Origin of the sequence: Metabacillus idriensis, assembly GCF_050483325.1 — a bacterium.
In the GTDB taxonomy this organism is placed as follows: Bacteria; Bacillota; Bacilli; order Bacillales; family Bacillaceae; genus Bacillus_P; species Bacillus_P idriensis_A.
Genome location: NZ_JBCMYF010000032.1, coordinates 1 through 55,823 on the forward strand (window position 1 = coordinate 1; position 55,823 = coordinate 55,823).

At 42.3% G+C, this 55,823-nt stretch carries 60 protein-coding genes and 8 riboswitches (1 of these 68 running past the window's edge); of the genes, 19 read left to right on the forward strand and 41 right to left on the reverse strand.

Annotated features, from left to right (window positions below; genetic code table 11):
- Positions 1-37 precede the first annotated feature (37 nt).
- Positions 38-1,285, reverse strand: coding sequence for a dicarboxylate/amino acid:cation symporter (locus ABEQ24_RS17900; RefSeq protein ID WP_430008066.1), 1,248 nt, complete (start codon positions 1,283-1,285; stop codon positions 38-40).
- A gap of 163 nt (positions 1,286-1,448) precedes the next feature.
- Positions 1,449-1,589: riboswitch (cyclic di-AMP (ydaO/yuaA leader) on the reverse strand.
- Positions 1,590-1,708: 119 nt separating this feature from the next.
- Here ABEQ24_RS17900 and ABEQ24_RS17905 point away from each other — a divergent pair.
- Positions 1,709-2,443 carry an alpha/beta fold hydrolase gene (locus ABEQ24_RS17905; RefSeq protein ID WP_430008067.1) on the forward strand — a complete coding sequence of 245 codons (735 nt, stop codon included), beginning with the start codon at positions 1,709-1,711 and terminating at the stop codon, positions 2,441-2,443.
- Positions 2,444-2,676: 233 nt separating this feature from the next.
- Positions 2,677-3,153 carry a Cys-tRNA(Pro) deacylase gene (gene ybaK / locus ABEQ24_RS17910; RefSeq protein ID WP_430008068.1) on the forward strand — a complete coding sequence of 159 codons (477 nt, stop codon included), beginning with the start codon at positions 2,677-2,679 and terminating at the stop codon, positions 3,151-3,153.
- A gap of 72 nt (positions 3,154-3,225) precedes the next feature.
- Here ybaK and ABEQ24_RS17915 read toward each other — a convergent pair whose 3' ends face one another.
- Together ABEQ24_RS17915 and ABEQ24_RS17920 are read right to left on the reverse strand one after the other, a co-directional pair.
- Positions 3,226-5,019, reverse strand: a complete 1,794-nt coding sequence (locus ABEQ24_RS17915) for a M3 family oligoendopeptidase (protein ID WP_430008069.1) — start codon at positions 5,017-5,019, stop codon at positions 3,226-3,228.
- A gap of 160 nt (positions 5,020-5,179) precedes the next feature.
- Entirely contained in the window at positions 5,180-5,356 is a 177-nt protein-coding gene (locus tag ABEQ24_RS17920; protein ID WP_430008070.1) for a twin-arginine translocase TatA/TatE family subunit, read from the reverse strand.
- A gap of 223 nt (positions 5,357-5,579) precedes the next feature.
- Positions 5,580-5,756, forward strand: a riboswitch (Lysine riboswitch).
- Between the two features lie 133 nt (positions 5,757-5,889).
- Between ABEQ24_RS17920 and ABEQ24_RS17925 the strand changes: the two genes are divergently transcribed.
- Entirely contained in the window at positions 5,890-7,302 is a 1,413-nt protein-coding gene (locus ABEQ24_RS17925; protein ID WP_430008071.1) for an amino acid permease, read from the forward strand.
- 31 nt (positions 7,303-7,333) lie between these two features.
- Here the strand turns inward: ABEQ24_RS17925 and ABEQ24_RS17930 are convergent, their stop codons facing one another.
- The 8 genes from ABEQ24_RS17930 to ABEQ24_RS17965 all read right to left on the reverse strand — a co-directional run bounded on the left by ABEQ24_RS17930 (position 7,334) and on the right by ABEQ24_RS17965 (position 14,932).
- Positions 7,334-7,750, reverse strand: coding sequence for a CBS domain-containing protein (locus tag ABEQ24_RS17930; RefSeq protein WP_430008072.1), 417 nt, complete (start codon positions 7,748-7,750; stop codon positions 7,334-7,336).
- Positions 7,751-7,766: 16 nt separating this feature from the next.
- On the reverse strand, positions 7,767-8,918 hold the full coding sequence (gene kdpDN / locus ABEQ24_RS17935; RefSeq protein ID WP_430008073.1) for a KdpD-like non-kinase potassium sensor: 1,152 nt from the start codon (positions 8,916-8,918) through the stop codon (positions 7,767-7,769).
- 291 nt (positions 8,919-9,209) lie between these two features.
- A complete protein-coding gene (gene kdpC / locus ABEQ24_RS17940) occupies positions 9,210-9,794 on the reverse strand; it encodes a potassium-transporting ATPase subunit KdpC (protein WP_430008074.1) in 585 nt (194 codons plus the stop codon).
- A 20-nt stretch (positions 9,795-9,814) separates the two neighbouring features.
- Positions 9,815-11,938, reverse strand: coding sequence for a potassium-transporting ATPase subunit KdpB (gene kdpB, locus ABEQ24_RS17945; RefSeq protein WP_430008075.1), 2,124 nt, complete (start codon positions 11,936-11,938; stop codon positions 9,815-9,817).
- A gap of 20 nt (positions 11,939-11,958) precedes the next feature.
- Positions 11,959-13,635, reverse strand: coding sequence for a potassium-transporting ATPase subunit KdpA (gene kdpA, locus ABEQ24_RS17950; RefSeq protein ID WP_430008076.1), 1,677 nt, complete (start codon positions 13,633-13,635; stop codon positions 11,959-11,961).
- 18 nt (positions 13,636-13,653) lie between these two features.
- A complete protein-coding gene (locus tag ABEQ24_RS17955; RefSeq protein WP_081414239.1) occupies positions 13,654-13,734 on the reverse strand; it encodes a potassium-transporting ATPase subunit F in 81 nt (26 codons plus the stop codon).
- Positions 13,735-13,853: 119 nt separating this feature from the next.
- On the reverse strand, positions 13,854-14,237 hold the full coding sequence (locus ABEQ24_RS17960; RefSeq protein WP_430008077.1) for a hypothetical protein: 384 nt from the start codon (positions 14,235-14,237) through the stop codon (positions 13,854-13,856).
- A gap of 98 nt (positions 14,238-14,335) precedes the next feature.
- Positions 14,336-14,486: riboswitch (cyclic di-AMP (ydaO/yuaA leader) on the reverse strand.
- Between the two features lie 56 nt (positions 14,487-14,542).
- The gene (locus ABEQ24_RS17965; RefSeq protein ID WP_430008078.1) at positions 14,543-14,932 is read right to left on the reverse strand and encodes a hypothetical protein; all 390 of its coding nucleotides are present in this window, start codon (positions 14,930-14,932) and stop codon (positions 14,543-14,545) included.
- 369 nt (positions 14,933-15,301) lie between these two features.
- A riboswitch (cyclic di-AMP (ydaO/yuaA leader) is annotated at positions 15,302-15,438 on the reverse strand.
- A 451-nt stretch (positions 15,439-15,889) separates the two neighbouring features.
- Here ABEQ24_RS17965 and ABEQ24_RS17970 point away from each other — a divergent pair.
- From ABEQ24_RS17970 to ABEQ24_RS17980, 3 genes are all read left to right on the forward strand, one after another.
- Entirely contained in the window at positions 15,890-16,267 is a 378-nt protein-coding gene (locus tag ABEQ24_RS17970) for a DUF2294 domain-containing protein (protein ID WP_430008079.1), read from the forward strand.
- A gap of 259 nt (positions 16,268-16,526) precedes the next feature.
- A riboswitch (cyclic di-AMP (ydaO/yuaA leader) is annotated at positions 16,527-16,661 on the forward strand.
- 116 nt (positions 16,662-16,777) lie between these two features.
- Positions 16,778-18,115, forward strand: coding sequence for a type I glutamate--ammonia ligase (gene glnA, locus ABEQ24_RS17975; protein ID WP_430008080.1), 1,338 nt, complete (start codon positions 16,778-16,780; stop codon positions 18,113-18,115).
- A 187-nt stretch (positions 18,116-18,302) separates the two neighbouring features.
- Positions 18,303-19,688, forward strand: a complete 1,386-nt coding sequence (locus tag ABEQ24_RS17980; protein WP_430008081.1) for an amino acid permease — start codon at positions 18,303-18,305, stop codon at positions 19,686-19,688.
- Between the two features lie 105 nt (positions 19,689-19,793).
- Here ABEQ24_RS17980 and ABEQ24_RS17985 read toward each other — a convergent pair whose 3' ends face one another.
- Positions 19,794-20,972, reverse strand: coding sequence for a D-alanyl-D-alanine carboxypeptidase family protein (locus ABEQ24_RS17985; protein WP_430008082.1), 1,179 nt, complete (start codon positions 20,970-20,972; stop codon positions 19,794-19,796).
- A gap of 182 nt (positions 20,973-21,154) precedes the next feature.
- Here ABEQ24_RS17985 and ABEQ24_RS17990 point away from each other — a divergent pair, with 182 nt between their 5' ends.
- The 4 genes from ABEQ24_RS17990 to ABEQ24_RS18005 are packed head-to-tail and all read left to right on the forward strand — an operon-like array spanning position 21,155 to position 23,306.
- On the forward strand, positions 21,155-21,736 hold the full coding sequence (locus tag ABEQ24_RS17990) for a TetR/AcrR family transcriptional regulator (protein ID WP_430008083.1): 582 nt from the start codon (positions 21,155-21,157) through the stop codon (positions 21,734-21,736).
- Positions 21,733-22,071 carry a DMT family transporter gene (locus tag ABEQ24_RS17995; RefSeq protein ID WP_133312540.1) on the forward strand — a complete coding sequence of 113 codons (339 nt, stop codon included), beginning with the start codon at positions 21,733-21,735 and terminating at the stop codon, positions 22,069-22,071. The genes ABEQ24_RS17990 and ABEQ24_RS17995 overlap by 4 nt, the downstream gene beginning before the upstream one ends.
- Positions 22,071-22,385, forward strand: a complete 315-nt coding sequence (locus ABEQ24_RS18000) for a DMT family transporter (RefSeq protein ID WP_430008084.1) — start codon at positions 22,071-22,073, stop codon at positions 22,383-22,385. Before ABEQ24_RS17995 ends, ABEQ24_RS18000 begins: the two co-directional genes overlap by 1 nt.
- 12 nt (positions 22,386-22,397) lie before the next feature.
- Positions 22,398-23,306 carry an EamA family transporter gene (locus ABEQ24_RS18005; protein WP_430008085.1) on the forward strand — a complete coding sequence of 303 codons (909 nt, stop codon included), beginning with the start codon at positions 22,398-22,400 and terminating at the stop codon, positions 23,304-23,306.
- Between the two features lie 46 nt (positions 23,307-23,352).
- Here ABEQ24_RS18005 and ABEQ24_RS18010 read toward each other — a convergent pair whose 3' ends face one another.
- The 5 genes from ABEQ24_RS18010 to ABEQ24_RS18030 all read right to left on the reverse strand — a co-directional run bounded on the left by ABEQ24_RS18010 (position 23,353) and on the right by ABEQ24_RS18030 (position 26,686).
- Complete coding sequence (locus ABEQ24_RS18010) at positions 23,353-23,871, reverse strand: NAD(P)H-dependent oxidoreductase (RefSeq protein WP_430008086.1); 519 nt, start codon at positions 23,869-23,871, stop codon at positions 23,353-23,355.
- A gap of 234 nt (positions 23,872-24,105) precedes the next feature.
- Positions 24,106-24,546, reverse strand: a complete 441-nt coding sequence (locus ABEQ24_RS18015; protein WP_430008303.1) for a MarR family winged helix-turn-helix transcriptional regulator — start codon at positions 24,544-24,546, stop codon at positions 24,106-24,108.
- Positions 24,547-24,617: 71 nt separating this feature from the next.
- Positions 24,618-25,181, reverse strand: a complete 564-nt coding sequence (locus tag ABEQ24_RS18020; RefSeq protein ID WP_430008087.1) for a hypothetical protein — start codon at positions 25,179-25,181, stop codon at positions 24,618-24,620.
- Positions 25,171-25,677 carry an RNA polymerase sigma factor gene (locus ABEQ24_RS18025; protein ID WP_430008088.1) on the reverse strand — a complete coding sequence of 169 codons (507 nt, stop codon included), beginning with the start codon at positions 25,675-25,677 and terminating at the stop codon, positions 25,171-25,173. Before ABEQ24_RS18025 ends, ABEQ24_RS18020 begins: the two co-directional genes overlap by 11 nt.
- Positions 25,678-25,789: 112 nt before the next feature.
- Entirely contained in the window at positions 25,790-26,686 is an 897-nt protein-coding gene (locus ABEQ24_RS18030; protein WP_430008089.1) for an aldo/keto reductase, read from the reverse strand.
- A gap of 152 nt (positions 26,687-26,838) precedes the next feature.
- Between ABEQ24_RS18030 and ABEQ24_RS18035 the strand changes: the two genes are divergently transcribed.
- Positions 26,839-27,693: an oxidoreductase gene (locus ABEQ24_RS18035; protein WP_430008090.1), complete on the forward strand. Its 855-nt coding sequence runs from the start codon at positions 26,839-26,841 to the stop codon at positions 27,691-27,693.
- Positions 27,694-27,743: 50 nt separating this feature from the next.
- Here ABEQ24_RS18035 and ABEQ24_RS18040 read toward each other — a convergent pair whose 3' ends face one another.
- From ABEQ24_RS18040 to ABEQ24_RS18055, 4 genes are all read right to left on the reverse strand, one after another.
- Positions 27,744-28,574, reverse strand: a complete 831-nt coding sequence (locus ABEQ24_RS18040; protein ID WP_430008091.1) for a MetQ/NlpA family ABC transporter substrate-binding protein — start codon at positions 28,572-28,574, stop codon at positions 27,744-27,746.
- A gap of 13 nt (positions 28,575-28,587) precedes the next feature.
- Positions 28,588-29,238, reverse strand: coding sequence for a methionine ABC transporter permease (locus ABEQ24_RS18045; protein WP_430008092.1), 651 nt, complete (start codon positions 29,236-29,238; stop codon positions 28,588-28,590).
- A complete protein-coding gene (locus tag ABEQ24_RS18050) occupies positions 29,228-30,259 on the reverse strand; it encodes a methionine ABC transporter ATP-binding protein (RefSeq protein ID WP_430008093.1) in 1,032 nt (343 codons plus the stop codon). Before ABEQ24_RS18050 ends, ABEQ24_RS18045 begins: the two co-directional genes overlap by 11 nt.
- A gap of 89 nt (positions 30,260-30,348) precedes the next feature.
- Positions 30,349-30,453: riboswitch (SAM riboswitch) on the reverse strand.
- 83 nt (positions 30,454-30,536) lie between these two features.
- A riboswitch (SAM riboswitch) is annotated at positions 30,537-30,644 on the reverse strand.
- A gap of 71 nt (positions 30,645-30,715) precedes the next feature.
- Positions 30,716-31,135 (reverse strand): DUF4395 domain-containing protein, encoded by a 420-nt coding sequence (locus tag ABEQ24_RS18055; protein WP_430008094.1) that lies wholly within the window; start codon positions 31,133-31,135, stop codon positions 30,716-30,718.
- Between the two features lie 145 nt (positions 31,136-31,280).
- A riboswitch (SAM riboswitch) is annotated at positions 31,281-31,384 on the forward strand.
- Positions 31,385-31,453: 69 nt separating this feature from the next.
- On the opposite strand from ABEQ24_RS18055, the gene ABEQ24_RS18060 reads away from it, so the two are divergent.
- Entirely contained in the window at positions 31,454-32,224 is a 771-nt protein-coding gene (locus tag ABEQ24_RS18060; protein ID WP_430008095.1) for an alpha/beta hydrolase, read from the forward strand.
- Between the two features lie 50 nt (positions 32,225-32,274).
- Entirely contained in the window at positions 32,275-33,009 is a 735-nt protein-coding gene (locus ABEQ24_RS18065; protein WP_430008096.1) for an AAA family ATPase, read from the forward strand.
- Between the two features lie 132 nt (positions 33,010-33,141).
- Here the strand turns inward: ABEQ24_RS18065 and ABEQ24_RS18070 are convergent, their stop codons facing one another.
- From ABEQ24_RS18070 to ABEQ24_RS18145, 16 genes are all read right to left on the reverse strand, one after another.
- Positions 33,142-33,513: an iron chaperone gene (locus ABEQ24_RS18070; protein ID WP_430008097.1), complete on the reverse strand. Its 372-nt coding sequence runs from the start codon at positions 33,511-33,513 to the stop codon at positions 33,142-33,144.
- 245 nt (positions 33,514-33,758) lie between these two features.
- Positions 33,759-34,232, reverse strand: coding sequence for a DinB family protein (locus ABEQ24_RS18075; RefSeq protein WP_430008098.1), 474 nt, complete (start codon positions 34,230-34,232; stop codon positions 33,759-33,761).
- 214 nt (positions 34,233-34,446) lie between these two features.
- Positions 34,447-34,707 (reverse strand): hypothetical protein, encoded by a 261-nt coding sequence (locus tag ABEQ24_RS18080; RefSeq protein ID WP_430008099.1) that lies wholly within the window; start codon positions 34,705-34,707, stop codon positions 34,447-34,449.
- Between the two features lie 221 nt (positions 34,708-34,928).
- Complete coding sequence (locus ABEQ24_RS18085; RefSeq protein WP_430008100.1) at positions 34,929-35,312, reverse strand: VOC family protein; 384 nt, start codon at positions 35,310-35,312, stop codon at positions 34,929-34,931.
- Positions 35,313-35,393: 81 nt separating this feature from the next.
- Positions 35,394-36,185 carry a putative hydro-lyase gene (locus ABEQ24_RS18090; protein ID WP_430008101.1) on the reverse strand — a complete coding sequence of 264 codons (792 nt, stop codon included), beginning with the start codon at positions 36,183-36,185 and terminating at the stop codon, positions 35,394-35,396.
- Positions 36,186-36,248: 63 nt separating this feature from the next.
- Complete coding sequence (locus tag ABEQ24_RS18095) at positions 36,249-36,620, reverse strand: VOC family protein (RefSeq protein WP_430008102.1); 372 nt, start codon at positions 36,618-36,620, stop codon at positions 36,249-36,251.
- A 168-nt stretch (positions 36,621-36,788) separates the two neighbouring features.
- Positions 36,789-37,415 carry a nitrite reductase gene (locus ABEQ24_RS18100; RefSeq protein WP_430008103.1) on the reverse strand — a complete coding sequence of 209 codons (627 nt, stop codon included), beginning with the start codon at positions 37,413-37,415 and terminating at the stop codon, positions 36,789-36,791.
- 58 nt (positions 37,416-37,473) lie between these two features.
- Positions 37,474-38,424 (reverse strand): formimidoylglutamase, encoded by a 951-nt coding sequence (hutG, locus tag ABEQ24_RS18105; RefSeq protein WP_430008104.1) that lies wholly within the window; start codon positions 38,422-38,424, stop codon positions 37,474-37,476.
- A complete protein-coding gene (hutI, locus tag ABEQ24_RS18110; RefSeq protein WP_430008105.1) occupies positions 38,396-39,679 on the reverse strand; it encodes an imidazolonepropionase in 1,284 nt (427 codons plus the stop codon). The genes hutG and hutI overlap by 29 nt, the downstream gene beginning before the upstream one ends.
- 14 nt (positions 39,680-39,693) lie before the next feature.
- A complete protein-coding gene (gene hutU / locus ABEQ24_RS18115) occupies positions 39,694-41,346 on the reverse strand; it encodes a urocanate hydratase (RefSeq protein WP_430008106.1) in 1,653 nt (550 codons plus the stop codon).
- On the reverse strand, positions 41,343-42,875 hold the full coding sequence (hutH, locus tag ABEQ24_RS18120; protein WP_430008107.1) for a histidine ammonia-lyase: 1,533 nt from the start codon (positions 42,873-42,875) through the stop codon (positions 41,343-41,345). The genes hutU and hutH overlap by 4 nt, the downstream gene beginning before the upstream one ends.
- 119 nt (positions 42,876-42,994) lie before the next feature.
- Positions 42,995-43,441, reverse strand: a complete 447-nt coding sequence (hutP, locus tag ABEQ24_RS18125; protein WP_430008108.1) for a hut operon transcriptional regulator HutP — start codon at positions 43,439-43,441, stop codon at positions 42,995-42,997.
- Between the two features lie 85 nt (positions 43,442-43,526).
- Positions 43,527-44,012, reverse strand: a complete 486-nt coding sequence (locus tag ABEQ24_RS18130; protein ID WP_430008109.1) for a hypothetical protein — start codon at positions 44,010-44,012, stop codon at positions 43,527-43,529.
- Positions 44,012-44,218, reverse strand: coding sequence for a helix-turn-helix transcriptional regulator (locus tag ABEQ24_RS18135; protein ID WP_430008110.1), 207 nt, complete (start codon positions 44,216-44,218; stop codon positions 44,012-44,014). The genes ABEQ24_RS18130 and ABEQ24_RS18135 overlap by 1 nt, the downstream gene beginning before the upstream one ends.
- 473 nt (positions 44,219-44,691) lie before the next feature.
- On the reverse strand, positions 44,692-46,161 hold the full coding sequence (locus tag ABEQ24_RS18140; RefSeq protein ID WP_430008111.1) for a UDP-N-acetylmuramoyl-L-alanyl-D-glutamate--2,6-diaminopimelate ligase: 1,470 nt from the start codon (positions 46,159-46,161) through the stop codon (positions 44,692-44,694).
- A gap of 282 nt (positions 46,162-46,443) precedes the next feature.
- Positions 46,444-47,706: a S1C family serine protease gene (locus ABEQ24_RS18145; RefSeq protein WP_430008112.1), complete on the reverse strand. Its 1,263-nt coding sequence runs from the start codon at positions 47,704-47,706 to the stop codon at positions 46,444-46,446.
- A 148-nt stretch (positions 47,707-47,854) separates the two neighbouring features.
- On the opposite strand from ABEQ24_RS18145, the gene ABEQ24_RS18150 reads away from it, so the two are divergent.
- Complete coding sequence (locus ABEQ24_RS18150; protein ID WP_430008113.1) at positions 47,855-48,523, forward strand: response regulator transcription factor; 669 nt, start codon at positions 47,855-47,857, stop codon at positions 48,521-48,523.
- Positions 48,523-49,884 (forward strand): sensor histidine kinase, encoded by a 1,362-nt coding sequence (locus tag ABEQ24_RS18155; protein ID WP_430008114.1) that lies wholly within the window; start codon positions 48,523-48,525, stop codon positions 49,882-49,884. The genes ABEQ24_RS18150 and ABEQ24_RS18155 overlap by 1 nt, the downstream gene beginning before the upstream one ends.
- Positions 49,885-49,967: 83 nt before the next feature.
- On the opposite strand, the gene ABEQ24_RS18160 is transcribed toward ABEQ24_RS18155, so the two are convergent.
- Positions 49,968-50,429 carry an NUDIX domain-containing protein gene (locus ABEQ24_RS18160; protein WP_430008115.1) on the reverse strand — a complete coding sequence of 154 codons (462 nt, stop codon included), beginning with the start codon at positions 50,427-50,429 and terminating at the stop codon, positions 49,968-49,970.
- A gap of 373 nt (positions 50,430-50,802) precedes the next feature.
- Here ABEQ24_RS18160 and ABEQ24_RS18165 point away from each other — a divergent pair, with 373 nt between their 5' ends.
- A complete protein-coding gene (locus tag ABEQ24_RS18165) occupies positions 50,803-51,111 on the forward strand; it encodes a TIGR04104 family putative zinc finger protein (protein WP_430008116.1) in 309 nt (102 codons plus the stop codon).
- A 94-nt stretch (positions 51,112-51,205) separates the two neighbouring features.
- Here the strand turns inward: ABEQ24_RS18165 and fumC are convergent, their stop codons facing one another.
- Positions 51,206-52,591, reverse strand: coding sequence for a class II fumarate hydratase (fumC, locus tag ABEQ24_RS18170; protein WP_430008117.1), 1,386 nt, complete (start codon positions 52,589-52,591; stop codon positions 51,206-51,208).
- Between the two features lie 126 nt (positions 52,592-52,717).
- Between fumC and ABEQ24_RS18175 the strand changes: the two genes are divergently transcribed.
- From ABEQ24_RS18175 to msrB, 3 genes are all read left to right on the forward strand, one after another.
- A complete protein-coding gene (locus ABEQ24_RS18175; RefSeq protein ID WP_430008118.1) occupies positions 52,718-53,392 on the forward strand; it encodes an HAD family hydrolase in 675 nt (224 codons plus the stop codon).
- Between the two features lie 31 nt (positions 53,393-53,423).
- The gene (locus ABEQ24_RS18180) at positions 53,424-53,708 is read left to right on the forward strand and encodes a hypothetical protein (RefSeq protein ID WP_430008119.1); all 285 of its coding nucleotides are present in this window, start codon (positions 53,424-53,426) and stop codon (positions 53,706-53,708) included.
- Positions 53,709-54,215: 507 nt separating this feature from the next.
- Complete coding sequence (gene msrB, locus ABEQ24_RS18185) at positions 54,216-55,163, forward strand: peptide-methionine (R)-S-oxide reductase MsrB (RefSeq protein ID WP_430008304.1); 948 nt, start codon at positions 54,216-54,218, stop codon at positions 55,161-55,163.
- A 137-nt stretch (positions 55,164-55,300) separates the two neighbouring features.
- Here the strand turns inward: msrB and ABEQ24_RS18190 are convergent, their stop codons facing one another.
- Positions 55,301-55,507 (reverse strand): hypothetical protein, encoded by a 207-nt coding sequence (locus ABEQ24_RS18190; RefSeq protein WP_430008120.1) that lies wholly within the window; start codon positions 55,505-55,507, stop codon positions 55,301-55,303.
- 254 nt (positions 55,508-55,761) lie between these two features.
- A protein-coding gene (locus ABEQ24_RS18195) for a hypothetical protein (RefSeq protein ID WP_430008121.1) crosses the window boundary here: on the reverse strand, positions 55,762-55,823 show its 3' end. It continues 151 nt past the right edge of the window; only the last 62 of its 213 coding nucleotides appear in the window; its start codon lies beyond the right edge, outside the window — the gene reads right to left on this strand; its stop codon occupies positions 55,762-55,764.

A 55,823-nucleotide genomic window follows, 5' to 3' on the forward strand; every position in this document is an offset into this window, starting at 1 on the left:
ACATTTGGGGTGCACTTCATATCTGGCCGCTTTGATCTTAAGATAATTTTTCTTCCATATCAGGAATTTTATAATCTCCGTGTTTCTTTTCTGTTTCAGCTACTATGACTGCACAAGCTGCATCACCTGTGATGTTAACTGCTGTACGGGCCATATCAAGCAAGCGGTCGATACCGATGATTAAGGCAATACCCGCTACAGGAAGACCTACAGAGTTTAAGACCATCGCAAGCATGATCAGTCCAACACCCGGTACACCAGCAGTACCAACTGATGCAAGAACAGCTGTCAATACTACAGTAATTAATTGAGTGAAAGAAAGGTCAATATTATAAACTTGAGCAATAAAGATTGTTGCTACACCCTGCATAATAGCCGTGCCATCCATATTAATCGTTGCGCCCAAAGGCTGAACGAAGCTTGAAATCGGCTCTGGCACTTTAAGACGTTTCTGCGCCGTTTCCATAGAAACAGGAAGGGTTGCATTACTGCTTGAAGTACTGAAAGCTACTGCCATCGCAGGAGCGAAATTCTTAAAGAACCAAATTGGGCTTTGCTTTGCAATGAAAAGAATGGATGATCCATAAGTGACGATTGCATGAATCACTAGAGCAAGGAGTACAACACCCATGTAGAGTCCCATTGCTTTAAGAGCGTCTAACCCCTGACTGCCGACAGCAGTTGCGATAAGACCAAACGTACCGAATGGAGCAAATTTCATTACGACGTTTACAAGGTACATCATTAAATCGTTTCCTTGTTCAACGACTTTATACAGCGTACTCGCTTTTTTGCCAAGGAACGTAATTCCAAGTCCGACAAAGATTGAGAAAATAATGATTTGAAGCATATTTCCGTCAGCGAGTGCTTTAATAGGATTCGTAGGAATCATATTTAAGAATGTCTCAGCAACAGACGGAGCTTCTTTTGCTTCATATTCAGCTGATGCGGTATCAAACTCGCCTACATTTCCCGGCTGAATTGTCATAGACAGAAGTAAACCGATAACAATCGCAATCGCTGTTGTAACAAGAAAAAATGAGACTGTTTTAACACCTATTCTCCCCAGTTTCTTTGGATCCCCGAGGCCTGCAACTCCCAGAGTAATAGAGAAGAAAACAATTGGCACTACAAGCATATTAATTAAGTTTAAAAAGATTTTTCCAAGCGGGGTAAATAGGAACGTGTCTAACTGTTTAAATAAATCCGGAGCCGTGATATTAAGGATAAGACCGACAATGGCACCCAGAATTAGACCAATGATGATTTTCGTTGCTAGTTTCATATAAAACCTCCGTAAAATAAAAATAATAGAAAGATAATGCTTTATTCCCAAAAAGGCGGGATGAAGAAACATAAATGTGAGAGTTTTTTGAAAAATACAAAAAACCGCGAGAGAATTCTCGCGGTTAGTATTCGTCAATTTGAATAATTATGACTTTTCCACAGATGAGTCTCTCCAGTGCATACGAGGTTAGCTGTCGGATTCGGACGAAGAGTTGTCCTACCTAGTACTTTAAGGATTCACCCCAGTGCAGATGCACAGTTCGGTTCCCCCGTTCCCGTTAAGGATTAAGCGTATATTTATTAAGTTATACTACTATTCTAAATAAAAGATCCTGTTTTGGCAAACATCAAAATTTGCCTTTAGTTGGATTTACACATAAAATTTAGCAAAAAAACGTTATATATTAAGGAGTTTTAAGCCATGAAAAGATGGATGAAAAATTTTTCCCTGATAGCTTTAGCAGTGTTAATTCTATCTTTTGCAGGATTTTATATATGGTCACAGCAGACATATAAACCAACAGGAAACCTTTACAATTCGACAAATATCCAAAAGAAAAACAACGTGAATGGGTATTTGCTTTTTGAACCGGTAAATCAGAAGACCGAAACAGGCATTATTTTTTACCCGGGGGCGAAAGTCGAGCCTGAAGCCTATGCCTATCTTGCAGAGCAGCTTGCCATGAGGGGGTATACAGCAGCTATATTAAAAATGCCTTTTAACCTTGCCATTGCAGGAATTAACAAAGCTGACAAAGTCATTAATGAACACCCTGATATTAAGAAGTGGTATATTGGGGGCCATTCACTTGGCGGTGCATCCGCTTCTATCTATGCCTATAACCACCAGGATACAATCAAAGGACTCTTCCTGCTCGCGGCCTATCCTGCTGACTCCAGCGACTTTTCCGGAACGGACTTTCCGATTCTGACGATTTATGCTGAAAAAGACGGCCTGTCAACTCTTGCAGATATACAGGAGAAAAAGCATTTGCTTTCAGAGGATACATTCTTTTACCGGATTAAAGACGGAAACCATGCACAGTTCGGAATCTACGGGGAACAAAAAGGCGATAAAAAAGCGGACATTAATGTCTTTATCCAGCAGGATCTTGTAGTTAATGAGATTGACCGGTGGATTATGATGAATCAGTAAAAAAATGAATGTGCGAAGCGGATAAAACGGTGAGGCTGCTCGTCTATTTGGGTCGGTTCAGAGGGCCAGATGATTGATTAGGATTTGAGCTAGGGTTGCTGGAATGTGTTTAACATGGATTATTACAGTCTGTTAATATATTGTTAGTAAGACCTCGAAACTAAATTGCAGTAGAATAAGACTGCGGCCGCATTTGCAAGGGCTTATATTAAGTGTTCAAAGAAGGTGTAAAGATGAAAAAAGGTAAAACGAACGCAATGAGGATATTAGACAAAGAAAAAATTGAATACAAAATAACAACCTACAGGGCAGATGACGGTAAAATTGATGGATTATCTGTGGCTAAAAAGATTGGAAAAGAAGAAGGATCCGTGTATAAAACCCTTATTTCCCAAAATTCAAGCAAGGGATATTATGTTTTTGTTATTCCGGTTGAATCCGAGCTGGATTTAAAAAAGGCTGCTAAGGTTGTTGGAGAGAAGAAAGTAGAAATGATTCCAGTCAAGGATATAACGAAAGTGTCTGGTTATGTGCGGGGCGGCTGTTCACCAATAGGAATGAAAAGTTTATTTCCTACTTTTATTGATGAAAAAGCTCTAACAACTGGAACAATTATTGTCAGCGGGGGAACTATCGGTGTACAGATTGAAATGAATGCAGAGGATTTAGCAAAGGCAATAAAAGCTCAATTCACTGATTTATCTAAATAACTTTACTCCATACAAAATAAAAAGCGGCATCATCAGCCCAGTTGCTGAAGATGCCGCTTTTTCCTAATGCTATTATTTAGTCGCCTCAAGAAACTCCTCTGCATCTTCCACAGTCAGAGCGACTGCTTTATGCCAGAAATCTTCTTTTGTCAGATCCACTCCCAAATGTTTCATAGCGAGGTCTTCCACCTGCATAGAACCTGTATCTTTAATGAGGGCAATGTATTTTTCCTCAAACGCTGTTCCTTCTTCAAGGGCTTTTGCATAGATTCCAAGCGAGAACAAATAACCGAACGTATAAGGGAAGTTATAGAAAGGCACTCCTGTAATGTGGAAATGAAGCTTGGATGCCCAGAAATGCGGGTGATATTCCCCTAATTCATCGCAATATGCTTCTTTTTGCGCCGCCTCCATCAGCTCGCTGATGCGCTCAGCGCTTACCATTCCTTTTTTACGTTCCTCATAAAACGCAGTTTCGAAAATGAAACGCCCGTGAATATTCATCAGAAGGGCAACACTGCGCTGCACTTTGTCTTCAAGCAGAGCAAGGCGTTCTTCTTCCGTTTTTGCTTTTTTCACAGAAGCATCTGCTACGATCATCTCTGCAAACGTTGACGCCGTTTCCGCCACGTTCATGGCATAGCTGCGGTTCAGCGGATGAACGCCTGCCATTGCATGCTGGTGAAACGCATGGCCAAGCTCATGGGCAAGTGTTGCAATGTTAGAAGGCGTTCCTGAGAATGTCATAAAAATACGGGACTGATCGCTTTCAGGGAAGCTTGTGCAAAATCCGCCCGGCGCCTTTCCTTTTCGGTCCTCAGCTTCAATCCAGCTGTCTTCAAACGCTTTTTTCGTGAAGGTTGTGAGATCCTCGCCAAAGTTGCTGAACTGTTCAAGGATGAATTCTGCCCCCTCCTGATAGCTGACCTTTGACTCCTTGCCGCCGATCGGCGCATCAAGATCATACCAGCTGAGTTTCTCTACTCCAAGCAGCTCTGCTTTTCTTTTTAAATACTTAACTAGAGACTGCTTGTTTTCAGAAATCACCTTCCACATGATGTCAAGCGTTTCGCGCTTCATTCTGTTGATCTCAAGCGGCTCGCTCAGAACGTCGTCCCATCCGCGCTTCTCATACACGTTCAATCTGAACCCTGCAAGATGGTTCAGCGTCTGGGCGAATAAATCAGCCTTGCTACCCCATGCTTTCTCCCACTCTTCAAACACAGCTTTTCGGACTTCACGGTCAGCACTGGAAAATTTATTGGCTGCCTGGCCGACAGAAAGTTCTTTCACTTCACCGTCTTCTTCAAAAGGAATTTTAACGGTCGAAACAAGAGTGTCATATAACTGACCCCAAGCATGATAGCCGTCTACTGACAGAGCATTGATAAGCGTCTCCTGCTCCATCGGCAATTTATTTTTTGCTTTATTTCTGCGTTCAGTCAGCACATAAGCAAGTTCAGAAAGACTTTCTGTCCCGATAAGTTCCTCCCATACTTGATCCTCCACTTTCACAAGTTTCTGATCAAGACTTGCAAGAGCATTTTGAAACTGAGAGCTGAGCTGCGTTACTTTTCCTCTCTGCACACCAGCGTGTTTATCCGCTGTATCCTGAGCTTGCAGACAGCTTACAAAAGCACCGGCCTGTCTCACTCTTTTCGCAATCCCCTGGAACACATCAAGAATTTCATCAAGGTAAATATGATCTTCTTTTGAGCTTGGCACCTTTAACTGATCAGCCTGCACTTTAAACAAAGGAACATCTTTTTCAAGCTCTTCTAAATGACGCTTAAAGCTTTCAGACTGGCTGCCCCCTTTGAAAAAAACATCCAAATCCCAAGTCTCTGCATATGTAGCGGCTTTCATAGCCATACCCCCCACTATTTATTTCGCTTCCCTAAATAAACTGTCAGGTCTATTATATATCATTTCACTAAATATTTGTATAATTCTAACACTTTTAACAAAAAAACTTACCGCCGCAAAAAAAACAGCCCCGGCATTCCCGCCAAGGCTGTTTGATTCTTTATTTCACTGATTTATCTGACTTGCTTTCTTCGTCATCCATCAGACCTTTTGTTGCGTTTTTAAACTCTCTTAGTGTTTTGCCTGCAGCTTTTCCGAGCTCCGGGAGCTTTTTCGGCCCGAAAAGCAGGAGTGCTACGAAGACAATTAACATGATTTCGCCGAATCCCAAGTTCATCATGTGCCCTTCTTCCATGTTATATTTTCATAAAAATAGAAAGAAAACGTTATCTTTGTAAATTATAGTAGATTTTTGAGCTTTATGCAAAGTGAAGTTTTGGTGACAGATATTTTAAAATAGATTTGAAACGTATGGTAAAAAGTATATCTTGTTGACATCCTCTGATCAACCTGCTAAATTTACTCTATTAAAATAATGAATAAAAATCCTCACAGCATCTCAGTGAGGTAGAGGTTGCGCCAATTAAGAGTAAGTTGCAAGAGGCTAGTGGAGCTGTTGACTGCAAGTGAAAGGATTTGGCGCCGAAGTTTGAAACAGCCACCTTGTTTCAAGCTGGGACAGTATCGAACAGGTACTGGACTGCCGCAGAGTCAATTTGCGGAGTGCTATCTGGAGATGATCGTGAGTTTTTGTGTTTTTAGCGCATGGACTTATTCTATGCGCTATTTTGTTTGCAAAAAAATGATCACATTCATTAAAAACTACACACAATATCGGTAGAGTATTGATATGTATGGGAGGTTTCAGTTTTGAAACAAAAGAAATGGGGATTTTGGCTTTTAACAGCCTTCGTAGTAGGAAATATGGTCGGCTCAGGCATATTCATGCTGCCAAGCACGCTTGCCCAGACAGCAAGTCCGCTTGGAGTAACCAGCGCCTGGCTCGTAACCGGATTTGGAGTATTAATGATTGCGCTAGTCTTCGGTAATCTATCGATTCGCAGACCAGATCTTACAGCCGGCCCGCAAAGCTATGCAAAATCGTTATTTGATTCACCGAAAAAGGGAAACGTTGCAGGATTCAGCATGGTTTGGGGATATTGGGTGGCCAACTGGATCAGCAACGTGGCAATTATCACTAGCTTTGCCGGCTATCTTTCTTCATTTTTTCCAATAATGTCTGATGAATCTGTTCTGTTCTCAATAGGTTCACAGGAGATTCAGTTAGGAAGAGCGGTCACATTTATTGTTTGTACCATTTTGCTTTGGGGCACTCATACCATTTTATTGACAAACATGAATGGTGCCGGGAAATTAAATTTTGTTGCAACTGCATCAAAAGTAATCGGTTTTATGCTTTTCATCATCGCAGGTTTATTTGCATTGGAATCAGCATCATTTGGAGAATTTTATTTCCCCGTTGAACCAGAGCCCGGTGTAACTTACGGCCTTGGCAATCAAGTTCAATTCGCTGCCATTTCAACTTTATGGGCATTTGTAGGCATTGAATCTGCCGTTATCCTGTCAGGCCGCGCTTCATCTCAGCGTGATGTAAAAAGAGCGACCATCACAGGCTTACTCATTGCTGTGTTCATCTATATGATTATCACGCTTATCACAATGGGTGTTCTGCCGCACGATCAGCTCCAAGCATCAGACAAACCGTTTGTAGATGTACTCTCTGTCATTATTGGCGATGCAGGTGCAAATGCAATGGCACTATTAGCAGTCGTGTCTTTATTCGGTTCAACCATCGGATGGATTCTGCTATCAGCTGAAGTACCGTATCAGGCTGCAAAAACAGGAATTTTCCCTGCTTTCTTTGCAAAAACAACTAAAAAAGGCAGTCCAAAAAATGCGCTGCTGATTACGAATTTGATGTCGCAGATCTTTATTTTCTCTACCATTTCAGGAACAATTAGCGAAGCATTTACATTCTTAACAACATCCGCTACACTTGCTTATCTATTCCCATATCTTGTTTCATCTATTTTCTTCTTGAAGCTGATCGCTAAAGGAGAAACGTATGATCTCGTAAAGGGTTCACGTATAAAGGACGGAATCATTGCGTCTATAGCCTGTATCTATTCTGTCTGGGTTATCGTCACCGGAACAGCGGATCTTAAAACATTTGCTTTAGGCGTAGGCCTTTTCTTCGCGGGCTTTGTCATCTATCCATTCCTAAAAAAGTACATGAATAAAGAAGAATCCGATTCTGTTTAACCAAAAGGGCTGCATCCATTATGCAGCCCTTTTAATTTACTGACGGAGCAAACATCTGGCTTGCACAATACTCAATGATCTCTCTCCTTCTTATGATTCCGATAAAAATGCCCTTATCATCTGTCACTGGCACAAAATTCTGTTCCATGGCCCTTGTAATAATATGTTCCATCTCAGCCTGAATGCTAATAGCCTCATTTTTGCGGTGAAAAGGAATTTCCGTCAACCGGATATTTTCCGTGTTGTGAAAATTCAGGTTCGGGGTATTTTTCAGCTTCCACAGAAGATCTCCTTCTGTCAGCGTCGTAACATATTTCCCTTCATGATCAAGCAGCGGAACAGCTGAATAACGGTGGTATTCCATCTTTTCAAGCGCCTGTCTCATCGTCGACTGGATCGGCAAATAAACAACTTCTTTTTTGGGAATCAGGAAAAAAGCAATATTCATTTCTTAAAAGTCCTCTCTATATTTTTCCATCTGAAACGATATGAATATCAATGTTTTCTGTTTTTCTCATGATTGTATTTACGATAGACCCTTTTCGGATTTCCTCCCATCTTGTTCTTGCCGACTGCCCAAGCAGAATCTGCGTCACATGGTGTTTCGTTGCTGCTTCTATGATGATGTCTGCAGGTTTCCGGTTTCTCTCATGCTCCAGCAAAAAGACGGCATTGAATTGAGCGGACAGCAGCTTCCACCTTTCGATTTTTTCTCTCATCTCCTGGGTAAATGATTCTTCCGGTAATTTTGATGCATGGAGGATAAAAAGCTGTGCACGGAGCCGGTTCCCCATCCTCCAGCCTCTTCTGATGAGTTTTTCGGCAGTGGGACCGTAGCCTACGCAGACAAGTATTTTTTCATGCACGCTTATCGGACCATATGAAAGGTTTCCGCTGATCTGATCCATTTTTTCATCTACATCGTCCGCCACTTCTCTCAGGGCAAGCTCCCTTAAAGCGGAAAGATTGGGAACGGTAAAGAAATGGGAGAGACTTTGCTCAATCTTGTCAGAGCCGTAAATTTTGCCTTCTGACATTCTTTTTCTCAGCGTTTCAGGCGTCACATCAATCAGCTGGATTTCGCTTGCTTGCTGAACAAATAAATCCGGTACTCTTTCCCGCACAGCTACTCTCGTTATCTGCTGGACAATATCGCGGACACTTTCCAGATGCTGAATATTGACGGCAGACATGACATTGATTCCTGCTTCCAGGATTTCCTCAATATCCATATATCGTTTAAGATTTTTAGACCCTGGAATATTTGTGTGGGCAAGCTCATCAATAATGACAACAGCCGGTTTCCTTTCAATGATGGCCTCCACATGGAGCTCTCTGAATATACTTCCTTTATACGTCATCTCTTTTAATGGTATAACTTCAAGGTCTTTTATCAGATCCTCCGTTTCTCTTCTTCCATGACATTCAATCAGACCGATGACGGCATCAATGCCTTCAAGCTTTAAATCATGGGCATCCTGAAGCATTTTATACGATTTTCCAACCCCCGGGGCAGCTCCCACATAAAGCTTCAATTTGCCCCGGTTCATTTCTGCAATTTCATCAAGCAGCTCCTGCGGAGTTTTCCGTCTGAAATAAGGATGGTTTTCATTCATAGTTTCACCTGCTCTATAATAGAAAAGCGTAATCTGCCGCCTGCAAGCATCCAGTCTCAGCTTACCCTGCAGCTGAGGCGGATCTTTATTATGGCTGTTTTAGAATAGATTGTTGTTTACTGCGGTACCCGTTCCCTTGCGCTCCAGTCACAAGATTACCGCGGGGAGGGCCTGAAGCTTCCTCGCTGCGCTTGCGGGATCTTCAGTGCCCTCTTCATCCCGCAGGAGTCAAGTGCCTTCCGCTTCAGTCCACTAATTTTAAAAATCTAATATAAGGAAACACAGCTATTTTTATTGTTTCTTCATGTTTTTCAAGTCCAGATTCAATTTAAGAACATTCACTCTTTCTTCGCCAAACAGTCCAAGTTCCCTTCCCTGCACATGTTTTTCAATCAGTTTTTCAAGTTCAGCTTTTTTAATTCCTGTTGCTTCTGAAACGCGATCGAGCTGCACGTAGGCTGCTTTTGGACTAATGTGCGGATCAAGACCTGAGCCTGAATTTGTCAGCAGGTCATTCGGTACATCGCTGATTTTCGTTTCAGGATTGTTTTTTTTCCACTCTTTTATAGAATCCTTCGTGCGATTCAGCATATCCTCATTGGATGGTGCATAGTTATTGGAGCCTGATCCTGCACCGTTGTATTCAATGCTCGAGATTCTTCCGTGGAAATAGCCTGCTTCTGTAAAAGTCTGTCCGATCAGCTCAGAACCTATCACCTTATCATTCTCATTATAAATTAAACTTCCATCTGCCTTATGAGGAGCAGCCGCCTGGGCAATTCCTGTTACCGCAACCGGATATATCAGGCCGCAGAAGGCCATTAACACAAGGGTCATTCTGATAATCGGCCCTATCATTGATTGTTTTTCTTCCATTGTATAAACCTCTTTTCTTCTTATATAAATAGAGCAAGGCAGAGATCGATCATTTTAATGCCGATAAAAGGAACCAGCACTCCTCCGAAACCGTATACCAGCAGATTTTTTCTGAGCAGGGCATTTGAACTCATCGGTTTATAGCTGACACCTTTCATTGCGAGAGGAATCAGAATCGGGATAATAACTGCGTTAAAAATCAAGGCCGACAGAATCGCAGAGATTGGCGAATCAAGTCTCATGACATTCAGCACTTTCATTTCAGGGATGGCAAGCATAAACATGGCTGGGATGATGGCGAAATACTTGGCAATATCGTTTGCGATACTGAAGGTTGTCAGTGCCCCGCGTGTCATCAGCAGCTGCTTCCCAATTGAGACGACCTCAATGATTTTCGTTGGATTGGAATCTAAATCCACCATATTCGCTGCTTCTTTTGCAGCGGCCGTTCCGCTGTTCATGGCAAGGCCTACATCTGCCTGTGCAAGTGCAGGGGCATCATTTGTGCCGTCGCCCGTCATGGCAACAAGTTTGCCCTGTGATTGTTCATATTTAATGACTTCAATTTTGTCCTCAGGCTTGCACTCTGCGATAAACTCATCAACACCCGCTTCTTTTGCGATTGTGGCAGCTGTGAGAGGATTATCTCCCGTACACATAACGGTTTTGATCCCCATGCTGCGAAGCATGTCAAACCGCTCTTTCATTCCGGGCTTCACCGTATCTTTCAAATAAATTAATCCGAAGATCTGATCATTCATGGCTACAGCAAGCGGCGTACCGCCGGCCTTGGAAATGTCATCCGTTTTTTTATCAAGATCAGCAGGGATGACTCCTCCATGTGACAGAACCCATTTCTTCACGGCATCCACCGCGCCTTTTCTTACAACCGTCCCATCAGGCAAATCCATGCCGCTCATTCTGGTTTCGGCTTTAAATTCTATGAACGCTCCTCCATCTGCAGGGTCTGTTTTATATGAAAGCTGTTTTTTCTTTAATAGATCAAGGATCGACCTTCCTTCAGGTGTTTCATCTTCAAGTGAGCTGATGGCTGTCCATTGGGCAAGGTCCTGCATTGGGGCCTTGCCGACAGGAATGAATTCACTTGCCATGCGGTTCCCGAATGTAATCGTACCTGTTTTGTCCAGGATGATCGTGTTTATATCGCCTGCAGCTTCCACGGCTTTACCTGACATGGCAATGACGTTGAACTGGGTTACCCGGTCCATCCCGGCAATTCCGATAGCGGAGAGCAATCCCCCAATTGTAGTAGGAATGAGACAGACAAGCAATGCAATCAGAACAGGTATTTCCAGCTGAAAGCCGAGATAATTCGTATAAAAAGGAAGAGTTACAACGACGATCATGAAAATGAGTGTCAAGCTTGTTAAAACGGTATTCAGCGCAATTTCATTCGGTGTCTTCTGACGCTGTGCCCCCTCAACTAGAGCAATCATTTTATCTAGGAAGGATTCACCCGGATCACTTGTGATTCTCACTTTGATCTGGTCGCTTACCACCTTTGTTCCTCCTGTTACAGAGTTGAAATCTCCTCCCGCTTCCTTAATAACAGGAGCAGATTCTCCTGTTATGGCGGATTCATCTACAGATGCAAGACCGGTGATTACCTCTCCGTCTCCCGGAATAAACTCTCCCTGGGATACAACAACCACATCTCCCTTGCGAAGGGAAGCGGAGTCGATTTTTTCAATTTGTCCATTAGGTTTCACACGATTGGCTGTCATTTCTTTCTTGGAATTTTTCAGTGCATCCGCCTGAGCCATCCCTCGCCCTTCTGCCAGAGCTTCAGCAAAGTTTGCAAATAAAACGGTGAACAGAAGAATCAGTGAGACTGTTAAATTAAACGTCACGTTTACTTTTGCAGATCCAAAAGCAGCAGGTGCAAATGTGAGCAGCAATGTAAGGAAGAAACCAATTTCTACAATAAACATGATTGGATTTTTCACCATAATTCGCGGATCAAGCTTAATAAAAGATGCCTTTATTGCGTTTCCAATCAGCCCTTTATCTACTTTCGTTCTGTCTTCCGGCTTCTGATCTTCCGGCTCTGTCTGTCTTGCCTCTTCCATCTGATCATACCTTTTTGCAGCCTTCACTGCGGTTGCTAATGATGTCTTACTCATTTCGGATCCTCCAATTAGGTTTATAAAGTTAAAAACTCTGCGACTGGTCCTAAAACCAGTACCGGGAAGAATGTCAATGCGCCTACAATAAATACCGCTCCGACAAAAATGGTGCCAAACAAACTTGTATCTGTACGGAATGTGCCGATGGTTTCCGGCACAAGCTTTTTAGCAGCTAATGATGCTCCAACAGCAAGCATGGCAATGATGCCAAAGTATCTGCCGATAAACATGACGATTCCAGTTGAGATGTTCCAGAACGGAGTGGCATCTCCAAGACCTTCAAAGCCTGAACCGTTATTGGCTGCAGAAGATGTGTATTCATAGAGGACTTGAGAAAGCCCGTGGAATCCAGGATTTGAAATACCGTCAGATCCAAGCGGCGTATAGAGCGCAACCGCCGTTGAAGCAAGGATCAGAAACGGGTGAATCAGCAATGTTACAGCGATCAGCTTCATTTCTTTTCCTTCTATTTTCTTGCCAAGGAATTCAGGTGTGCGCCCTACCATCAGACCGGATAAGAAAACGGCGATGATAGCGTACATGATGATATTCATAAAGCCTGCTCCAATGCCGCCGAAAACCGTATTTAAAAGCATATTCGACAAGGCAAGCATCCCTGTAATAGGAGAAAGCGTATCATGCATGGTATTAACCGCTCCGGTTTCAGAAGCTGTTGTCACGATTGCGTAAAGAGTAGATTGTGCGGCACCAAAGCGGACCTCTTTCCCTTCCATGCTTCCGGATGCCTGTTCAAGACCAGCTTCTGCCAATTTTGGGTTGCCCTGATATTCTGATAAAAGAGCCGTTCCAAGAAAGACAACGAAAATCATTGCCATTGCAGCGAATAGGATTCTGCCCTGCTTCGCGTTGCCGACCATCTTTCCATACGTATAAGGAAGGGCTGTCGGAATCAGCAGCATTAAGAGTATCTGGAGCAAGTTACTGATCCCGTTTGGATTTTCAAAAGGATGGGCTGAATTGACTCCAAAGAATCCGCCTCCGTTGTTGCCTACTTCCTTTATGGATAAAAGAGAAGCAACAGGGCCCATTGCGATCGTCTGATCCGCGCCTTCTACTGTTTTTACCGTTACACTTGAATCCAGCGTCTGAGGAACACCAAGAAAAACAAATGCCAGACCTGTTACAAAGGCTATCGGCAAAAGAACACGAGTAATGGAACGAATTATATCCACAAAGAAATTTCCAAGAGGGTTGCCTGAAAGTCCTCTTATTAATGCAATGGCTGCAGCAAATGCTGTAGCAGGAGCGACAAACATCATAAACGTAATGCCGATCATCTGAGAAAAATAAGATAATCCGCTCTCTCCGCTGTAATGCTGAAGATTTGTATTGGTCATAAAGCTGATGGCCGTATTAAAGGCAAGTGTCGGATCCATTCCGGCAATGCCGCTCGGATTCAGCGGAAGCGAACCCTGGAAACGAAACACAAGGTAAACGATAAAAATCATAAAAATATTTGAAAGTAATAGAGCAGAAGCATATTGCCTGAAACTTTGATTCGTTTGTTTGATTCCGCTTAGTTTATAAACCGCATGTTCAAAAGGTCCAAAAAAAGCATCAAGTTTCGTTGTTTCATAAGAAAACGCACGCGCAATGTAGTGTCCTGTCGGCTTTGCCAGCAGGATGACAAGCGCCAATGTCAGGATTATGGAAAGTATGGATAGTACACTCAATGTCTTTTCCTCCGCAAGTTAAAATTTTTCAGGGTTTACCAATGCATAAAGCAAATAAAGCGTGATGGCGGCGATTCCGCCGAGCAAAACAATCGTCACTTTTCTTCCCTTCCTTCAGTCACAATCTTTTCAGACCATTTTACAAGTCCTGCCATAAGCAGCGTTAAAGCTGCAAATGAGAGAATCATGATACTGTCAAGCATTTAAATCCCCCGTTCTTATTGAATCAGAAATTTTACGTTATCTAATCTTGAGTACATGACATGCTGAGCGCCGAGCAATTCATAAAGCTTTGCCGGATAATTTGCTTTTTTGGTAATCACCGTAATCGGCGCCCTGACACTTGCTTTGAGTATTTCCATCAGCCGGCAGGTCTCAGCTATTTTATCTTCGAGCAAAAGCACTCGTGAAATGGGCTCGTTTATTAGCAGATACTGTGCATGTTGCCTGATAAAATAAATGGTTTTAAACCCTTTGGTTCTCAAATGACTTTCTACACTGTAATCTCCCGTAATAAATGACAGAGACGAATTCTCCGGGAGAATCTCATCCAGGCAGCCAAGCCTCGTATAGCTCGGAATGCAAATCAGCATCGTTTCCATGACGTTCCCTTCCTTTTCAAATCAATAAAAACCGCGGAAGAGGGTCTCTTCCGCGGTTTTTAGGCATCGCTTAAAAAGCATGCCGCACCTGCGATTTTGATTTCCCTCACTGCGCTTTCGGGGTTAGCTGTCGGATTCGGGCTATGAGAGCTGCCCTGCCACCTTTTCAGATGGATTCACCCCAAGCGGCTGTTTGCCGCACAAGATTGGTTCCCCCGATTTCATTGTGAAATTAAGCGTTCAGGTATTCAGTTCTGATTTGACATCTCTTTTAGAGATCCACCTCCTTAAATCATTCTCGTATTTTAGCCTTGCTTCATTTCGCCAAGCCAGTACGAGCACGTTCCAGGCTTGCTGAAAATCACGTATCTTGCTCCCAGTTTTTTATATAAGTCATAGTGTCTGCCGTCATCTGTCATCACAATGATCCGCATCGTGCCCAGATCTGAGAAAAAGGCTGTTAATTCAAATCCTTCATTGATTGAATCCGATATAACATAAACAGAACGATAATTTGAAAACTTCTTTTCCAATTCGAGCAGGTTATCCATTCGTGTGTTTCCATCTTTAGAGTTCGACAGTTCACACGCATACTGCTCATAGTTCATGACATCTGCAAATCTTCTATTCACGCTTATACTTTCTACGACAGAACCGAATAAATCTCCCTTGCCTATAACCAGTGTGTGATTCATCGTCATCCCCCGCATATCCATGTATAACGGTATTTTTTCCTCGTGCCGGCTCTACCCCTATTGGATGAAGCAGCCAAAGTGTAAAAAAAAGAGACCAATGCTTACCCTTCCCCCAAACAGATCCATATCCAATCAAATCAGCAGAATGTCCATAAGACAGCTGATTGATCTACATATGGCTGTTTTGGAGAAAAAGTACTCATTGGTCTACTTAACGCCCAGCAAGCCGAGGCCCTCTTTGCGTTCCGTCTTCCGTTTTTTCCTTTTTCAAATGAATTGCGTGAACAAAAGACCTTTTACAGTCCCCAGGCCTCTTCTCTGCCTTAAAAAAGGGCAGTAAAAAAAAGACTCCTGTTAAGGCGGTCTTTTGACCTCCTTCGCTTTAGCCGACGAAGTTAGCTGACGGGTAGGATGGCGAAAGATCTCATCCTTCCTGCAAATGCAGAATTAACCCCAAAAAATTGGTTCCTCCGCTCCCGAATCTCGGGACTAGGCCGTTATGCAATTCGTTATTACGTGATTATCTTACTCCCGCTTGTAAGCCGTGTAAATACGGAAATACACCCGAAACAAGGAAATTTATTAGCTTTATATCTTATTTCCTCTTAATTACTCATTATTCCTCACGTTTTCATTTTTTTACAGGCTTTTTTCACATAGATCGTTATCTGGGGGTTACAACTCTTTTCCAGCCGGATTTTCCGGTCCCGACGGGAGAGTCGAGCACCTTCAGCCGCAGTCCAACTGGAAATAAGCCGTCAAGAACAGCCGGGTATATTAAGCTTTTAATTTGCATCCCTGCCTTATTTTACTGGAATTTTCACAATGGTATTGACAGGTACACACCCTGTAAGTAAGATAAACTCGTCTATACCTGAAAGCGCAAGGACCATCTTTGCGCTACAAATTACACTTTTCTATTATTTACAAAAGTTCTCATGCTGGGGGTTCATTCAAATGGCTGTGTCGCCTAAGAAAAAATTAGAAATGGAATTAAGTGAAGCCTTTATCAAGCTTCAAAGAGACTTGATTGGACGCGGTCCTCAGGAGACCAGAACATACATTGTCCACGATATGGTGATCGCAAGGTTCAAAGGTGTTCTCACAGTTGAAGAAAAACACCTGGTTGAAAACGAGAATGGCAGAAAGCTTGTGAAACAAATGAGACAAGTCCTGCGCGAAATGTACAGTAAAGAATTTGAAGAAATTGTAGAAAGATGCACCGGCTGCAGAGTGCTGTCCAGCCACAGCGACATCAGCACCAAAATGGGCGAACGGATTGAGGTATTTGTGGTAGATAAGGATTTGGATCGCTCTCTCGAATCAAAAGGCTAAAAACCCCATTTCAAAAGGAGTATGCATAGACTGCATACTCCTTTTTTCTATCTACTCAACTATTTATCCTACCCCATTTCAAACCCATTCTCAGGAAAAATAAATAATGATCTAAAGATAATATACAATAATTTAAAAAAGAGAGAATGGAAGAGAAAACGAGAGAAAAACAGATAAGAAGCAGATATTTTACTAAAATATCCCTCTTTTTCTTCCCTTTACAAGTAAAATTACCCGGGCGTATGATAGGTTCAATTTATTTCCTAATTCGCAGAATCCGCTAAAGGAACGGGGGACCCAATCAATCGGGGTGAAGCCGCTTAATCAAGTGGCCGGGCGACTCTTACCGTCCGAATCCGTCAGCTAACTCCGTATGCGTTGTTTGAGAGAGGAAGGTGTGAATATTCAGAGCCGGCTAAAACCCGCTTGCTGAAACAAAAATATAATCCTTCGATTTTTCAAAAACCGTTCGTAATATCAGACAAAAATTTAAAAATCGGGGTGTTTTTTATGTTGACCATTTTAGATACGTTAAGTGAAATTAAGGCAGAAATAGCAGAAAAGCATGTAGAATTGCTGCACCTTCAGTTTGTTGATCTTGAAGGGAATTTAAAGCATGTCACCATTACAGCTGATCAGATTGATGAGGCCGTTGAAGGTAAAATGATGTTTGACGGGTCGTCAATCATGGGATTCTGTCCGATTCATCAGTCCGACCTATATTTAAAGCCTGATTTAAACACATTTGCCATCATTCCCTGGTCAGTTGAGGAAAAGTATGCGGAGGCAAGGTTTCTTTGCAGCATACACAATCCGGATATGACTCCTTATGAAGGAGATCCGAGATTTGTGCTGCAGCAGGCAATGAAAAGAGCAAAATCACTCGGTTATTCCATCAGCATCGGACCCGAATTGGAATTCTTTCTCTTTAAGACCGATGAGAACGGAAACCCAACAACAAATCCGCATGATCTGGGAGGCTATTTCGAGCCCGCTCATGATTTAGGTGAAAAAGTGAGGCTTGAGATCTACCGGACTTTAAAAGCAATGGGCTTCAAAATTGAAGCCTCACACCATGAAGTAGCAAACGGCCAGCATGAAATCAACTTCCGTTTTAACGATGCCCTGACTTCTGCCGATAATGCAACGACTTATAAATGGGTTGTTAAAAATGTCGCAAAGCAATTTAATCTGCATGCTTCTTTTATGCCTAAACCGGTTCAAGGAATAAACGGCTCAGGCATGCACGTTAACATCTCGCTGCTCAAGGATGGGGAAAATACGTTTTATGACGAAAATGATGAAATGCAGCTTTCAATTGAAGCCTACTACTTTATCAATGGCATACTGACCTATATTGGAGAAGTGACCGCCATCACGAACCCGATTGTTAATTCGTACAAGCGGCTTGTTCCTGGCTTTGAAGCTCCCTGCTATATTGCCTGGTCAACCTCAAACCGTTCAACCTTAATTCGCATACCGGCAAAAAGAGGGGCTGCAACACGCATTGAAGTGAGGCATCCAGATCCAAGCGCCAATCCATATCTTGCTTATGCCGCTATTGCCGAAGCCGGAATGGCAGGCATTGCCTTATCAGAATTCCCAAAAGCAGCTGTTCATGATGACATATTCAGCATGACAGAATCAGAGCGGCTTGAAAAAGGCATCAAGCATCTGCCAGATAACCTAGAAACAGCACTGGATTTGCTGGAAAACGGCCCTCTTGCAAAAATGGTTCTCGGACCGCACGTTTTCCGTCAATTTCTTCTTCATAAAAGGGCTGAATGGCACGAATACAGAAATACCGTACATTTATGGGAAATTGAACGTTATCAGATGAAATTTTAATTAAGAAGCAAAAAGCCCGGTTCACTGTTGAATCGGTTTTTTTTGTCCCTTAATTCGTGAAGGGATTCATAATTTCCGGCCAGTTGGTTAACGTAAGAAAATAAGCTTATCCGCAAAGTGAGCGGACTGATTATTTTTTCAATATACTTTTTTGAGAGTGTTATTCTCAACTGCTGGAGGATCCTGTATGAATTCCCTTTTCAGAAAAAAATCAATTACCGACCTGCTCGCCCAAAGTCAGCAAAGGTCGCTTGACCGCACGATGGGTGCGACTGATTTAACCTTGCTCGGAATAGGAGCCATTGTAGGTACAGGCATTTTTGTTCTGACAGGAGTGGTTGCTGCAGAAGCTGCGGGCCCTGCACTCATTCTGTCTTTTGTCCTGTCCGGTATTGCATGTGCACTTGCTGCCTTTTGTTATGCCGAGTTCGCTTCCTCCGTGCCGATTTCAGGGAGCGTGTATACCTATACATATGCAACACTTGGAGAGCTTTTTGCTTTTTTAATCGGGTGGGACCTGATGCTTGAATATCTGCTTGCCACTTCTGCTGTTGCAACCGGCTGGTCTGCTTACTTTCAATCACTGCTCGCAGGTTTCGGACTGGACCTGCCCAAGGCAATTACCTCCGCTCCCGGCGCCGGAAAAGGCGGATTGATTGATTTGCCTGCCGTGTTAATTATTTTCTTCATTACTGCCCTATTATCAAAAGGCATTAAGGAAAGTACACGTGTCAACAATATCATGGTATTTGTCAAGCTTGCTGTCATAGTAGCCTTCATCATTGCCGGCATCTGGTATGTAAAGCCTGCTAACTGGACGCCGTTTGTTCCATTTGGCTTTGATGGGATTGTAACTGGTGCTGCAACAGTTTTCTTTGCTTACATAGGTTTTGATGCAGTGGCTACCGCCGCAGAAGAGGTAAAAAGACCCCAGCGTGACGTTCCGATCGGCATTATTTCTTCCCTTACTGTTTGTACGATTCTCTACATAGCTGTATCCCTTATTTTAACCGGCATGGTTCCATATACTGAGCTCAATGTGGCTGATCCCGTATCGTTTGCCCTGCATTATGTCGGACAAAATACTCTTGCAGGTTTTGTATCTGTTGGCGCAATAGCAGGGATTACTACTGTTCTGCTCGTAATGATGTATGCTCAGGTCCGCATTTCGTTTGCCATGAGCAGGGACGGTTTGCTCCCAAGTGTTTTATCAAGTGTTCACTCCGCATTTAAAACGCCTTTTAAAAATACGTGGATTACTGGTTTAGTTGCAGCGGCGATTGCAGGATTTGTAGATTTAACAACCCTTGCCCACCTCGTAAATTTAGGGACATTGGCAGCGTTCACACTGATCTCTATCGCTGTAATCGTCTTAAGAAAAACCCATCCAAACCTTGAGCGGGCATTCAAGGTGCCATTTGTACCCGTTTTCCCTGCAATCAGCGCATTATTTTGCATTTACTTAATGACCAGCCTCCCTGGCATTACATGGACAGCATTCTTTATCTGGATTTCAATAGGGGCTATCATTTACTTTGTTTATGCACGGAAAAACAGCAAGCTTTCAAGATAAGAGAAGCAGAAGCACCTTGGTAAGTTCTTAAATTGAATCAAGACAGCATTATGTTTGTTTTGACATAAAAAAATCCTTCCTTAAATGACTGGAGCAAGGATTTTTTTATGATCTTCTTACTTGCCTGAAGAAATACCCGACAAGAAGAAAAGCAACAGCAAATGAAGCAATGACAATAAATTTCAGGTGATCATGCAGCATGCTTTGGCCAAGCGATGGCTCTACAGCTGGAACTGCTTGTTTCACCACGTTTTTGGCAACTGCTGCTTCAGGTTTTAATTTATGAGTGGCAAGCTCTCTGCCATCCTCTCCTTCAACAGCAAGCAGTCCATCTAAATCGACATCTGCTGAAATGCTTTCATTATTTTTTTTTGCATAAAAAAGAGGTTCGCTCAGTGTAAACTTTTGCCCGCTCTGATCTTTAAAGGCTGTACCTTCTGAAATAAATTCAGATGTAAAATGATTAAAGCCAAAATCCATTAATTTCACGGTATCTTTATATGACATTCGGTCTGTTTTAGCATTCAGCACAATCGCAATCAGACTGATATTCTCTCTTTCAGCAAGAGTGGATAAAGTAAAGCCTGATTGGCTGACATAGCCGTTCTTTCCGCCAACCATACCCTCATACGGTGTTACTTTAAGAAGCTTGTGATGATTATGAAGCGTTGTATCCCATGTTTCTCCGTCCCATTTCAATTCTTCTGTTGAAAATATCTCTCTGAATATATCATTTTGTGAAGCGTACTGAGTCAATTTCGCAAGATCTTCAGCAGTCGTTACATGTTCAGGATCAAAAAGGCCGTGCGGGTTGGTGAAATTGGTGTGCCGAAGTCCTGCTTTTGACTTTAGAAATGCTGTCATTTCCGCAGAAAAGGTCTCCGTATCACCGCTGATATGTTCAGCAATCGCCACGCCTGCATCATTTCCTGAATTGATCATCAGGCCCTGGATGAGCTTTTTCATGGGAACCTGCTCGCCTTCTTCAAGGTAAACTCTTGTTCCATCAACACTTCTGGCATTTTTGCTTACTGTCACAATATCGTCCATATTCCCATTTTCAATCGCATAGATAGCTGTAGCCATCTTCGTTACACTTGCAGGGTACATGACGGAGTCACTGTTTTTTGAGTAGAGGATCTGACCTGATGCAGCATCAATCAATACGGCTGATTCACTCTGAATGTCCGGCTCTTCTAAAGGGAGTTCTTCAGCAAGCACTTTATATGAAAATAATGCTGATAAAAACATACATCCTGTAAGGATCAAAGAGGCTTTAATCATATTATAAAATCTCCTGTATAGTTGTTAGATTATAATTCTATATTCAATCCGTATACAAGCATAACAGGAAGGAATAAAGTGTGACAATGTCAAGATATAGAAATCGGTGTATATTCTTGCATTTGACTTTCATTTTCTCCCGAATTATAATGAACTGACGAACGTCAGGAAGGAGAAAATAAATGACATCAGATCAAATAAAAGAAGCCGCTGTACGCAATTTTGCAGCGCATGGATATGAGGGGGCATCATTAGCTGCAATCGCAAATGAAGTCGGCATCAAAAAACAATCCATCTATACTCATTTCAAAAGCAAGGATGAACTTTTTCTTACTGTCATGACTGAGGTCCTTGAAAACGAACTTGAGTATATAAAAAACTACTTTGTCTTCTCAACTTCCGATTCCTTAAAAGAATCGCTTTATCATTATCTGTCAGAATATATCAGCCGCTATGAAAATGACGATCAAACAAAGTTCATGCTCAGGATCAGTTTTTTGCCGCCAGTTCATCTCTATGATGAAGTGATGAAGAAAGTGTACACCTACTTGGATACTTTTGAAGAGCTGCTTACACCCATCTTCAATGATCAAAAAGTTATATCAATAAATCAATCAGATGCAGTGATAGCCTATATGGGACTTGTTGATGCCGTACTGGTTGAAATCCTATACGGCGGTGCAGAACGATTTAAAAAGAGATTAGATGGGTGTTTTAGCGTTTATTGGAACGGAATTACCTCTCAGAAAGGAAGAACATCATGAATCGTGACTGGATAAACGTTTTTTTAGCCGGATTCATTGAAGTGATCTGGGTGGCGGGATTAAAATACTCAGATATCTGGTATGAATGGCTTATAACCATTATTACGATATGTGTCAGTTTTTATTTGCTTATCGGCGCAACTAAAAGACTGCCGGTGAGCACAGTTTACGCAGTCTTTACAGGACTTGGCGCTGCTGGAACCGTTATTTCAGAAATTCTCTTTTTTAACGAGCCATTTCAGCTGATCAAAATTTTGTTAATCATCGTCTTAGTTGGCGGTGTCATTGGATTAAAAACATTGTCTGATGATAAAAAAGAGGAGGCTGCAAACTGATGGACTGGATTTTACTGATAACAGCAGGCTTATTTGAAGTTGTCGGAGTCATCGGAATCAACAAAATGAAAGATTCTAAAGGAATCGTTCCCTTGCTGATCATGATTGCAGGCTTTTCATTCAGCTTTCTTCTATTAAATCAATCTCTGCAAACCATTTCACTTGGAACGGCATATTCTGTCTGGACAGGAATTGGATCTGCAGGAAGCGCACTTGTAGGTATTTTATTTTACGGAGATTCAAGCAGCTGGAAAAGAATCCTTTTTATCAGCATGATCATTTCAGCTACAGTTGGATTGAAACTTGTTTCCTAAGGAGTTTTCATTGTGAGCCATTTATTTAAATATTCATTTCTTGTTCTGGTCGGAGCATGCAGCTACGGTGTTATTTCTACCATAATAAAAATTGCCTATATGCACGGATTTACAGTGAACGAAGTGATTGGAAGCCAATATTTGTTCGGTTTTTTCATGTTTTTGATCTGTGTGACCCTTTTTTCACGAAAAAAAGTTTCCTTTAAGCAGGCGGCTGTTCTAATGATTACAGGAACCACTACCAGTTTGACCGGTATTTTTTACGGGAAATCTCTTGAGACGGTTCCCGCATCTATTGCCATTATCCTTTTGTTTCAATTTACTTGGATTGGAATTGTCATTGAGACAATCGCTGTGAAAAAGCTGCCGGGTCCTGATAAGGTGCTTGCTGCAGGCATTCTTTTAATAGGCACATTACTTTCGGGAAACCTTTTTGGACATGGTGCACTAAACCTGAGTGATCCTGGAATCATATGGGGACTCTTGTCTGCCGTTTCCTTTTCCCTGTTCATTTTTGCAAGCGGAAGAGTGGCTGCCGAACTGCCCTCTTTAAACCGGAGTTTGTTTATGTCATTAGGTGCAGCACTCTTTTTATTAATCGTCTTCACACCTGATTTTCTGACTAATGGCTCCATGCAGTCAGGATTATGGATATACGCATTGCTTCTGGGCTTTTTTGGCGTATTCATACCCGTTGTATTGTTTTCAATTGGAACTCCTAAGATTGGTTCAGGCATTGCAACGATTTTAGGCGCGGCTGAACTGCCGACGGCCATTCTCTGCTCTGTCCTTATCTTAAAAGAGCATGTTACGCTTATGCAGACAGCCGGCATCGGCATGATCCTTGTTGGAATTATAACTCCTCAGCTTTATCATTTTCTAAAACAAAAGCAGCTTGGGAAGGGAAGCATTTCTTCGTAAAAGAAAAAGAGGGGGATCGTTAAAAAACGTTCCCACTCTTTTTTAGTTATGCTTTAAGATGTGAAATAAGCTTTTCAGCAGTTTCATTTAATTGTTCCTGAGTCAGAAAACGAACGCCATGCGTGATAAAAGCCGGGAGAAAACGCATCCCTGTCAGGTTAGCCATTGCCTGAAAAGGCTTTGTCAGTTCACTCATGCTGTACTCGTTGTAGCCTCCTGCTTGATAGGCCGCTTCCGGTCCTCCGGTTGACATTGCTAAAACAAACTCTTTGCCATGAAGTTTTGTTCCTTCAGAGCCATATGCCCATCCATATGAAAGCACAACATCCTGCCACTCTTTTAGTAAAGACGGGCTGCTGTACCAATAAAACGGAAATTGAAAAACGATTTTATCATGCTCCAATAGCATTTTCTGTTCTCGTTCAACATCTATCTTAAAATCCGGGTATTCATGATAAAGATCATGAACCGTTACATCACTTTCACTGCGGAGTCTTTCCATCCACGTTTTGTTTACTGCTGAATTTTCAAGGTTTGGGTGAGCTGTTATAACCAATATTTTCATAGGAAAATCTCCTTTTATATTAATTGTATATACAAATGTATAGTCGAAATTTTTTCTTAAAGAATATGTCAGCTGAAGCATAAGTACTTTCCTCAGCAGTCTTTTGATTGTAAATATACCTGCACAACCATCTATTGCCTGTAAATCTTGATGAGGATTGTAAGCTAAACGGCCGTTTCTATCTCTTTACCTCCGTTATTCATTTGTATATGCAAATGAATAAGTAAAAATTTTTTATCTTTCTTTTTCTAACTTATTGCTCGCTTCATGAAGCATCTTGCTTAAATTCAGGCTGAAATCGCGTCCAAGTACATCAGAATAGTCTTCAAAAAGATCCTTTAACGAAGCCCGGAACTGGGTGTACACTTTTTCTCCCTCTTCTGTCAGTGAGATAAAGGATTGCTTGCCGTTCATTTTTCGGTTCACAAGCTGCTGCTTCTCAAGCTTATCAATAAATCTCGTACTGGTTGACGGAGCAATTGACAGCTTTTTGCACAGTTCTTTTTGTGTAATTTCCGGATAAAACTTCACAGTCATGATTAAATACAAATAAGAAGGAGCAAGATCTCCAACGTCAAAAACTTGTTCAGCAAGTTTCGTCATATTTCGGGCAAAACGGTTTGCCGTAAAATAAAGGCAATGAATTAATACTTGTTCTTCTTCATTCACGTTCATCAGTCCTTTTTTCATTTGCATATACAAATTAACACGAAAAAAAGCTGAAGTCAACTGTATGTGACTTCAGCTTATTCAATTAAAAAAGTCCGCATAGCTTCCGCAGCTTGTTCTTCTGTAACATAAGGTGTATGGAAGTACACTCTTACCCATGTTTTTTCTTTTGTCTGAACAAAATAGTGATAAGTTTGCGTGGCAGTCATTGTTTTAACATGTTCGAGTATTCTTTCAGCAGGATACTTTAAGTCATTTATTTCTTTTTTTTCAAAGATTCCAGGTCCGCTTTCAAGGCTTTGTTTTTCTTCAGGTGCAGCTGGAGCTGCGCCACCTACAATCCTTTCACCTTGTTTAAAAATCAGTGTATTTCCGCTTCTTTCTGCACCGATTCCTTCAGGAAGCTGTATGCTGTAGTCCGTTCCCCCATTTCGTGCATCCTCTCCTAATTCACCACTTGCAAAAAAGTGAGAAAAGATGCCGACTCCGATTAAAAGGACCAATGTGACTGTCAGCTGAAACATCCTGTGCATCACGGCTAGGGAAACTCCTGGCCGTTTCTCGGAGAGAGCCTTGCTGATTCTCTCACGCTGTTTTGGCGACAATGTTTTTTTGGGAAACCGCAGATTTTCAGGACTCAAGTTCAGCCCCTCCTTCTTTATTAGCCTCTTGCCCGCTCTGATTTAGTTTCTTCAATGCCCGGTAATAGGTTCTGCTGACTTTTTCCCTTGACCAGCCGAGAACTTCTGCCGTTTCTTGCACAGAAAGCTCAGAGATGACTCTCAGCATGACAACATCTCTGTATTCTGCTTTCAGTTCATTAATTGCGTTGTAGGCTTCCATTAGGGTTTCATGTTCCATCAGGATATCATCCGGGCTTTTTGGCTGCTCGGGGTTTGGCAGCCAAGAACGAAACCGTTTCTTCCGGAGCTGATCGATGACAAGTCTTCTGGCAATCCCTATTAGCCATGTTTTCGGATGAGAATCCCCGCGAAAATTGCTTTTTAAAGCTTTGAAGAACACTTCCTGGACATCATCTTCTACATCATGAGATCCTTTGTAGTAAACAAGAAAGTGGTAAAGATCATCTCCGAACTGCTTAAACATCCGCTCGATTTCCCTGTGATGTCCGTTCATTTATCCACCCCTTTAAACCCTTTACGAAATTAGACGTTTATTTATCTTCATTCTCTCACTTAAATAAAAAAAATTCAGTCCTTTTTCAGACTGAATTTTTTAAGATCATTCACTAAACTTGTCCAACCCAATCAGACTGGGCCGCTTTTTGGAAGAGAGACCTTATTTCTTTGTACTCTTTTTCAGTAAGGTTTCCCTTGCCTGCGAGTTTGGCGTTCTGGGTCCATCTGTCAGGCTTTGCTGTCCCGACGATGGCCGTATGGACACCTGGAACGGTCAGAGTGAACCGAAGCGCTTTTTCAACAGCTTCTGTCAGGTCCCCCTCCAGAAAGCTATATTCCAGCTTATGAAACCTTTCCCAATATTCCTGATAGTAGCCGTTCTCAGGCTTATCTTGGTAGTTCCAGGCGACATTGGCAATCGGCCGTTTTGCAATGATTCCCATATCCCGTTTCAAAGCCTCTGGAATGGTGAGGTCAATCGCTTCCTGATCCGCAATACTTACTGAGGTTTCAAATGTATCAAACGCCCCGGTTTTTATGGCGTAAAGGGCATCTGTATGATCTCCGCTGTAGCCAATGTAACGGGTTTTGCCTTTTTCCTTTGCCCGCCTTAATACGTCAATAACATCCCCTTTGCGCAGGACTTCCTCAGAACAGCTATGGAGATGAATGGTATCCACATAGTCCGTTTTCAGCCTTTTCAAGCTTCGGTCAATCGATTGTTCAAGCATGGCCGGATCCCAGTCATCACCGTCTAATCCCGATGTATGTCCGCATTTTGTAAACAAATAATAATCGTCTCTTCTATGAGACATGGTGCTGCCGATTAATTCTTCGCTGATGTTGTAGCATTCTGCCGTATCTATGACATTCAAACCTGCATCAAGAGCGGTGCCAAGCAGACGGTCGACTGTTTCAGGCGTTGCTTCTGAAAAGCCTATTTCTGCTGCTCCAAAACCGAGAACACTTACTTTCATATCTGTTTTACCAAAAGCGCGACGTTCCATATCATCATTCCTTTCTGCATGCCTGCGCCTTAATTTTATAATAATTCTGATAATTATACGAAAGATTCACCTTGAATCTAGAAATCTCTTACGTTCGCTTTTCGATGAAAGCATTTATAATAAAGGAAAGAATAGATACGGAGGAGAAATGGATGTCCAAAAAGACCGTGCTTATCACCGGAGCTTCAAGCGGGTTTGGCATGCTTGCTGCGCATAGACTTGCAAAGGCCGGATATGACGTAATTGCAACAATGAGGAACATGGGAAAGAAGAACTTGCTGATGAAATCGATCGAGGATGATGGCTTGAGCGATCGCGTGACTCTGCTTAAGCTTGATGTCACGTCCGCCGACTCCATTCAGACACTTACCCCTTTTTTGAATGAAAGAGGCAAAATAGATATTCTTATTAATAACGCTGGCTATGCATTTGGAGGCTTCGGCGAGGAAATAACTGTGGATGAGTACCGAGAGCAATTTGAGACAAATTTTTTTGGAGTGATTGCCGTTACACAGGCTGTCCTGCCTTTTATGCGGTCACAGCGCAGCGGCAAGATTATTAATATGAGCAGCATCAGCGGATTGATCGGCTTTCCGGGATTATCTCCTTATGTTTCGTCAAAGCATGCACTCGAAGGCTTCAGTGAAAGTCTTCGCCTTGAAGTAAAACCGTATGGAATTGATGTCATTTTGGTTGAGCCAGGCTCTTTTTCGACAAATATTTGGACAACTGGCAAAAAAGTGTCGCCTGTTTCAATGGAAGCAAGTTCTCCTTATTATGACTATATGATTGGAATAGAAAATGAACTTGAACGGGGAAAAGAAAAGCTTGGAAATCCAGCCGAAGTTGTTGAACTCATCGTAAAACTTTGTGAAAAAAAGACGGTTGGTAAATTGAGATATCCAGTTGGGAAAGGGGTTCGTCTGTCTCTTTTCTTAAAAAGAGTTCTGCCGTGGCGCGTTTGGGAAGCGATTGTAATTGGAAAACTTCTGTCCAATAAGAAATAGAACCCATCGTTTTGATGGATTCTATTTTTTATTACATATAAGCCTTAAGTTCATTCTCCGATTTTGCTTAAAGGCACAAATGTAGGAATCGTGCTTCCGTCATATTCTTTTTCAATAAATTTTGCAGTATCCTCTTCCTGATATAGTTCAACAATTCTCTTCAATTCTTTGCGATCTTTATCTTCTGTACGTGCTGCAATAATGTTGATATATGGAGTAGCCGTGTCATCTTCATGGAAAATAGAGTCCTTCACTGGGTTAAAGCCTGCATCCACAGCAATACCGTTATTAATGATTGATCCTGCTACGTCAGGTAGCACACGCGGTGTCTGGCCTGCAACAACTGGGACAATTTCTAAGTTTTTCGGATTTGAGACAATTTTGTCCAATGAACCATTTCCATCAAAGTCCTCAGGCACTTCAATTAAGCCTGCATCCTGCAGCAGAAGGAATGCTCTGCCCATATTTGTTGCTTCGTTAGGTACGGCAATTTTTCCGCCTTCTGGAATATCTTTAACTGATTTATATTTTTCAGAGTAAAGACCAAGCGGTGCGATAACAGTAGTACCAATCGGTGTAAGGTCAAGATCGTGTTCTTTTTTAAATGCGTTGAAATAAGAAATTGTCTGGAATGCATTCGCATCAAGCTCGCCTTCAGAGAGTGCCAGATTTGGCTGTAAGTAATCTGAGAATGTGACGATCTCAATATTGATGCCCTCTTTTTCAGCTTTCTTTGCAACAAAATCCCAAATGCGGTTATCGGATCCGCTGACGCCAATTTTTACATTTACTTCCTCTTCCCCGTTTGCTGTTTTGTTTCCGCAGCCCGCAGCAAGGGCACCAAATACTAGAATCAGTCCTAAGATCATAAATTTTTTCATCTTGCTTCTCTCCCTATCGTCTTCTGATTTTTTTAGATAATAAGTTACCTGATGACTGAAGTCCCTGAACGAGTACTACAAGGATTGTCACGGTAATAATCATGACCACTGTATCAAACCGCTGATAGCCGTATGTAATGGCGAGATCCCCGAGTCCTCCTCCGCCGACAGCACCTGCCATCGCTGATGCTCCGACAAGACCGACTGTAGCGATTGTAAGGCTTAAGACAAGTGAGCTTAATGCTTCCGGAACGATGAATTTAAAGATGATTTGCGCTGGTGTTGCCCCCATGGCCTCTGCTGCCTCTATAACTCCTGGATCCACTTCTAATAATGAGTTCTCAATCAATCTTGCAATATATGGTCCTGCATAAAAGACTAGCGGCACTACAGCTGCTGCTGTCCCAATTGAGGTTCCGACAATTAATCGTGTAAGAGGAACGATGGCAACCATTAAAATAATAAAGGGTACAGAACGGAAGATATTGACGACGCCGTTCAAGATATTAAAAATAATAGCATTCTCCCATAGATGCCCTTTTCTTGTGATAACCAGCAGCACACCAAGCGGCAGTCCGATTAAAGTTGAGAAAAGCAATGAAAAACCGGTCATCGCAAGTGTTTCTATCAGTGCATCAATAATTTGCTGTGAATCAACTAGCATGTGCTTCCACCTCTTTCACTGTGACATTTTCCTGATTCATCACTAATAAAGCCCGTTTAATTTCACTTTCCGTTCCCTGAAGTTCAACAATCAAATGACCGAACGGGACACCCTGAAGCTCTGTGATGTTTCCAAATAATACATTGATATCAAGATCAAACCGTTTTGCAATCTGAGACAGCAGCGGCTGTCCTGAAGATTTGCCGACAAAGTTAATTTTGAAAATCTGGCCCTGAGTATTCTCCTCCTGCACTAATTTCAGCACAGATTCCGGGATGGAATCGTTCAAAACCGAGCTGACAAAGTTCGAAGCTGTTTTTGTCTGCGGATTTGAGAAGACATCGAAGACTGAGCCTGATTCGATAATTTTTCCGCCCTCAATCACGGCCACCCTGTCGCAAACTTCCCTGATGACGGACATCTCATGAGTGATCATTAAAATCGTTATGCTGTATTCCTGATTAATCTTTTTCAAAAGCTTCAGAATGGAGCCTGTTGTTTGCGGATCAAGGGCGGACGTTGCTTCATCACACAATAGAATCGAAGGCTGTGTTGCAAGTGCTCTTGCTATTCCGACACGCTGCTTTTGACCGCCTGATAATTGGTCAGGATATTGATTAGCTTTGTCTTCTAATCCTACAAACGATAGTAATTCCGTTACTCTTTCTTTAATTTCTTTTTGAGAAGCTTTTGCAAGAAGAAGCGGCATCGCAACATTGGCGAAGACCGTTTTGGAATTAAGCAGATTGAAATGCTGAAAGACCATCCCGATTTTGCGCTTAACCTGTCTTACTTCCTTTTGGGAAAGAGCTGTCAAATCAAGATGATCGACAATGATTTTCCCTGAGCTTGGGCGCTCTAGCAAGTTCACTGTGCGGATCAGTGTGCTTTTACCGGCTCCGCTGAATCCGATCACACCGCAAATCTCCCCTTGTTTAACATGAAGATCAATGCCGTCAAGTGCTCTCACTTCATTTCCGCCGCTGTTATAAACCTTTGTGACGCCTTCAAATTGAATCATATGTATGCCCCCCGTATTTTTAAAAATAAAAAAACCCTCTTCTATCCGACAAGAAGAGGGCATGAATTCATAAAGAATCACTTGATCTCTTCTTATCTCCCAGGCTTTCGCCTGCTGGAATTGGCACAGTACTTTTTAAAAAGTCCGCTGCCGAAGCATCATCAGGCCAGTCCCTCCGCTTCTCTGGATAAGAAATCTATTCATTTTTTTAAAAACAAAAAACCTCCTCCTGAAAGCCAAGAAGAGGGTAAGATCGTAGGTAAAAGACCGTTCACTCTTCTTATCTCTCAAGCGAAATCACGCTTGTTGGAGTTGGCACAGTTCTCATGAGAGTCTGCTGCCGAGGTTTCAAAGGGCCAAATCCCTCCACCTCTCGTGATAAGAAGTTTCATATTTTCGATGTGAGTCCTACTTTACGCTGGTATTTTCAGAAAGTCAACAATTTTTTCAGAAAAATTATGACTGCTTAGAAAGCCTGCGGTATCGATATTGCTGCCACTGAAAACGAATAAAGCAGCCAACACAAAAGCCCAGAATGGCAACAAATGCAGCAAGCGCGACCATCACGGTAAAGATATATGCCAGAGTCATCCAGCTCATCATATAGCCAAGAAAACCAAGGCTGAGACAGATCACTGCAATAAGCTGATTAAACTGCTGCTGATCAAAATCCTCTGGTAGATATTCTGAAGGTTTTTTTCTCAAAAAGAGCTTTGCCGTCTTCATAATAGGGTTAAATTTAAAAAGAAGCCCCATTAATCCTGCTGTTAGAGGTAATAGAAGAAACCAGCCGGACCCTGTCATCCAAGCGGCTGCAACAGATAAAACAATAAACCATTGATTCGTTAAAACAAGAGGTTTAGGAATGGTGTTCACTTAAATCCCACCTGTCTGATTGGAATATAAGTATTTTACTCCAGTTTTTGTCTTTTGTGAAGACAAATGCTTCAGGAATCTATTGACAGTTAAAAGCGCATCATGATACGATCATTAAAACCAACTAAACCAATAAGAATTAAATAAATTATCAAGAGTGAATGAGAGATCTGGCTCCGCGACTTCACAGCAACCGCCAAAAGGAATGGTGCTTCCACCAGCAAAGCTCTGCGCTTTGGATGATAAAGAAAAGCCCGCTCTTTATTACCAGGAAGAGCGGGCTTTTCTTATATGATTGTTGAATTGGAGGATGGGAAAATGACGAAAACAATGGACTCCGTATTGCCAGGTGCTGAGAGCTTTTTTTATAAAGGAAATGAGATTGGCATTCTGCTTTGCCACGGATTTGTCGGAACACCGCAAAGTGTGGGAGAACTCGGAAAGCTGCTGGCAGACAAAGGCTTTACTGTCCTTGCTCCGCGTCTTAAAGGTCACGGAACGAATATTCTCGAGCTTGAATCCTGCTGTTATACAGATTGGATCAAAGACGTTGAACAGGCTTATTTAAAGCTGAAAAAAATCTGCCGCAACGTATTTATTGCAGGGCAATCAATGGGCGGAATCCTTGCTGTGCATTTGGCTTGCAAATATAAAGAAATAAGCGGTGTGATTACAATCAACGCTGCTTTAAGCGTGCCTGGATATGAGTCTTTTGAAAACCAGTCAGAACCAAGGTACATCCCTGAAGGAAAACCGGATATAAAAGCAGAAGGAATTAAAGAAATCACTTACTCGGCTGTCCCGATTACAGCCGTCCACAATCTCCTTAACCTTATAAAACTTGTAAAGCCAAAGCTTTCAAATGTCTCATGTCCGGCGCTCATTTTTAAATCCGAAGAAGATCACGTCGTCCCTCCGGACAGCTCCGATGCCCTTTATGAAAAAGTCTCATCACCAATGAAACAAATCATCAGTCTAACTAACTCCTATCATGTCGCTTCCATGGACGGCGATAAAGAGATCATTGCCGATAAAACAGCGGATTACATTCGTTTATGCTGTCACCCAATTTATAAAATGTCCGTTTAAATTATGACTTTAATCGGACATTCCTGCTAAACTGAGAACAGGTGATAAACATGTTCTTAAAATCAATCAAGTTAAAAAAAGAAGAAGTTCCTTCGTTTAAAACATATCCTTTTTCCATTCCGGCCATTTCAAACCTGGATGAACTGAAGATTAAAAGCCCCGTTACTTTTTTTGTCGGAGAAAATGGATCCGGCAAATCCACATTGATGGAGGCAATTGCCTATCAGTGCGGGTTTAATACAGCCGGCGGCAGCCATCATCTTTACGAAACGAGGAGCTCTCAATCTGATTTAGGGATGTATATCAGGCTTGCCTGGATGCCAAAAATCAAAAATGGTTTTTTCCTTAGAGCCGAGTCCTTTTATCAGTTTGCATCGTATCTTGAGGAACTGAATGAAGACCCGTTATCAGGTGATGTATTTGGATCATATGGCGGAAAATCGCTCCATCATCAGTCACATGGCGAATCCTTTTTATCTCTTTTTCTCAATCGTTTCGGCAATAAAGCCGTCTATTTACTTGATGAGCCTGAGGCCGCTCTATCCCCGTCAAGACAGCTGACCCTGCTGCGCATCATTCATGATTTAACAAAAGACGGTGACACACAATTCATTATTGCCACACATTCTCCTATTTTGCTTGGATTTCCCGGGGCAAATATAGTCAGCTTTGATTCGGAGCGCATTGCCGAAATCGATTATAAGGATACAGATCATTATCAGATTACAAAGTATTTTCTGGAGAATCGGGACCGGTTTTTGGAGGAGCTTTTTAAGGAAGAATAAGTTGAGCAGCTAACAGCTTCTTGCTCTCATCATCCTTGACCGGTGCTTTGGATGTTTTCGGGCGGGTAATTGAGATGCAAAAACGCATGACATTTTTTCCGCGTCATGCGTTTTTTGATAAGCCGGGATGTATTATTTCCGCCAAAAATTCGGATATTCTGCTTTATCCTGAATATTAAAATCAATTATTTTCTCAAGCAATTCGTAATTTACCGGCTCATTCCACTTAATTCGAAACAAGCCTTTAGTAGCGCTGTAGCCAGCTTTTGCAATGTCATCGGCAAAATGTGTCATGGCTGCTTCTTCGGGTGAAACGCTCAAATGATGCTTCGCTGTGGAATAGCCGATAATAAATGTGCCGTGATCGGTAAACATTGGCGTATTCCACTTGATTTGCGCTTCTAAATTCGGATATTTATTAGCCACCCAAGCCGAAATTTCCTCTGTTCGCTCGCGGTGTCCGGGGTTATCGATACCTGCTAAATATTCTGCAAAAACTTCCATATCTTCCTCCTTCGACGGGCTATTGCCTCAACAATTTGAATTCTCAGCCCATATTCTTGATATTAAATGAAATGATCATCTCCAGCAATTCCATCAAAAAGCAAAGCAGCGTGCTTGGAGATTAAATAACCGGCTTCCATTTAATAAATTCAGCTGCCGCCGGTCCTTAAAGTAACGCTCATAACCATAGAGGAATTTCGCTCGATTGATACCTTTAAAATCTTTTGGAGGAGGCCAATCGTCCATTAAGCTTCAATGAGATCTGTATCAGGCGGAATATACCCGAGCTGTCTTCCTATCTTTACGATTTGTCCTTTATGATGAAACTCATGCGTAATAGTATGTGTAAAAAGCCATAATGAAGTGATCTTTATGCTATCACCGCCCGCAAAGGAGACTTGAACAGTTTGATCCCATTTTCCCTTAAATTCAGTCAGAAATTCATGTACCAATCCATCCGTTTCCTTAAAAATCTCTCTCATTTCCTGTACGCTGTTAATAGACTCCGGCTTAATTTTTGGAAGCGATTTTCCCAGTGCACGATCCCCCAGCCATACGCGATAACAATCGGCTGCATGAGCATGGAGACTGCGAATAGAATCTCCGCCGAAAGTTTCAAGCTCTTTACCATAATCCGATAGCGACAAAGTTTCACAATAAGCAAATAGTGATTCTCTTGTGCGCTGGATCCAGTCATATTGGACTGCGAATACATCCATTTTATCCTCTCCCTCTTAAACGGTATGGTCATTTTTATTTCTCTTTCATCCTCATATATTTCAATAAAAAGAGCACTTCTCCTTCTTGAAGAAATGCGCACGTTTACTGAAGATTGTTAATAAGGAAAATCACCGTTAGAGTTTAAGGGAACTAATTTAAAATTATCGGATACGTTTGGTTCCACTTTTCTCTGTAAAAACAAAAATTGTGGAATCATAGCGGGTGTTTGATTCCTCTTTTCTCTGTAAAAACCAAAATAGGGGAATCATAGCCGTGTTTGATTCCTCTTTTCTCTGTTAAAACCAAAACAGTGGAATCATAGCCCTGTTTGATTCCTCTTTTCTCTGTTAAAACCAAAATAGGGGAATCATAGCCGTGTTTGATTCCTCTTTCCTCTGTTAAAACCAAAATAGTGGAATCATAGCGGGTGTTTGATTCCACCTTTCTTCGCAAATACCAAAATAGTGGAATCATAGCCGTGTTTGATTCCTCTTTTCTCTGTTAAAACCAAAATAGTGGAATCCTAGCGGGTGTTTGATTCCACCTTTCTTCGCAAATACCAAAAAAGAGGAATCATACCGCATGTATGATTCCACCTTCCTCCGCAATAACCAATTTATTAGACATATATAACCCCGCCCTAAAAATAGGACAGGGTTAACATGATGTTGTTTAATTTTTGCTAAACGATAACATCACTTCTGCACTAACTGAATAAGGTTCCCGCATGTATCGTCGAAGACAGCTATTGTGACTTCGCCCGTTTTTGTCGGTTTCATCGTAAACTTCACGCCTTTTCCCATTAATCGTTCGTACTCTTTGCGAATATCCGCAACGCCAAACATTGTCGCCGGGATACCATCGGCAGTTATCTTCTTTTGATACTCCTTTGCGGCAGGATGTTCATTCGGTTCGAGCAAAAGCTCGGTACCGTCTTGATCATCGGGAGAAACAAGGGTTATCCATCTGAATTTCCCCATTGGCACGTCATGTTTTATTAGAAAACCCAGCTTTTCTGAATAAAATTCCAGTGCCTTGTCCTGGTCTTGCACGAATAAACTGGTCACAATGATTTTCATCCCATTTTTTCCTCCTTTGATATTTACGGCATATGGTGCTCTGCTGACAAATTGATTCCAAGCAGAAAAACCTATATATTCTTATAAAACACTGAATTTCTCATCTTTTACATCACTGATAAACATATGACCCGGGGCATGGGTAATCATGATTGAAGGTTTACTTTGTATGGCTGCAGCTTGAGGGGTAACGCCGCAAGCCCAGAATACTGGTATTTCACCTTCTTTGATTGTTACTGGATCACCGAAATCAGGCTTTGAGATATCGGTTATGCCAATTTGGCCCGGGTCGCCAATATGAATGGGTGACCCATGCACAGCAGGAAAGCGGGTGGTGATTTGAACCGCGCGAATGGCATCTTCAGGCTTCATTGGGCGCATACTTACAACAATAGGACCTTCAAATATACCCGCTTTTTCACATGGAATATTGGTTTTATACATAGGAACGTTACACTTTTCTTCAATATGACGAATTGGAATCCCGCTATCCATTAGCGGTGTCTCAAATGTAAAACTGCAGCCCAGTAAAAAACCTACCATATCATCTTCCCAATACTCTGTAATATCTTTTACTTCTTTCGTATAAATACCATCTTCATAGATACGATACTTAGGGATATCCATGCGAATATCAGCATCTTTCGCCATTTTGCCCGGAATGAAAGAACCAGGTTCTGTTACATCTAATAATGGACAAGGCTTTGGATTTCGCTGACAGAACAACAGAAAGTCAAAGGCATATTCTTTTTTTAAAATAACGAGATTTGCTTGTGTAAAACCTTTTGACATGCCGGCAGTTGGTCCAGTAATCGTTTGTTTGCGAATAAGCTGCCTTATTTCACTTGGGTCCATATTTTCATAGTTTTTCATCTGTCATCACTCTCCTGGAAGCTAAAGGCTGTTTTCGCATTGATTGTTGCTTCATCCACTAATTCATCTGTGCTGATCTAAAAGAATGGGATTGCCATCAGGATCTTCAATGGTAAAACTTGCTGGCCCTTCGCCTGATTCATCTGCTTCAGTCAGTATGTTAATTCCTTTTGCTTTAAGCTGTTTTTGGAGATCACGAATGTCCGTAAACGATTGAAGATTTTCAGCATTTTCATTCCAGCCCGGATTAAACGTCAAAATATTCTTTTCGAACATCCCTTGGAATAAACCAATTATGCAGCTTTCATTTTTCATAATGAGCCAGTTTTGGGCAATATCGCCTCCCAAGGTTTGAAATCCAAGATTTTCGTAGAATATTTTTGATTTGTTTATGTCTTTTACACTTAAACTTACTGAGAATGCGCCAAGTTTCATATTCCTATTTCCTCCAGTTTAAAATTTAATAATTTTGAAAGTTCACGGTATTCATTAAGTATACCTCATTCCTTATAAGAACACATTTCAGTTTGCCCAATCCTTTTAAGATAAAACTAAAGAAGCACTCCAATTTTCCAGATTGAAGTGCAAAAGGTGAAGTTTATGCTACATAATCTCTTCCTTTAATCTCCCGACTCCGTACCTCTTCAAAAACTTCGCAAAATACTCGCGTTTTTTCCCGTTTTCTGCGTATACGGCAATGATTTTTTCAACGGCTTGATAAAGGTCTTCAGGCTGCAGGCTAGCTAAAAATAAATGACCAATTTGTGCATTTTTGCCTTTCGCACGCCCTCCAATGAACAGGTCATAGGTGTCTTTCATTTTTATGACGCCTATATCATTGACAAGCGGCTCTCCGCAGGCATTCGGACAGCCAGTGTAAGCAACCTTTAATGGAAAAGGAACAGGCTTTCCTTTGATTCTCTCATTTAGTTTGGCAGCTACCTGCATTCCTTCTTCTTCAGCCCCTTTGCAAAAGCTGCAGGTGCGTAAACTCTTTACATAATTGCCGACAGGGTACCAATGCAGTCCTGCTGTTTCAAAAGCTGTCTTTGCTTCTTCAAGTCTGCTCTCCGGAATGTCTATATAGAGCTGCTGGAAGGTTGTCAGTTCGAGTTCCTGATCTTCATCCATATAATCAGCAAGCGTGATCAGCTGTTTGGCTGTAAGCTTTGAGCCAAAATTGATGCCTCCATTTACAGCAAGCTTTACCATTTTATCTTCCATATTCAAAGACCACTCTCCTGTTTTCTTTCAAGTATAGCTTTTTTTCAGAAAAGTGCGAATGATGTCAGGCCCGGTTCTTGTATCCTTGTAAAAAAGTTAAGACGGAGTGGGCGGCCAAACGGCTTGTCATATCGCGAAAATCAAGCGTCGGATCAATTTCAACAATGTCTAAGGCTTTCACTGACGGTACTTCTCCTAAAAACCGGATTGCTTCGATCAGCATGCGGGAATCCATGCCTCCCGGACCAATTGCCGGACATCCAGGTGCAAACGCCTGATCCATGACATCCATATCCAGAGAAACATAGATTGTATCTACCTCTTTCAATAACTCTTTCACGCTTTGCCCCAGAATCTGCAGAATTCCGTTTTCATAAACGTCTTGCATCGTGAAGATATGAACGCCTTGTTCTTTGCCGAAATCGGTATATTCTTTGCCATTAGAAAAGTCGCGAATGCCAATCTGATAGAGGTGTTTTCCTTCCAGCACACCTTTTTCGATCAGCTGTCTAAAAGGTGTTCCATTTGAAGGCCCGCCATCTTCAAGGTTGCGCAGGTCATGGTGTGCGTCGAACTGAATAATTCCAGCCTTTCCTTTTTCTTTTTGAAAGGCAGTGAAAAGCGGTGCTGTGACAGAATGATCGCCGCCAAGAAAAAGAGGAACCATCAGCGGATGTTCACTCAATATTCCCTCCACTGTCGTTTCGATTCTCCGGTGAGATTCAGAAAGGTCTGTTATATGCATAGAAATATCGCCAAAGTCTATGATTCTCTCTTCTTTTAAATCTGTATTGTCCTGAACGGAATAGGTGGTAAAAGCGTTCATCATTTTTCTGATTGTTTCAGGAGCAAACGATGCCCCTGAATGACTGATTGATGGCTTAGATAGTGGAACTCCAACTAACCCGATGCCTTCACAAATCTCTTGATCCCTTTTTTTAAGGAGCGTTCCCGCCCGTGAAATCCCGCGGTCTACGAATCTTGCATCATGTGACAGAAAGGGAAGATGGCTCACGGTGATCCCCCTTTTCAAAAACAATGTCACCTTTCTTAATCACGGTCCCCGCGTGATTCACTCCGAAATGATAGGGGATATATTCATAGTTTCCTGCATCCCAAATAACAAGGTCCGCCTGTTTCATTGGTGCGATGATCCCCCGTACGCCTCCTAATCCGATGGCGTATGCTGCATTGACCGTAACAGCATTCCAAATTTCTTTCACCGTCATTTTATACATAACCGCTGCAAACGACATAATCAGCTGCAGGTTCTCGGTCGGACAGCTGCCGGGATTGAAATCAGTCGCAAGTGTCACCGCGGCTCCTTCTTCCAGCATCTTTCTTGCTTTGGCATGATCCGGTTTGTTCAGATAAAAAGAGGTGCCAGGCAGCAGGCAGGCAATCACCCCTTTTTCAGCCAGCTGCTTAATCCCTTCATCTGATGTTCCGACTAAGTGCTCGGCACTGACGGCGCCAAGCTCAGAAGCAAGTTCTGCACCGCCTAATGGATCAATTTCATCGGCATGGATTTTCACTTTAAATCCTTTTTGCTTTGCTTTTGATAAAAACACTCTGGACTGTTCAATCGAGAAAACACCTGTTTCACAAAAGATATCGACAAATTGGGCTAATTCTTCTTTTTCAATCACATCCAGCAGCTGAACCATTTCTTCTAAAAAAACGTCCGGCTGGTGTTTATGCTCTGAAGGTATGGCATGCGCACCCAAAAACGTTGAAACAACTTCAGCAGCATGCTCCGCGTTTAACTTTTTTGCAGTCCGAAGCTGCTTCAGCTCTGCTTCTGCGTTCAGTCCGTATCCGCTTTTCGCTTCAACCGTGGTCATTCCATATGAGAGCATCCGGTCAAGATGTCCGGCTGCTTTTTCATAAAGCTCCGCTTCACTTGCAGCCCGCGTTGCTTTAACAGTTGAAAGAATGCCGCCGCCCTGTTTCAGGATTTCCAAGTAAGGAACACCCTGCTGCTTCAGTCCCATTTCATGCTCACGGGACCCAGCAAACACTAAATGAGTATGAGGATCAATGAGGCCAGGTGTAACAAGCTTTCCTTCACAATCGATCCTTTTCTCAGCATTCCATTCAGCTGCTTCTTCATTTGAGCCAATAAGAGCAATTCTTCCGTCAGCAATCGCAAGGGCCTTGTTTTCCAAAACGATCAGTTCATCCATATCCTTGCCGCAGAGAGGACCTTCTTTTTCATAATCCATCGTCAAGAGCTGGCCGATATTTTCAAGTATTAGATCATAGTTCATAAAAGAACCTCCCTCTATTCCTGCATTGGAATGCGTACATTGTGTTCTTTGGCAAAAGTCTGCGCCTCTTCGTATCCTGCGTCTGCATGCCGGATAATGCCCATTCCAGGATCAGATACGAGAACTCTTTCTAATTTGCGTTTGGCTGTTTCCGTTCCGTCAGCGACCACGACCATTCCTGAATGCAGAGAATAGCCCATTCCAACTCCGCCGCCATGATGGAAGGACACCCAGCTTGCACCCGCTGATGTGTTTACTAAAGCATTTAATACTGCCCAGTCCCCAATCGCATCGCTTCCGTCCTTCATCGCCTCTGTCTCGCGGTTTGGAGAAGCGACAGAACCGCAGTCAAGGTGATCGCGGCCAATGACGATCGGCGCTTTCAGTTCTCCTGTACGCACCAGCTCATTAATGGCAAGGCCCATCTTCACCCGTTCTCCGTAGCCAAGCCAGCAAATACGAGCCGGCAGACCTTGAAAAGCAACATGCTCATGTGCCATATCAATCCAGCGCAGCAGAGCTTCATTTTCAGGAAAAAGTTCTTTGATTAACTGATCTGTCCGATGGATATCAGCAGGATCTCCAGATAGAGCTGCCCATCTGAACGGACCTTTGCCTTCGCAGAAAAGCGGACGAATGTAAGCTGGCACAAAGCCCGGGAACGCAAATGCATTTTCTACTCCTTCATCTTTTGCTACTTGACGAATATTATTGCCGTAATCAAATACGATGGTTCCTCTCTTTTGCAGCTCCACCATGCACCTTACATGCTCTGCCATTGATTTTTTTGACTTCTCAATATACAAGTCAGGATGATCCTGTTTTACCTGCAGCGCTTCATCCATTGATAAACCATGCGGAAAATATCCGTTTAACGGGTCATGTGCGGATGTCTGGTCAGTAAGGATATCAATCTTGATGTTTTTCTCCATCACTTCATGAAGAACATCTACTGCATTAGCCACTAATCCGATTGAAAGAGCTTTGCCTTCTGCTTTCGCTTCCATTGCCCATTGCACCGCTTCATCCAAAGAGTGTGTCAGCCTGTCACAATACTTAGTCGCAAGTCTCTTCTCAATTCTGCTTTGATCAACATCAGCCGCAATTACAACTCCGCCGTTCATCGTGACTGCAAGAGGCTGTGCCCCACCCATGCCGCCAAGGCCGGCCGTTAATGTGATTGTGCCTTTTAAGCTTCCTCCAAAATGCTCCTTTGCAACTGCAGAGAACGTTTCATAGGTTCCTTGAAGAATTCCCTGTGTTCCGATGTAGATCCAGCTTCCCGCCGTCATTTGTCCATACATGGTAAGGCCTTTTTGATCAAGCTCGTGGAAGTTTTCCCAATCTGCCCATTTCGGCACAAGCACAGAGTTTGATAGAAGAACCCTCGGAGCGTGTTCATGCGTTTTAAATATCCCGACAGGCTTTCCTGATTGAATGAGGAGCGTCTCATCATGCTCCAATGATTTTAACGACCTGACGATGCCGTCCAGAGCCTCCTGATTTCTCGCAGCCTTTCCGATGCCTCCGTAAACTATAAGCTCTTCCGGTTTTTCTGCAACCTCTGGATCCAAGTTATTCATCAGCATGCGGAGCGCTGCCTCCTGCTCCCATCCTTTGCACTCTAATTCTGTTCCCCGTTTTGCTCCTGTAAATTTTGCTTTCATGATAAAATTTCCCTCTTTTTATCGTTATGATCTTTTTTAAATCTGTTTACATCCGCATTTTTCAGCCAAGCGGCAGCAGCTTCCATATCCTTTGAAAAAACCCTGTCCTTCGTAATCGCAGGAACCACCGTTCTTCCATGAAAATAGAATGTTCTTGTTGTTTCGGACATCTTCTCAATTCCCCGGTAGGCGGCTGCCTCCATTGCACAAATCAATTCAATGGCAAGCACACGTCTGCAGTTCTGAATGATTTGATAGGCATGCCTTGAGGCAATCGTCCCCATGCTGACGTGATCTTCCTGATTTGCTGATGAGGGGATTGAATCCACACTGGCAGGGTGGGCAAGCGTCTTGTTTTCAGAGACAAGCGAAGCTGCACAATATTGCATGATCATCGCTCCTGACTGCAGCCCTGGCATTGGACTCAAGAACGGCGGCAGATCATTGAGCTGCGGATTGACCAGTCTTTCAATTCTTCGTTCAGAAATATTAGCAAGCTCGGCGATGCCCACCTTCAAAAAATCCATCGCAAACGCAATCGGCTGACCGTGAAAATTCCCTCCTGACAAAACTTTTTTGCCATCATCAAAAATCAGCGGATTATCCGTAGCTGCGTTCATTTCAATTTCAAGCTTATCTTTCACATAAGATAGGACCTGATGACTCGCCCCATGAACCTGAGGGATGCACCTTAAGGAGTAAGCATCCTGAACTCTCAGCTCCCCCTGATGGGTTACCAGAAAGCTGCCTTTTAAAATCCCTCTGATTCGCTCGGCCACTTCCATTTGCTCTTTGTAGCCGCGGGCAATATGAATGTCTTCATCAAATGCATCAATGATTCCCCTCAAACCTTCCATCGTCATTGAAGCAATATAGTCAGCCTGCAGCGCCACCGCTTCAGCTTCAATGTAATTGACGAGTCCCATTGCCGTCATTGCCTGTGTCCCATTGATTAAAGCAAGACCCTCTTTAGCCTGCAGCGTCACAGGATGAAGTCCCGCTGACTGAAAGGCTTCTTCGGTCTCCATTTGCCGGCCCTGATAAAAAACCTCCCCTTCACCGACAAGAACAAGTGCCATATGAGACAATGGAGCCAAATCTCCGCTTGCTCCAAGTGAACCCTGCTGCGGCACAACGGGATGAATCCCGTGATTCAGCAGCGAAACAAGCAAAGATAAAACCTCCCTGCGGACACCGGAAAAACCTTTCAGCAAGGCATTAAGCCTAAGCAAAAGCATCCCCCGTGACACCTCTTCCGGAAACGGATCTCCGACACCGCATGCATGACTTCGAATCAAATTGATCTGCAGCTCTTCTGCATGTTCCGCATCAATCAGCACATCGCTGAATTTCCCAAACCCCGTTGTAATTCCGTATACGACCTTTTTCTGAGCGACTATGGTTTCAACCGCTTTTCTGCTCTTTTCTACCTTATCCCACACATAGTCAGGAATATGAATCATGGCTTTTTCATATAAAACCTTTTTTGCGGATTGTATTGTGAGTGAACTTCCCGTTAATTCAATCATCTGACTGCTCCTCTTTTGCTCAAAATAAAAACCAAAAAGGAGGCCATACCAATAGAAACACGCAAAATCGTGTTTTCTACCGATACAGCCCCCTGCTATCTATTAACTATGGGTGCATCTTATATATGATTAATTCCCAAACCCATTGCCTCATGCTCTGAACCTTTAACAGGCGCACCTATCGTGCCGTACAAAGCAATCGCAATCCATTCGCCTTCCGTTTCTGCCTCATAAGGCTTGCCGCGGACAATGGCAAAACGAAGTCCCACTGTGCGCAAAACACTTCCAAGCTGAACCTGCCCTCTCGTCACACCATGAAGCGCTTCCATAATGGCATGATACAAAGAGTGTGTTTCACGATATCCATCAGCCGATATCACACCTGAACGCTTTGCTGCCGTTTCAATGGCCGCCACTACTTTATGCGTCTCCATTGAACCGGTTTTACCCTGACAAAATTGAAATCCATGCTCTGTCAGCTGCTGCCCGTAAAACTGATCGTCTTCACCGAGCAAAACGAGCTGCATGGCATTTTTACCAATACGATGATCCGGTTGTATGCTCATATCCATTCTCACTTCATACTGAATTTTCTGATAAACTAGTGTCTATCGTTAGTTTATGATTGAAATGGATTTATGTCAAGATGCTCTACCTTGCGATTTGTTCTTTTTTTAAAACCTTGGCAACAATGATGACAATAATCAAAGATGGCAGGCTGAAAATGAAGAAATACCAATTACCTGTTATTAGTGATGCAACAAAAAATATAACGGATACAGCACCTGCAATGACATACGATAATCCTGTATTGTAGCTGCTCTCATTATCTGATCCATTGCTGAATTGTACGGAGAGAATAACTTTAGAGATCCCCCATCCCCCCAAATGAACCATCAAAATGATGGATAACACTGCTGCAGCACTGATATTCACTTCAAACAGCAGAAATGTAAATAGAACATAAATGGCCGCAAGAGTTAAAATCCAAGCAGTCGACCGGGATTTCTGTTCAATGAAATGAAATACTTCATCTATTCCCCGTTTCTTTTTGGCAAAATAAATGCCAATCCACCATCCAAGAAAGCCTGCAGCCATACCTCCATACAGTCCTAAAAAAGCACCTGCTGATTCCATCACGCTTCTCCCCCATCATCGAAAATAAAAACATCCTCAATTTTGCATTGAAACGTAAGGGCAATTTTAAATGCAAGTTCTAGTGATGGATTATATTTGCCTGTCTCAATCGCAATAATCGATTGCCTGGAAACGCCTACCTCTACGGACAGCTGCTCCTGCGTCAGCCCTTTTTCAGAGCGTAAATCCCTGATTCTGTTTTTCATTCACCTTCAGCCACCTTGTAAAGCTTCCTTTACGTAAAGTTTACTTTACATAGGAGGTCGATGTCAAGCTTCCTTTACAATACAAAAGAGCCTGGGACAAAACTTTTTTTCAATTTCTAACATTTCTTAGGACACTATTTAATCCTGAAAATACAGGTAGGGATAAGGTAAATTGACAGCACTTTGTGAGGTAGCTCCATATTGAAAAAGGGGCAGCTCTCCGGGGTGTGCCGCCACAACTAAGGAGCGGTCACCTGAAAAGGGGCAGCTCTCCGGGGTGTGCCGCCACAACTAAGGAGCGGTCACCTGAAAAGGGGCAGCTCTCCGGGGAGTGGCGCCACAGCTGTATGTGGGACATCAATTATCCAACAAATAACTTTGGCTATAGAGGCCTTTTATGCAGAAAAAATCCGAACTATTAACTCCCAGTTCGGATTTTTCTTTGGCTTTCTGACTTTAGTCCCAGCCTCTTTCTATTTAGCCATTTGTGAATGCTGATCCATCAGCAGCGCAATTGTTTCCTGATCAGATTTTGACGGGAGCGCATATTCCTCTTTGTACATTTCGCTCCCTTTTCCTGTAACAATCAGCCAATCTCCTGCTTCAGCCATCTCCCAGGCTTTTTTTATCGCAAGTGTTCGGTCCGGTACGATTAGATCTGCTTCTTTGCCGGAACGTTGCCGATAGTTTTCAAGTTCCTCAATCATTTCGTTTTGATCAATTCCATTAAGATCATCTAACGTCAGTATCGTGCAGTCGCTCATCTGTGAGGAGATTTCCATCATTTCATCCCGTTTGCTTTCATCACGCGCTCCCCTGAACCCAAACACATGAAGAATCCGTTTCGCCCCGCAATCACGGGCTGTTTTTAAGCAATAAGAAAAGGCATCCGCCGTATGTGCATAATCAATAACAGCCGTTGCATCACTTGGGTGGCTGTACATTTCAAACCGGCCAGGTATTCCCGGAAATGTTTGGAATGCCTCAATCAGCTTGTCAGATTCAACCCCTATTTTTCTTCCTGTCAGATAAGCCATCGAAGCATTATATATGTTATGAAGACCAGGAATCGTCATCGAAAAATGAAGCTGTCTCCCGGCTTCTTTCACTTCAAAATCAGAGCAATGAACATTGCTTTTTGAATTAAAAATCAGATCGTCCTTTTCTGTCTTTCCAAAGGTAGATACCTTGATATTACGCTGATTTAAAATATCTGTCAGTTTTTCTCCCCATTCATCATGAGTGCTGACGATCGCTTGTCCGCCTTTTTTCAATTTCGAAAAAAGGAGCTGCTTCACTTCAAAATATTCTTCAATCGTATCATGGTAATCCAGATGCTCATGAGCGAGATTTGTGAACAGTCCGATATCATATTCAATGCCTTCAAGCCTTTTTTGGGCCAGACCATGCGAAGATACTTCCATAATGACAATATCATCATTGCTTTTAGCTAACAGCCTTTGCAATTCAATTGAATCAGGCGTCGTGTTTTTGGAATCATAGACTTCACCATTAATCACATTATGCACAGTCCCAAACAGCGCACAAGAATACCCGGCATGCTCAAGGATGTGCCTGAGCATAAAAGAAGTGGTCGTTTTCCCGTTTGTGCCGGTAATCCCAACCATAATATGTTTCGCAGACGGAAAATCATAGTAGTATGCGGCCAGATTAGCCAATGTATCCCGGCTATTCTCAACTCTTACATACGGCACGGATAAACCTGAAAGATCCTGTTCTCCAACTACTGCCGCCGCCCCTCTATTTATTGCATCCTGTATATAATCATGTCCGTCACGTTCATATCCTGTAATGGCCACAAATAAATAGCCCTCATGTATCTTAGAAGAATTTGCTTCAATTCCATTTATCTCAACAGATCCCAGTTTTGCACTGTTTAAAGCAGAATGACCGGTCTCCTCTAACATTTTTTGTAGTTTCATGGCTGAACTCCTTGTATAGTGGCATCCGTTCCTATTTCAATTAATTTATGTAACTTGAGGCAATGTTATTTGCGTGCATGCATTTGCGTTATCATATTTGTTCGAAATGATTCCGGTTTTAAGAGGGGAGGAGCAGGAAGAAAATACTGGATGAGGATGGCCGGGGGATATTTGATGGAGAAGAAAATTGTGACCGCACTGCTGATCCATCCTGTTTACAAACCTCAATCAAACTAAAAAACAGCCCCGAAAACCGGAGCTGTCCAAAAGGGGGAATCTATATTAACTATTCACAACTTCTTTTTGAGACAAGGTTATTTTTTCTGTTACCTTCTCTCCCTGACGGTAAAACTCGACATCAATTTTATCGCCGATACTTGTTTGCGAATAGAGGAATTTGCGAAGCTCATTTGAATTTTTAATCTTTGTGCCATTCATCGCCACAATCACATCGCCTTCCTGCATTCCCGCTTCTGAAGCCGGTGAAGATGGGCTTACTCCCTGTACGAAGACCCCTTCTGTTACTTCATTCGGCAGCTGTAATGTGTTTGTACGGTACTGATCAGGCACCTCGCTTAGATCAAGAAGACCAACTCCTAAGAATGGACGATCTACTTTTCCTTTTTCCAGCAGTTCATCTACAACCGGCTGAAGATCATTGCTTGGGATAGCAAATCCTAACCCTTCCACCCCGTCCTGTGTGATTTTCAGGCTGTTGATGCCAATAACCTGGCCATTCATATTCAATAATGGTCCGCCGCTATTTCCCGGGTTAATGGCCGCATCCGTCTGAATAACATTCAATTCCCAGCTGCCTTCTGAAGTTGAAATTGGAATGGTGCGGTCCGTTCCGCTTATAATCCCTTCAGTAACGGTACGGGAGAAATCAAGTCCAAGCGGATTTCCAATCGCCACGACCCTTTCACCTGCACGAAGCTCTCCTGAATCTCCGAAATCAGCAACCGTTTTTGCATATTTGCTGTCGATTTTAAGGACGGCTGTATCAGTTAACGGATCCGCTCCAACAAGCTCTGCCTGCGATTTTTCTCCATCTGAGTAGGAGATTTCAATGCTGCTTGCTCCCTCAATGACGTGATTGTTTGTAATAATATAGGCCGTATCGCCATCTTTTTTGAAAATAACCCCGGAACCTGTTCCTGCCTCAGCATCCTGAGTTCCCCCGCCAAATCCCTGCTGCTGCTGTTTATTAGATATTCCTACAATCGCAGGCGACAGCTTTTCCACCATATCCGCAATATCGCTCGTTTGACTGATAGGCTGGGTATTCACTGTACTTGAATCATTTTCTTCTTGTGAAGTGTTTGAATTAATGGAATAAGAAGGTTCATTTGTGCTTGTCTCTTCCTCAAGAAAAGGCTGTACTCCAAGTACCAGCGCTCCTCCGACTACCCCGCTGATCACAGATGACATAACCGCTTTCCATCTTGAAGGCTTTTTTTGAGGCTGTCCCGATCTGACCATCATTTCACGTGAATCCTGGTCTAATAATGTATTTTTCCGTTCTGTATCGTCGTAGTATCCCATCTTGATTCCTCCTAGTGATTTTCTTTGTTAACCCTACTATAAAAAATCATTTTGGGAGAAAGATGAAAAGATTATGTGAAATTGTTAAATGGTGACCATATCTTTGAAGACATTGTATAATTACGAATAAGAAGGAGCGTGAAGCGGAATGTCCTACTCTATTTTTCTTGTGGAAGACGAACAGAATTTAAATGATTTGCTGACAAAATATCTGGAGAAGGAAGGCTATACGGTTACCTCGTTTACTAATGGGGAAAAAGCGCGTCAGGCCATTCATGAAACTCCTCACCTCTGGGTTCTCGATATTATGGTGCCGGATGTTGACGGCTATCAATTAATAAAAGAAATTAAAGCAGGATCAGCAGATACCCCGGTAATCTTCATTTCTGCGCGGGATACAGATATTGACCGGGTGCTCGGACTTGAGCTTGGAAGCGATGATTATATTTCAAAGCCTTTCCTGCCGCGTGAACTTGTCATTCGCGTTCAAAAGCTGCTGACCCGTGTTTATGAAAGCAGCACAGTAAAATCAAGCATACAGCTCCCTCCTTATACAATTGATGAAAGTGTGCGTTCGGTCTCGCTGAATCAGGAAAATCTGAATTTAACCTCGAAGGAATTTGATTTATTGCTGCTGTTTTTGCATAACAAAGGCCAGGCTTTTTCGCGTGAGCAAATGATTGAGCATATTTGGGGAAGCGACTACTTCGGCACAGACCGGGTGGTAGATGACCTCGTCCGCCGCCTCCGCAAAAAAATGCCTGATTTGAAAATAGAAACCATTTACGGTTACGGATACAGGATGCTGACAGGATAATGAAAAATAAATCATTGACGTTTCAAATTTGGATTGTGATCTCAGGAATTCTTCTCGTCATTTCTTTGCTGCTGATGATCATATTCCCAACAACACTCAGAAATTTTTTCACAAACGAGATCTATACAACGATTGAAAATGAACAGCATATTCTGACGGAATACCGGCTTCAGGGAAATGTCCAAATGGACCCGCTTACGAGAAATGGAGAGAAGCTCTCTCCTGACCGATCTGTTCAGCACATCATTCTCCCTGAGAGTGCGCCTTTTTTTTACAACGAAAAAAAGCTTCCATTGAGGTTTCTTCAGGAAACGCAATCACTTGCTTCTAATCAAAAGGACATCACGGAAGAATACTCAAGGGAAATCAAGAATGAGCGGCTCTTTTTTGTGATCAAAAAAGTGACAGTTGACGGACAGCCGGCATTTCTTCTTTCCTACGCATGGGATTCTTACCGGAATGATCTTGTGCTGACTTTGTTCAAACAGCTTGTTTTCGTCATGATCATTGTCTTTCTTTTCAGCTGGATTCCGTCCATTTGGCTTGCAAAATACCTGTCCCGTCCGATTGTTTCTTTAGAAAAGGATGTTAAAAGAATTTCAAACGAAGATTGGCATGAACCCGTTGTCCTTGATCGAAGCGATGAAATTGGAAAGCTTGGGGAGACAATTGAATTGATGCGAAAACGACTTGTTCAAAAGGATGAAGCACAGCGCACCCTGCTGCAGAATATCTCCCATGACTTAAAAACGCCGGTTATGGTCATCCGCGGATATGCGAAATCAGTGAATGACGGTATTTATCCAAAGGGCGATCTGACAAGCACGATGGATGTGATCGAAGAGGAGGCACAGCGTCTGGAGAAAAAGATTAAAGACTTGCTGTATATCACGAAATTAGACTACTTATCTTCGCGCAATGCAAGTAAATCGGAAGTGAAACTGAATGTGACGGTTCAAGAAGTCATCGACCGCATCAGGTGGTCACGCCAGGAGCTTGATTACGAAATAAACCTGGAACATGCGGCTATTCATGGCGATAATGACCTGTGGATCAAGCTGCTTGAAAACTTATTTGAGAATCAGCTCAGATATGCAGATTCAATGATTGGAGTTCTTTTAAAACAGGAAGGGAATGACTTCCTTCTTAAAATATGGAACGATGGGCCTCCGATTGAAAAGAATGTTCTGCCTCATCTGTTTGAGCCTTTCCATAAAGGCAGCAACGGCGAATTCGGGCTTGGACTCAACATTGTAAAAAGAATCGCCGAGCTTCATCACGGTACAGTTTGGGCTGTGAATGAGGATGGAATGAGCACGTTTTATGTGAAAGTACCAAAAAGACAGCAAACGGCCTTTTAATGAGGCCGTTTTTTTATGAATTCCGAGCAGTCCGCCCAATAGCAAAAATGAACAGCTTTCATGCTGCTCTTTCAATTCCCCTCTTAATTAACATCTCCCAAATAGATCTTTTCCGGCTTCTTCCCAGCTTCAAACTCCATAATGGAAGGCAGCATCGACACCGGATAAAGCCGGTAATCAGTAAGCTTTTTAACAGGCAGCCATTCTACACCAATTTGGCCCTCGTCAGGAATGACACCCGCAGCCGGTGCTTTCTGTCCTTCTTTAATCCGGCATAAAAACATCAAATCTAATTGATGGAATCCTTTATCCCATTCATATTCATGATTTCCCCCGACATAATCCCGGACAAAAATCAAGTCATCAATTTCCACTTCAACCCCAATCTCCTCCATGCACTCTCTTTTTAAATTTTCATGAAGGTTCTCCCCATGCTCCTGCCCGCCGCCCGGCAAAATGTAGAATGGTCCGGTCTCATCTTCTTTCTTGATGACTAAAATCTTGCTGTCTTGAATAATAATGGCTTTTGATGCTGTACGTACCATATGTGATCTCCTTTTGTCTGAAATTTCATCCTTCCCCATTATATTGGATTCTTAAAGGTAATTGTCATTTTTTGTACGAAGTTTCAATTGACGGGGGTATGATAAGAGTCGCACAATTATCTAAAAACAACACTATGTTTACTGCTTCAAGGGAAAATAAATATCAGATTAGTAAAAGGTGGTTTTCCATATACCACTTAGATGACGTCTTACTGTCGCATTAAGAATACAAAATGGAAATAAGAAACCGAATAATGGTTATCCGGGGTACTCCTGTTTTTAGGAGTACCTTTTTACCAGCTCATATTCTCTCAGATTTCCATCAATGCTACAATATAGGTAATTGACACTAACTCACCCAGGAGGTCCCGCCTTGAAACTGCCGAAATGCACGTCATGCCAATATCCATTTACATGGAAAGAAACACTTCTTACCACGATGAAATTCACCAGAATTCTGAAATGTCCAAAGTGCGGTACAAATTTGTATCCAACTCCTAAATCCAGAACTAAAGGAACTCTCTTAATTGCCATTCCAATCGTTGCTGCAAGCTTTATCAGTTCTATGATTGGTGCTGATGCAGCAGTAAGAATAACAGCTATTATTCTTGCAGGAACTCTATCTGTTCTGCTGTCGCCTTACTACTATGAATACATAGAAGAAGATAAACCGTTATGGTAAATAAAAGAGCATGCTCTTTTATTTACCTGTTTTTTTCATAGCATTCTTGAAAACCTGCATGACGCTAAAAAAAGTGGATGCTCCCGATGAAGGCCTATTCCCCCCGCGGTCCAATCATATCTAGCGGATTCACATACTCATCAAATTCCGCTTCCGTCAGCAGCTGAAGCTTTATCGCAGCTTCTTTCAGCGTGCTTCCATCTTTATGTGCTTCTTTCGCTATTTTCGCAGCATTGGCATAGCCAATATGCGGGTTTAAAGCTGTTACCAGCATTAAAGATTCATTTAAATATTTATCAATAACATCGAGATTCGGCTTGATTCCAATCGCACAATGATCATTGAAGGAATGAATCGAATCGGCAAGCAGCCTCACTGATTGCAGGAAATTATACATAATTACGGGCTTGAACACATTCAGTTCAAAGTTGCCCTGACTAGCTGCAAAACCAATGGTTGCATCGTTACCCATTACTTGTGCTGCCACCATAGTAATCGCTTCACTTTGGGTTGGGTTGACTTTTCCAGGCATAATGGAGCTTCCAGGTTCATTTTCAGGTATGGTGATTTCGCCGATTCCGCATCGCGGACCGCTTGAGAGCCATCTTACATCATTGGCAATCTTCATTAAATCTGCTGCAAGACCTTTTAAAGCCCCATGTACAAAGACGATTTCATCATGACTTGTCAGCGCGTGAAACTTGTTTTCAGATGTGCGGAATTTAGTGGCTGTATAAATGCTGATTTCTTCAGCTGCAAGTCTTCCAAAATCAGGATGTGCATTGATGCCTGTTCCAACCGCTGTACCTCCGATGGCAAGATCGCGCATCTTTTCAACGGATAAGAGAATCATATCTTTGGATTTTTGCAGCATATGCACCCAGCCGCTTATTTCCTGGCCCAATGTGAGAGGGGTAGCATCCTGAAGATGGGTTCTGCCGATTTTGACAACATCATCGTTTTCTTTAGATTTGTTCACAAGCGTTAAATAAAGCTTATCAATGGCAGGAATTAATAAATCAAAAATAGAGAGCACTCCTGATATATGCATCGCAGTTGGAAATGTATCGTTCGAGCTTTGTCCCATGTTGACATCATCATTCGGATGAATATGCTGATCCGATTCTCTTAACAGTGTGTTTCCTCTGTTAGCAATCACTTCATTTACATTCATATTGCTCTGCGTTCCGCTCCCTGTCTGCCATACAACTAAAGGAAAGTGCTCATCGAGTTTTCGGCTGAGAATATCATCGCAGACTTTCACAATTGCATGTTCTTTTTCTGCGTTTAGTTTTCCTAATCTGCCATTTACTTTAGCTGCACTTCTTTTTAAAATGGCAAATGCGTCAATCAGCTCCTGCGGCATTTTTTCCGACCCGATTTTAAAGTTTTCTTTGCTTCGCTGTGTCTGAGCTCCCCAAAACTTATCTGCAGGCACTTTAATCTCACCCATCGTATCTTTTTCAATTCGAAATTCCATTTTCTCCACCTCCATATTTTTTATCCCTACCCTTTTTATTCAAGAAAAGTTCATATAAACCTTTTTAACACACCTATTCTTCCGCTGCTTTTTTGATAAAATATAGAAAACGGCGGAGGAAATAAAATGAATTCTTTTAAGCTCGTTATGTTCGATTTGGACGGAACTCTTACAGATCCCGGAGCAGGAATTATTCATTCTATTAAGTACGCATTAAATGCAATGAATGTAAAACTGCCATCAGCCGCTGTTTTAAATGACTTTATTGGACCGCCGCTTCAGATGTCGCTGCAAAAGCATTTAGATTTTGATCAAGCTGACATAGAGCAGGCCATTCGCTTTTACCGGGAGTACTTCACGATAAAAGGGATGTTTGAAAATGAGGTTTATCCAGGAATTATCAGTCTCCTTGAAGACTTAAAGCGTGAAAATATTCAGCTTGCTGTTGCTACTTCAAAACCAACTGTCTTTGCAGAAAAAATACTTAAACATTTCAAAATGGATGCCTATTTTCAAAAAATAACCGGAAGCAATCTAGATGGTACACTTACTTCCAAGGCAGACATCATCGCAGATGTTTTAAAGCATCACCATTGGATTATCAAATCAGAGATTGTCATGATCGGCGACCGTGAGCACGATATCATCGGAGCGAAGGAAAATGGCATTGCTTCAATTGGAGTTTTATACGGATATGGTTCGGAGAAAGAACTGAGCAGAGCAGCAGCGAATTTTCTTGCTCCATCAGTGAACGAACTGAAGAAAACCCTGCTGCAGCAAGGAAAGACAGAGTTTAATTAAACGTTTGTTTAACTATTAATGAGGTGATAGAATGGGAGATTTCTTCGTACTGACTGCAGCATTGCTGCTCTTAATTTTTGTTTTAGACTCGCTTGCAAAATTGAAGGGTTCAAGTAAAGACAAGAATGAAAACATTCTTAAATTATATTTAGGATTTCTAATTCTGATTGCCATTTCGGTGATTCCCTATAAAATGTGGAAACTGACAGGCAGCCATCACAGTCCTGACGGCATGCTCGTTACAGCAGGTGCTGCTCTTGCCATGATTGCTTTCGTTATCAGCTTTTATTCCCGCAGAGTTAAAAGTCATGCTTGAAGGTTGATACATATAAAAGCATACAATATAGAAGAAACATCCAGTGAACCGGGGTACAAACGCGAAACGTTTATGCCCCGGTTTTTTTTCATTCACGAAAATCCGCATAAGAATATCCCCGTTTTCTGCCTGATACTTTGATTTTAACTGCTGCACAAGCAATTAAAACGCCCCCTTTTCTTCCATCCATTTTTCAGCAGGAGCGTCAAAACTATTCATCTTTCCAAAATTCATTTACAATTTTATTATAAAAATTTATTGATTCAGATTGATCTTTTCAGCAAGAAAATATCGTTACCTTTTCATAAAGGTAAAGGATGGGATGATATGAAAAAACGGAATGTGAAAATAATTTTGTCAGTTGTGCTGATTCCGAGTCTTGTCTTTGTCATGGTCAAAGGGGGAGAAGCTTTATTTACAAGATCATCAGGCAGCACTGCAGTTAAAGCCGATTATGAAGAAGAAAATCTAGAAGCAGCGACATTTGCAGGCGGCTGTTTTTGGTGTATGGAGCCGCCATTTGAGAAGCTTGATGGTGTTCAGGAAGTGATTTCAGGATATACAGGCGGAACCGAAGAAAATCCTTCTTACAATGAGGTTTCTGCAGGGAAAACCGGGCATATTGAATCTGTTCAGGTCGTATATGATCCTGCTGTGGTGACCTATGAAGAACTGCTGGATGTTTATTGGAAGCAAGTAGACCCGACCGACTCTGAGGGGCAATTTGTCGATCGCGGCAAGCAATATTCAACAGCGATTTTTATTCATAATGAAGAACAGAAAATGGCGGCACAGGCCTCTAAAGAAAAACTGGATCAATCCGGACGCTTCGATCAAAAGATTGTCACGCCAATCCTGACTGCCTCAACATTCTACATGGCAGAGGACTATCATCAGGATTATTACAAAAAGAACCCGGTCCGATATGAATATTACCGGAACCATTCAGGACGTGATCAGTTTTTAGAAAAAACATGGGGCGATGAACTGAAAAAAGAACAGGCATCTTACAAAGCCTATACCAAGCGTTCAAAAGAAGAGGTAAAAAAAGAACTGACTGACATACAGTTTGAGGTCACTCAGGAAGACGGAACCGAAAAAGCTTATGACAACGAATACTGGGACTTAAAAGAGGATGGCATCTATGTAGATATTGTCTCAGGCGAACCCCTTTTCAGTTCTCTTGATAAATATGATTCAGGCACAGGCTGGCCGAGTTTTACAAAGCCGCTTGTGCACGAAAATATCATTGAAAAAGAAGACCGCAGCTTCTTTTCAGTCCGGACTGAAGTAAGAAGCAAACACGCAGATTCCCACTTAGGCCACGTATTCGATGACGGACCTGAACCGACCGGACTCAGATACTGCATGAATTCTGCTGCGATGCGCTTTGTGCCTGCAAAGGATTTAGAGAAAGAAGGGTACGGAGAATTTGCAGCTTTATTTAAGAAATAATAAAACTTCAGCGGTTTCGCTGAAGTTTTTTATAGCCCGTCTATCCTGTTAAACTCCCGCAAAAGTCTAAGTTTATCAAGCGTAAGAGAGCCCTTCCATTCTTCTCTGGCGATAAGCCACGTATCTTCATACTGCCCCTATGACCAGTCCGGTACAAAGCTGCCGTCTTCAGTTTGCTGTCCAGTGATAAAATCAAGATTCTGTTCCACACTCTCAGCGTATAATGGATAATACCTGGAGCTTGGAGATTGAATCACACCCGAAGGCTGGAGTCCGTAACCCCTCAAATCTTCTGGATTCCTGATGATACATTTGTTAACAAATTCATCAATCTGAACGGTCATTTCACGGCTGGTTACCTGCGGCGCTCCTTCAACAAGTCTTAGATAGCTGGATGGGAGAAAGTTCCCCCTGAGGTAGAATCAGCGCCTAGGGCATCTTGGTGGAATTATCAAGAGTCCGGGGAAAATTGGGAAAATCCAAGTGCTGAAATACTTGGTTATTTATTCGAAAATAAAAGTTTCATACCAGAGAGTGAAGGTCGGTTTGAATCGTCTGTACGAAATAAGCAATAACTTTCTTAAGGATATCATCTTCCTCATTCGCATTTACTCTGGATAGATACTGCATGCTCAATCTTCGAGGCAAGTGCGGAAGAAT

Bases quoted from the DNA above. Each gene is read 5' to 3' on its own strand.
- ABEQ24_RS18135 (WP_430008110.1), bottom strand. From the start codon at position 44,218: ATGAAAAACAGAATCAGGGATTTACGCTCTGAAAAAGGGCTGACGCAG.
- ABEQ24_RS18060 (WP_430008095.1), top strand. From the start codon at position 31,454: ATGACGAAAACAATGGACTCCGTATTGCCAGGTGCTGAGAGCTTTTTT.
- ABEQ24_RS18040 (WP_430008091.1), bottom strand. From the start codon at position 28,574: ATGAAAAAATTTATGATCTTAGGACTGATTCTAGTATTTGGTGCCCTT.
- ABEQ24_RS18180 (WP_430008119.1), top strand. From the start codon at position 53,424: ATGGGAGATTTCTTCGTACTGACTGCAGCATTGCTGCTCTTAATTTTT.
- ABEQ24_RS18140 (WP_430008111.1), bottom strand. From the start codon at position 46,161: ATGAAACTACAAAAAATGTTAGAGGAGACCGGTCATTCTGCTTTAAAC.
- ybaK (WP_430008068.1), top strand. From the start codon at position 2,677: ATGAAAAAAGGTAAAACGAACGCAATGAGGATATTAGACAAAGAAAAA.
- ABEQ24_RS18025 (WP_430008088.1), bottom strand. From the start codon at position 25,677: ATGAACGGACATCACAGGGAAATCGAGCGGATGTTTAAGCAGTTCGGA.
- ABEQ24_RS18030 (WP_430008089.1), bottom strand. From the start codon at position 26,686: ATGGAACGTCGCGCTTTTGGTAAAACAGATATGAAAGTAAGTGTTCTC.
- ABEQ24_RS18090 (WP_430008101.1), bottom strand. From the start codon at position 36,185: ATGAAAAACTATGAAAATATGGACCCAAGTGAAATAAGGCAGCTTATT.
- ABEQ24_RS18190 (WP_430008120.1), bottom strand. From the start codon at position 55,507: ATGACCGTTCAGATTGATGAATTTGTTAACAAATGTATCATCAGGAAT.
- ABEQ24_RS17990 (WP_430008083.1), top strand. From the start codon at position 21,155: ATGACATCAGATCAAATAAAAGAAGCCGCTGTACGCAATTTTGCAGCG.
- fumC (WP_430008117.1), bottom strand. From the start codon at position 52,591: ATGGAATTTCGAATTGAAAAAGATACGATGGGTGAGATTAAAGTGCCT.
- kdpB (WP_430008075.1), bottom strand. From the start codon at position 11,938: ATGAGTAAGACATCATTAGCAACCGCAGTGAAGGCTGCAAAAAGGTAT.
- hutP (WP_430008108.1), bottom strand. From the start codon at position 43,441: ATGAGCATACAACCGGATCATCGTATTGGTAAAAATGCCATGCAGCTC.
- ABEQ24_RS17960 (WP_430008077.1), bottom strand. From the start codon at position 14,237: ATGGAAACGATGCTGATTTGCATTCCGAGCTATACGAGGCTTGGCTGC.
- ABEQ24_RS18075 (WP_430008098.1), bottom strand. From the start codon at position 34,232: ATGGATGTATTCGCAGTCCAATATGACTGGATCCAGCGCACAAGAGAA.
- ABEQ24_RS18150 (WP_430008113.1), top strand. From the start codon at position 47,855: ATGTCCTACTCTATTTTTCTTGTGGAAGACGAACAGAATTTAAATGAT.
- kdpC (WP_430008074.1), bottom strand. From the start codon at position 9,794: ATGGAAGAAAAACAATCAATGATAGGGCCGATTATCAGAATGACCCTT.
- ABEQ24_RS17995 (WP_133312540.1), top strand. From the start codon at position 21,733: ATGAATCGTGACTGGATAAACGTTTTTTTAGCCGGATTCATTGAAGTG.
- msrB (WP_430008304.1), top strand. From the start codon at position 54,216: ATGGAGCCGCCATTTGAGAAGCTTGATGGTGTTCAGGAAGTGATTTCA.
- ABEQ24_RS18010 (WP_430008086.1), bottom strand. From the start codon at position 23,871: ATGAAAATATTGGTTATAACAGCTCACCCAAACCTTGAAAATTCAGCA.
- ABEQ24_RS18065 (WP_430008096.1), top strand. From the start codon at position 32,275: ATGTTCTTAAAATCAATCAAGTTAAAAAAAGAAGAAGTTCCTTCGTTT.
- ABEQ24_RS17985 (WP_430008082.1), bottom strand. From the start codon at position 20,972: ATGATTAAAGCCTCTTTGATCCTTACAGGATGTATGTTTTTATCAGCA.
- ABEQ24_RS18095 (WP_430008102.1), bottom strand. From the start codon at position 36,620: ATGAAACTTGGCGCATTCTCAGTAAGTTTAAGTGTAAAAGACATAAAC.
- ABEQ24_RS17900 (WP_430008066.1), bottom strand. From the start codon at position 1,285: ATGAAACTAGCAACGAAAATCATCATTGGTCTAATTCTGGGTGCCATT.
- ABEQ24_RS18015 (WP_430008303.1), bottom strand. From the start codon at position 24,546: ATGAACGTGAATGAAGAAGAACAAGTATTAATTCATTGCCTTTATTTT.
- ABEQ24_RS17915 (WP_430008069.1), bottom strand. From the start codon at position 5,019: ATGAAAGCCGCTACATATGCAGAGACTTGGGATTTGGATGTTTTTTTC.
- kdpDN (WP_430008073.1), bottom strand. From the start codon at position 8,918: ATGAATGAAAACCATCCTTATTTCAGACGGAAAACTCCGCAGGAGCTG.
- glnA (WP_430008080.1), top strand. From the start codon at position 16,778: ATGTTGACCATTTTAGATACGTTAAGTGAAATTAAGGCAGAAATAGCA.
- ABEQ24_RS18145 (WP_430008112.1), bottom strand. From the start codon at position 47,706: ATGGGATACTACGACGATACAGAACGGAAAAATACATTATTAGACCAG.
- hutU (WP_430008106.1), bottom strand. From the start codon at position 41,346: ATGAAAGCAAAATTTACAGGAGCAAAACGGGGAACAGAATTAGAGTGC.
- ABEQ24_RS18035 (WP_430008090.1), top strand. From the start codon at position 26,839: ATGTCCAAAAAGACCGTGCTTATCACCGGAGCTTCAAGCGGGTTTGGC.
- ABEQ24_RS18160 (WP_430008115.1), bottom strand. From the start codon at position 50,429: ATGGTACGTACAGCATCAAAAGCCATTATTATTCAAGACAGCAAGATT.
- ABEQ24_RS18070 (WP_430008097.1), bottom strand. From the start codon at position 33,513: ATGGAAGTTTTTGCAGAATATTTAGCAGGTATCGATAACCCCGGACAC.
- hutH (WP_430008107.1), bottom strand. From the start codon at position 42,875: ATGATTGAATTAACGGGAAGTTCACTCACAATACAATCCGCAAAAAAG.
- ABEQ24_RS17905 (WP_430008067.1), top strand. From the start codon at position 1,709: ATGAAAAGATGGATGAAAAATTTTTCCCTGATAGCTTTAGCAGTGTTA.
- ABEQ24_RS18085 (WP_430008100.1), bottom strand. From the start codon at position 35,312: ATGAAAATCATTGTGACCAGTTTATTCGTGCAAGACCAGGACAAGGCA.
- ABEQ24_RS17965 (WP_430008078.1), bottom strand. From the start codon at position 14,932: ATGAATCACACACTGGTTATAGGCAAGGGAGATTTATTCGGTTCTGTC.
- ABEQ24_RS18080 (WP_430008099.1), bottom strand. From the start codon at position 34,707: ATGATTCCACTATTTTGGTATTTGCGAAGAAAGGTGGAATCAAACACC.
- hutI (WP_430008105.1), bottom strand. From the start codon at position 39,679: ATGAACTATGATCTAATACTTGAAAATATCGGCCAGCTCTTGACGATG.
- ABEQ24_RS17980 (WP_430008081.1), top strand. From the start codon at position 18,303: ATGAATTCCCTTTTCAGAAAAAAATCAATTACCGACCTGCTCGCCCAA.
- ABEQ24_RS18045 (WP_430008092.1), bottom strand. From the start codon at position 29,238: ATGCTAGTTGATTCACAGCAAATTATTGATGCACTGATAGAAACACTT.
- ABEQ24_RS18175 (WP_430008118.1), top strand. From the start codon at position 52,718: ATGAATTCTTTTAAGCTCGTTATGTTCGATTTGGACGGAACTCTTACA.
- ABEQ24_RS18155 (WP_430008114.1), top strand. From the start codon at position 48,523: ATGAAAAATAAATCATTGACGTTTCAAATTTGGATTGTGATCTCAGGA.
- ABEQ24_RS17920 (WP_430008070.1), bottom strand. From the start codon at position 5,356: ATGAACTTGGGATTCGGCGAAATCATGTTAATTGTCTTCGTAGCACTC.
- ABEQ24_RS18130 (WP_430008109.1), bottom strand. From the start codon at position 44,012: ATGGAATCAGCAGGTGCTTTTTTAGGACTGTATGGAGGTATGGCTGCA.
- ABEQ24_RS17930 (WP_430008072.1), bottom strand. From the start codon at position 7,750: ATGAATATTGCTTTTTTCCTGATTCCCAAAAAAGAAGTTGTTTATTTG.
- ABEQ24_RS17970 (WP_430008079.1), top strand. From the start codon at position 15,890: ATGGCTGTGTCGCCTAAGAAAAAATTAGAAATGGAATTAAGTGAAGCC.
- ABEQ24_RS18050 (WP_430008093.1), bottom strand. From the start codon at position 30,259: ATGATTCAATTTGAAGGCGTCACAAAGGTTTATAACAGCGGCGGAAAT.
- ABEQ24_RS18000 (WP_430008084.1), top strand. From the start codon at position 22,071: ATGGACTGGATTTTACTGATAACAGCAGGCTTATTTGAAGTTGTCGGA.